Here is a 47,661-nt window from a genome sequence, read left to right on the forward strand (position 1 = left end):
AGGCCGACCGCGTCGCGGTACCAGCGCATCGAGTTCTCGCCGCTGGCTTCGGCGTCGCGCCAGGTGAACCCGGCGCTCGGCGCGATCACCTTCAGCCCCTTGCCGTTCGGGCACAGGAACTGCTCGCGCACCGAGGCGAACAGGTCGACCCACTCCGAGGAGCGGATGAACTTGCGGACCTCGGCCACCGACGGCACGCCGGGCTTGCCGGCGAAGCGCTCGGCGGAGGCGAGCATCCAGCGGTTCTCCGCCAGCTCGTTGTAGCAGTAGGCGCGGAAGGTCAGGCCGTTCTCGCGGGCCGTGCGGCGCACCGAGCAGAACCAGGTCCAGAACTCGGCGAAGGAGCGGCCCTCGTCGTCGGAGGGCAGCGGCTCCCAGCTGACGAACGCCCGGTAGCCCTGCTCCTGGCCGATGTCCGCGCCGGACAGCCAGCAACCCCACAGGTAGGCGCCGGAGTCGCCGTAGCTCTCCATGTCCACGTCGACCTCGACGTCCGCCCGCGGCACCGACAGGTCGCGGACCCGCCGCACCAGCGGCAGGTCCTGCAGCCACGCCTTGGCGAGCAGGATCGCGTCGGTGTTGCGGACGCCGGTCAGCGGCAGCTCGTCGGCCCGCTCCAGCGGCGTCGCCGCGAGCTCGTCCACAGTGGACACACCGATGTCGCGCAGCGCCACGGCGTCCTCGCCGCGCACCACCAGGCTGACGTCGCGCCGGTCGTGCAGCTGCTGCTCGCAGACCGGCCACCACGGGCAGCCCTTGCATTCGTTGATCCGGGAGGGCTGCGCGAGCGGCTCGGCGCCTTCGGCGGCCGCGGTGGCCACCGCCAGGCGGTCGGCGAAGCGGGCCTCGTACTCGGTCAGCGCGGTGCGGCCCTCCGGCCAGTTCGGCGCCGACAGGTCGTGCCAGACGACGACGTCGGCCTCCACGCCGATCACGCCGCCGCGGAGCGCGTCCGCATCCATCCCGCAGGCCTGCAGCATCCGGACCGCGTGCGCCAAACGGAGCAGGTCGCGCGGCTGAGGGCGCACCTTGCGGGTCTCGTCGATCGAGGACGCCTCGGGGACCGGGCGCTCCACCGGCGACACGCGCGCCCCGCGCCCCGGGTCGGTGATCTTGTGCCGGACCACCAGCACCGGCAGGTAGCCGTCGCCGCTGCGCACCAGCAGATCGACCGAACCGCGGCGCCCGTTCTCCCTGTCGGAGGGCAGCTGAGCCGCGGAGATGTACCGGGTCCCGGCGCGCATCGCGGCCAGCGTGAGCTCCGCGCGATCGGCCACCGCGCCGCGCGGGATCTCGGTCCAGTCCTCGCCGTGCAGCCGGCCGAGCAGCTTCGCGACGGCTCGGCGGTGCTCCGCGGCGTCGGCGATGCGCTGCTCGATGCCCAGGTCCAGCGGCGCTTGCGGCTGGTCGCGCATCGACGGATCGTTCTCCAGGTGCACGCGTCGACGACAGCGCGTCACCACGCCAGCCTCGAGCAGCACCTCTTCGTTCACGGGTGAAGCGTATGCCGTCGCCATGACACCTGCGCCCATCACCCCGTCTAGACGGCCGAGCCGCCCGTGCACCCGTCACCCGCCCCGGGGAGGCGCACCGGCGCGTGATCTGACAGATCGTGGCGCTGCTCATAGAGTTGATCGCAGCGCGAACAGGGAGGTTCCGGTGAGGAAACGCACGAAGCGGGTTCCGACCGAAGGCCGCCGGACGGTCAAGGCGGCGAAGAAGGCGGACAAGAAGGCCGCCAAGGCGATCAAGCGCGGCGAGCACGGGCACATCACGCCCAGCAACGCCAAGAAGGCGATCGGCGTGGCCAAGGTGGTCGGTCCGGTGCTGCTCCCCTTCGCGATCCGCGCGGTCTCGGCCGTCCGCGACTACCTGGACCGTGCGCGAGCGCGACGTCTGGGCGTCCCGGTCGACGACCTGGGCACCTACACCGGTCGCGGCGCGGCGCTGCACGCGCGCATCGCGGGCGACACCGACGCGCTGCGCGCCCTGCGCGAGCAGGCGGGCGACGAGGAGGCCCGGCTGGCCGCGGAGCAGTACGCGGAGAAGACGGGTGCGCGGCTGATGCAGCTGACGACCGCGGTCCGGGCCGCGGAGCGGATGCCGACGCAGCGGCGGAAGTCCGCGCACCGCGCGGTGGACGCGGAGCTCGGCCAGATCGAGGACGACCTGCTCACCCACTTCGGAGTCCCCAAGCGGCGCTGAACGCACGAAGAGGGGCACCCGCGCGAGCAGGTGCCCCTCTTCGCACCTCCCAGGGCTGGGAGGGACGCAAATTCAATGGAAATCAGTCGTCCGATTTCCATTGAAATCGCACGACTCCCCCCGCACCCGGGCGTGTCGGGAGGGACTCCGGGGTCCGCAGTTTCCACTGGAACTGCGGACCCACCGGTCAGCGGCCGGGGATCTTGACGAAGCCCTTCTCGGCCATCCAGTCGCGGGCGACGTCGGCCGGGTCGCGCCCGTCCACGTCGACCTGGGCGTTCATCTTGACCAGTTCGTCGTTGGTCAGCGCCTTCGACACCGGCTCGAACACCGAGGTGATCTGCGGGTACCGCTTGAGCAGCTCATCGCGGGTCGTGATGCCGATGTTGTAGCGCGGGAAGAACAGCTTGTCGTCGGTCAGCACCTTCAGGTCCAGCGCCTTGATCCGGCCGTCGGTGGTGAACACCTCGCCGAAGGTGCAGGTCCCGTTCGCCGTCGCCTGGTAGATGCTGCCCTCGGTGAGGATCTTCATCTTCGACTTGTCCGCGGTGAAGCCGTACTCCTTCTCCACCCCGGGCATGCCGTCGTTGCGGTTGGCGAACTCGGTGTCCACGCAGAACGTGGCGTCCTCCGGGTGCTCGGCGACGATCCGCGGGATGTCGGACAGCTTCTCCACGCCGAGGCGCTTGGCCGCGTCCTGGTTGACCGCGAACGCGTAGGTGTTGTCCACCTGGTAGTCGATCGCGGTCCAGGCGATGCCGTTGCGCTCCAGGTCCTGCTTCTTGACCGCCTCGAACTGGGCGCGCGCGTCCGGGATCGGGTCGTTGTTGCCGTTGTAGCTGATCCAGGACGTCCCGGTGTAGTCGTACAGGGTGTCGATCTGGCCGCTCTGCAGCGCGCGACGAGCCGTGGACGACCCGACGATGCTGCTCAGGTCCCGCACGTTGGCCCCGGCCGCGGACAGCGCGAACTGACCGATGTAGCCCAGGACGAGCTGCTCGGTGAAGTTCTTCGAGCCCACCGTGATGGTGACGCCCTCCAGCTCCGGGACCGGCTTGATCGAGCCCGGTTCCACCGCCAGCGGCACCGCGCTGCCGGAGCTCAGGCCGCAGCCGGACAGCAGCACGCCGGCCATCGCCAGCGAGGCCAGTTTCAACGCGCCGCGGCGCGACGTCTTCAGCTTCATCGCAACCCCTTCGGCGACAGGTAGGTCTCGGCGAGCGCGCCCAGCCAGTCGACCAGCAGCGCCAGCGCCATGGCCAGCACCGAGCCGACGATCATGACCGTCCAGTCGTTGAGCTTGTAACCGGTGTCGATCATCTCGCCGAGCCCGCCGGCACCGACGAACAGCGCCAGGGTCGCGGTACCCACGGCCAGCACCAGCGCGGTCCGCAGACCGGCCAGGATGTAGGGCACCGCCAGCGGCAGCTCGATGCGCAGCAGCACCCCGGTACCGGACATGCCGATGCCGCGACCTGCGTCGATCAACGACGGGTCCACCTGCTGCAGGCCGACGATGGTGTTGCGCAGCACCGGCAGCAGCGCGTAGAAGGCGATCGGCAGCACCGCGATCCAGAACCCGGTCGAACCACCGGTGAACAGGAAGAACAGCACCAGCAGACCGACCGCGGGCGCGGCCTGGCCGATGTTGGCGAGGCCGATCACCAGCGGCGCCGCCTTGCGCGCCCACGGGCGGCTGAGCAGCACACCCAGCGGCACCGCCACCGCGATCACGATCAGCGCCACCGCGAAGCTCATCAGGAAGTGCGCCCAGGTCAGGCCGAGGATGTACGGCGCGTTGATGCTGCGCGCGGTCACCTCGTCGTTGTCCTGGCTGAACGCCCAGCCCAGCACCGCGGCGACCAGCACCACCACCGCGATCGGCTGCGCCAGCAGGCGCAACCGCTCCGCGGTGCGGGATCCGGAGTCCGAAGCGAACTGGCTGCTCATCACTCGTCCCCGGCCGGGTCGTCGGCGTGCTCGTCGCGCAGCGCCTTGATGGTGTTCATCACCGTGTCGATGTCGACCACGCCGACGTACTCGCCGCGCGAGCCGACGACGACCGCGACGCCGTCGTCGTCGGTGAGGATCGCTTCCAGCGCGTCCTGCAGCGTGGAGGCCAGCGACACGCTGTCCTCGACCGGCCGGCCCGCGCGCTCCAGCGACGACACCGCACCGGCTTCGCGGGCCGACGCCCAGCGCAGCGGGCGGTTGCGCTTGTCCAGCACCAGGCCGATCGCGCCGCGGCGGGTGCCCAGCTTCTCCTTGAGCACCGACGGCGAGTCGTCGACCTTCGCGGTCGGCACCTCGCCGACCTCGATCTCGCGGACCCGTCGCAGGGTCAGCTGCTTGAGCGCGGCACCGGCGCCGACGAACCCGGCGACCGTGTCGTCGGCCGGGTTGGCCAGGATCGCGTCGGGCGTGTCGTACTGCAGGATCTTGGAGCGCTCGCCGAGCACCGCGATCCGGTCGCCGAGCTTGACGGCCTCGTCGAAGTCGTGCGTGACGAACACGATCGTCTTGCCCAGGTCTGCCTGCAGGCGCATCAACTCGTCCTGCAGCACACCTCGGGTGATCGGGTCCACCGCTCCGAAGGGCTCGTCCATCAGCAGCACCGGCGGGTTGGCCGCCAGCGCCCGCGCCACGCCGACGCGCTGCTGCTGACCGCCGGAGAGCTGCCGCGGGTAGCGGTTGCGGTACTCCGCCGGGTCCAGGTTGACCAGGTCGAGCATCTCGTCGACGCGCTCGCCGATCCGCTTCTTGTCCCAGCCGACCAGGCCGGGCACCATGCCGACGTTCTCGCCGACGGTCATGTGCGGGAACAGGCCGGCCTGCTGGATCGAGTAGCCGATCTCGCGGCGCAGCTTGTCCGGGTCGAGCCCGAGCACGTCCTGCCCACCGATGGTGATCTTGCCGGAGGTCGGCTCGATCAGGCGGTTGATCATCCGCATGGTGGTGGTCTTGCCGCTGCCGGACGGGCCGACCAGCACCACCGTCTCACCGGCGGGGATGGTCATGGTCACCGAGTCGACGGCGGACTGCTTCTGGCCGGGGTAGCGCTTGGAGACCTCTTCCAAGCAGATCTCCACGCCGTGCCCGTTGGTCGGGGTCATGTTGTCGTCAGCCACGAATACCTCTCGAAGTCGTCAACCGCCCGATCAGCACGAAGACGGCGTCCAGCAGCAGCGCCAGGATGACCACGCCGACGGTGCCGGCGATGGCCATGTTCAGCGCGTTCGCGCCGCCCAGCTGGCCGAGGCCGCTGAAGATCAGGTTGCCCAGGCCGGGGCCCTTCGCGTAGGCGGCGATGGCCGCGATGCCCATCAGCATCTGGGTGCTCACCCGCATGCCCGCCAGGATCGGGGGCCAGGCCAACCGCAGTTCGACGCGGGTCAGCACGCCGAACCGGCTCATGCCGATCCCGCGGGCCGCGTCCAAGATCGGCTGATCGACTGTAGACAGCCCGACGATCGTGTTGCGCACGATCGGCAGCAGCGCGTACAGCACCAGCGTCAGCACCGACGGCGCCACGCCCAGCCCCAGCACGGGGATGAGCAGGCCGAACAGCGCGAACGACGGGATGGTCAGGACAGCACTGGAAAGTGCGGTGGCGATCGCCGCCCCAGCAGGGCTGCGGTAGACCGCAACCCCGACCAGGACGCCGACGATCGTCGCCAGCAGGATGCACTGGATCACCATGCTGGCGTGCTGGAACGCGTTGACCAGCAACGATTGCCACCTGGATGCGACGTAGTCCAGGAAGTTCACCGATTACTCTTTTCCGCTTACCGAGGCCCCCGCAGGGTCCTCGTCGGCCCCCACCGGGGTGGTGACCAGCTGGAATTCATCGTCGTGCCCATCGGCGCCGGCGATCACGGCCGGGCCCTCGGCACCCTCGATCGGGGCGGTGCACGTCAGCAGCACCACGACGAACTTGTCCGGCTCGGCGCAGCAGCGCTGCGACACCGGGCCGAGCTCCACCGGACGCCGGATCAGCGCTGGTGGAGGGCTAGTTGTGGATGTGGGTGCGCCTGGCAACCAGGCGCACCCACATCAGGCGATGGGACTACTTGTCCCCAGCCGGGGCCTGCTCGGTCTCTTCTTCGTCGACCGGCGTCGTGACCAGCTGGAACTCGCCGTCGTGCTCCTCGGAGCCGACGATCACGGCCTGCTCCAGCACCTCGGCGCCCTTGGCCTCGCGCAGGGTGATCTCGTCACTGCGCAGGTCCTTCATCAGCGCCACGCACATCAGCACCATGACCACGGCGAACGGCAGCGCGCCGAGGAAGGTCAGGTTCTGGATGCCGTCCAGCGCCTTCTCCGCGTCACCACCGGACGTGCCGATGACCAGCATGATCGCGGCCACCGCACCGGTCGCGGCACCCCAGAAGATGACCACCCAGCGGCTCGGCTCGATGGAGCCGCGCTGCGACAGGGTGCCCATGACGACCGAGGCCGCGTCCGCACCGGAGACGAAGAAGATCGCCACCAGGATCATGACCAACACCGACGTGATCAGCGTCAGCGGCAGGTTCTCCAGGACCGAGAAGGTCTGGGCCTCCGCCGTGCCGTCGCCGTAGACGTTGGCACCGCCCTTCTGCAGGCCGATCGAGGCACCGCCGAAGATCGCGAACCAGACGAGGCTCACCACGCTGGGGACCAGCAGCACGCCACCGACGAACTGGCGGATCGTGCGGCCGCGGCTGATGCGCGCGATGAACATGCCGACGAACGGCGTCCAGGAGATCCACCACGCCCAGTAGAAGATCGTCCAGCTGGCCAGCCAGGACTGCATGTCCGGGCCACCGGTCGCACCGGCCCGCGAGGCCATCTCACCGAACTCGCTCATGTAGGAGCCGAGCATGGTGGGCAGCAGGTCCAGGATGAAGACCGTCGGACCGACCACGAAGATGAACAGCGCCAGCACGCCGGCCAGCACCATGTTGATGTTGGACAGCCACTGGATGCCCTTGGCCACGCCCGACACCGCCGAAGCGATGAAGCAGATCGTCAGCACCACGATGATCAGCACCAGGATGATCGACGAGGTCTCGCCGATCCAGCCCGCGGCCTTCATGCCGGCGCTGATCTGCAGGGTGCCGATGCCCAGCGAGGCCGCCGAGCCGAACAGCGTCGCGAACAGCGCGAGGATGTCGATCAGCTTGCCGATCGGGCCCTCGGCGTTGCGCTTGCCGATCAGCGGGCGGAACACACCGCTGATCAGCTGGCTGCGACCGCGGCGGAAGCTGCTGTAGGCGATGGCCAGACCCGCGACCGCGTAGATCGCCCACGGGTGCAGGGTCCAGTGGAACAGCGAGGTCGCCATCGACGTGGTGATCGCCTCTTCGCTCCCACCCGGGACGGTGCCCGGCGGCGGGGAGACGAAGTGGGTCAGCGGCTCGCTGACGCCGAAGAACATCAGGCCGATGCCCATACCGGCGCTGAACATCATGGCGATCCAGGAGATCGTGCGGAACTCCGGTTTTTCGCCGTCCTGGCCGAGTGGAATCCGGCCGTACTTGCTGAACGCCAAGAACAGCGCGAAAACGACGAAGCCCGTCGCGGCCAGGACGAATCCCCAGCCGGTGTTGACGAGCAACCAGTCGAGCGCTGCGCTGGACGCGACACTCAGCGAATCGGTCCCAAGACCGCCCCAGATGACGATCGCGAACATGATCGCGGCGGTGACGCCGAATACGACCCAGTCCGTTCGCGGCTTTCCGAGGAACTCAGTGTTGTCGGACAGTTCGGTTGTATGGTTTCCCCCGGGGGAGCCACCACTTCGTTCTGCTTCGGTCGACACAGGTTCCGGCGCCGACTTTCGGCGACGCCCCCTCCTCTCAGTCGTCAGTCACGACGTTCCGATCAATGACCGACAATGCGGTCAACTGCGTTCGTAACGCCTGCAACCCGATAAACCGTGACCCAAACGGGTGAACAAGGCAAGCGTGGCCGCGGTCAGCGTGGCCGAACCGACACCTAGACTCGGGTGCTGTGGCAGCCGGTCTCGCACCTACGCAGGGCGCACTACGCGTCCTGCGCGGTGCTGCGCTGGCCACCACATCGGCATCACTGTCCGTAGCCACCCACGTGGCCGCCGGCGGGTCATTACCCGATCTGGGTTCGACTCTCGTGATCACCGTCCTCCTGGCCGGCGCCGGTGTGGCACTCGCTGATCGCAAGCGCGGGTCGTGGGGCATTCTAGGGGCACTTGGCGTCAGCCAGCTGTCACTTCACGTATTTCTCCAGCTCGTGGCGTCCCACCAGGACGCGCCGGGGGCGCTCGGCGTGCCGCTCTCCCCGATGGCGATGACCCTGGGTCACATCGGCGTCGTGCTGCTCACCGGACTGCTGATGGCCCGGGCGGAACGAGCACTCTTCGTAGTCGCCCGTCTGCTCCGATCGGTTCTGCCGCGGCGCCCGCGAGCGCTACGGATCGTGACCGAGCCACCCACGGTGTGCATTCCCGCGGTCACGGTGCGTCCACTGGCGCACCTGGTCCACCAGCGGATCCACGCCCTCCGCGGGCCCCCGGAATCTCCTGTTCGAGATCAGTCGGCATTCGCCGCCTGATCGTTGTCGTTCTGTCATTTTTCGCCGGCCGAGACGACGGCCGAATAACAGGAGATTCCAAGTAAACATGTCGACAAAACGATTCGCGGCGCGTTCCGCGGCACTGACCGCTGCCTGCGCTATGACCGCTCTGCTGGGCGCCGCACCCGCATTCGCCCACGTCAGCGCGCAACCATCGGAAGCCGCCAAGGGCGGTCACGCGAAGATCGCTTTCCGCGTTCCCAACGAGCGGCCGAACGCCTCGACCGTCGAGGTCAAGGTCACGTTCCCCGAGGACACCCCGCTGAGCTCGGTGCGCACCAAGCCGAAGCCGGGCTGGACCGCGAAGGTCGAGAAGGCCCAGATCGCGCCGGTCGAGGTGGCCGGTGCTCAGGTCACCGAGGCGGTGCGCAGCATCACGTGGACCGCCCAGCCGGGCACCCGGATCGGACCGGACGAGTTCGACGAGTTCGAAGCCACCCTCGGCACGCTCCCGGAGAACAAGGACGAACTGGTCATCCCGACCTTCCAGACCTACGACAACGGCGAAGTCGTGGCCTGGGACACCCCGACCCCGCCGAACGGCGAGGAGCCCGAGCACCCGGCGCCGACCGTGAAGCTGGTCGAGGATGCCGAGGAAGGCCACGGGCACGGCGGCGCCGAGCAGAAGCCGGCGGCGGAAGCCGGTGCCGGTGACGACACGGCCCGCTGGCTCGGCGGCGCCGGACTGCTCGTCGGCGCGCTGGGCGTCGGCGTCGGAGCCGGTGCGCTGGCCCGCAGCCGCGGCGCCGCATCGACCAAGAAGGACGAGTCGTGAAGCGATTGATCGCAGTCGCAGCGCTGGCGATGGCCGCGCTGTTCGGCGGCGCGGGCACCGCGCTCGCGCACAACGTGCTGGTGGACAGCGACCCGAAGGAGGGTGCGCAGCTCTCGGTCGGGCCGCAGCAGGTGCGGTTGACCTTCGACCAGCCGGTCCGCGCCGGTGAGGGCTACAACACGGTGAACGTGGTCGGCCCCGACGGCACGTACTGGACCGACGGTCAGGTGAAGGTCGAAGGCAACTCGGTGACCATGCCGGTCCGCGAACTGGGACCGGCGGGCACCTACACCATCGGCTACCGGATCCTGTCCAACGACGGGCACCCGGTCCCGGGCAAGGTCACCTTCACCCTGACCCAACCGGGCAAGGGCACGCCGGCCGCACCCCCGCAGCAGGCGGACCGACCCGACCAGTCGGCCGAGTCCGGCGGAATGCCGGTCTGGCCCTGGATCGTCGGAGCGGTGATCGTGGTGGCCCTGGGCCTCGTCCTGGCCCTCCGCCTCGGCAAGCCCAAGGCCTGATCCCCGGATCAGCAACCAAGTGAAGGGCCCCTCCGACCGACTTTCGGCCGGAGGGGCCCTTCACCGCATTCAACCGTCGAACCGACCCACCTTGATCGCAGCGACGAACGCCGACCACTGCGGCGCGGTCGCGGTGAAGTAGCCAGCGGCGCGGTCCTTGGTGTCACGGACAGCGGCACCGCCAGCGACGCGACCGACCTCGACGCAGCTCGTCTCCTGGTTGCTCCGGCTCGACTTCCGCCAACCGACGGGGACCTGCGATAACGTCATTCCGGCGTCTCCTCCTGGTCGATGATGCGGGCGATCAGGTCGGCTGTGTCCTCCGAACTCATCGCCGACTGCTCGACATCTTCCCGCGCGGAGACGAAGGCCTTCACGTCTGCTTCGTCACGGAGAAACGCCGATGACCTGTGGTGCTCCAAGTGCACCACGGGCTCGGCCTTGGCGAACTCCAAGAGGACGAACGGACCAGCATGCGCTGGCGTCCATCCAGCGGCGCTCGGAACAACACGGATCTCGACGTTGCCCCGCTCGCCCATCTCCAAAAGGAAGTGGAGCTGATCCAGCATCACTTCGGGGCCACCGATCGACTGGTGCAACGCGGATTCCAGCATGACCGCCGTGAACCGAACCGGTGCCCGCCTACGAGTGATCAAGTCGCGGCGGCCAAGCCGCATCATCACCCGTTTATCGGTTTCACCGCTGGGAATTCCGGCACTCATGATCGCGGACGCGTAGTCGGCAGTCTGCAACATGCCAGGCACGATCACCGGCGATACCTCGGTGATCGCGGTGGCCATGCGCTCGAATTCCAGGAGCGCTGCCATCTGATCGGCCTCGCCCGTTGCGCCGACCGACACCGTGTTCGGTGGTTCCGAGACCGCTTCTCGGGTCAGCTTCATCAGGCGTTCCCTGGTCGTGCCATTCATGCCGAGAACCGCGCAGAGGGCCGAAACCGCTTCTGTTGACGGCACTCGCTGGCCGCGTTCCCAACGCACCACGACGGAATGGGACACGTCCAGCTTGGTCGCGAGCTGGCGGAGTCCTAGTCCGGCTTTGTTGCGCGCATCCCGGAGTTCTGCGCCGAGAACGTACGCGCGCGGTGCAGGGGTGGTCTCGCTCATGCACCAAACAGTAGGCCACCCGGACGTGCAGCGTCGTCAATCGATCAGGCGATTGTCCACAAAGAACGAGACCGAAACTATTGGTCTCGGAACCACTGAGACCACAAGACCAACGAGTACGAGGAGGACAGGGATGTTCGAAGCGGCTGGGGTGGATTGGTTTTGGCGGCCCGTGGGAGTTGGGCGGCACGCGTTCGGCGTCGCCGCGAAGCGCGCTGAGCCGCACGACTCCGTCACGTCGTTCTGCGGTGTCGGGGTCGTGGCGTGGAAGGTGCAGCGGCTTCCGCCGGAGTCGGAGTGGATCGACCAGGACACCTGCATGAGTTGCTGGGTGCGGATCAGCGCCCGGTGGTCGGGGGTTCGTGAAAGCGTAACAGTGTTCGAACACTGTTACGCACCCACGACCATATTTGACCTGCGCAAACGCGCGACTGGGCGAAGGAATGGGGATGACGATGTTCTGGCTTCAGGTGAGCACTCTGGTGTTGGTGAACGTGCTGATCGCGAGCATGTTGTTCATTCGGCCTGCGCGGGCCCAGCACGGCGGGGCTGGGGACGGGGCATTGAGCGTGTGGCAGCTGATCGACGAGGTCGAGAGCGAGAGACAACGACAGGACGAAGGCACCGGACGTCACCACATATCCGCTGAAACCCTCGCCCGACTCCAAACCTGACGCTCCCGCCCATCGCGCAGAGCGCAACGAATCCCACGCTCTCCCAGCGCGGCTCCAGACCGCGGGCAGACGTTCCCCTCCCTGCGCCTGCCCGCACGCGCGCCCCGCGGTCCTCCCCCGGCCGCGGGGCGCTGCACCTGCACAGCTCCGTTTCGGCTGGTCAGGCTCCGTGAGTCTTTTGGGTCGCTATGGCAGCCCAAAAGACTCACGGAGCTCGTCTGGCTGGACGTTCGGCCAGGCCTTGTGCGGGGTGCTATTTGGGGCGGAGGCGGATCCTCGTGAGGAGGGGTTCCGTTGGGCGGCCTGTTCTGTCGAGGAGGTGGGGTGGGGCCATCAACCAGGGTTGGCGGAGGCCTTGGCGGGTCGGGGTTCCCGGGGCGTGGAGGGGACGGAAGCCTTGGTCTACCAGGGAAATCGCGTAGTCGACCGCCACTTCGTCGTTGGGGTTGAGGGCTGCTGTGCCGTGCCAGGGCATCACTCCTGAGCCGCCGAGGGGGACGAAGCGCAGCCGGCCCGGGGTTGGGCGGATCGAGAGGCTCATGCGGACGTCGTCCTGCCAGAGGGCTTCGTAGCCGAGGTCGGCGTCCACGTGCTTGTTCGCCAGGTAGGTGATCGTTTCGTTCCAGGCCGAGACCAGGAGATCGCTGCGGGCTCGGCGAACTTCGGCCGGAACGTCGCGAGCGAGGTCGAAGGGGTCCTCGTAGATCTGCTGCGACCAGGCGAGGGGATCTCCGCTGCGGCACGGGATGTCCACCGCGTGCAGGACCGAGCGGAACAGGTCCGCGAAGCGGGGTTGGCCGGGGCGCGCCGGGTCGAGGGTCGCCGCCTCGGCGAGCACCGCTCGCGGGTTGCGGCGGATGTCCAGACCTGCGAAGGCGGATTCGTAGCGCTCGCAGTGCGATTCCAGCAGTTCGGGGCGCTGAGTCCGGTCGCCGCAGTTCGGGTGGGCGTCGGCCGCGTCGTCGAAGTCCTCGACCGCCACCAGGTCCGCCGCGCCGACCGCGGCCACCTGGTGGGCGAATTCCGCGTGGTAGTCCTCGCAGCGCTGGGGTTCGCGGAACCTGAAGTGGCTGGCGTCGGTCAGTGCCCGGACGCGGACACCCGGCGGATGCACCTGCCGGACCGCCTCGTCCAGCTGCCGCAGCCGGACCAGCATCGCGAGTTCTGCCAGGTCGGGCAGGCCGCCGAGGGCTTTGAGCCGGGAGCCGTCCTGCTTCAGCGACGGCCCCACCACGACGAACCGGATCGGCTCGCCCTCCTCGATCGAACCGCGCAGATCGCGCTCCGCCGCCGCCAGCGGGTACGCTGAGCGGGACGCGCCGAACGGCTTCGCAGTGATCACCTGCCACACCGCCCGCACCGGATCGGCCTCGGACGCGATCTCCTCGCCGAGTCGTCGACCGCTGGTCACCGCGTCCGCCACCAGCGATTCGACGATCCGCGCCTGCTCCTCGGCGGTCAGCTCCACGCCTTGCGCCCAGACCGTGGGGCGGGTGCTCAGCTCCCCCACCCGCAACTTGCCCAGCGAGGTCACGTGCGACAGCCGCGCCTCGCCGGAATGGCCGCGGCCGAGCGGCACCGGGGTCGGCAAGGACTCGAAAGTCGCGATGCCGCCGGCAGCTCCGTCCGATGTGAACAGCTGCGACCGGACCGGGACCACCAGCGCGTCGGGGAACGCGGAGCTGAGCGCGGCGCGGTTCGCAGCGGAGTCGTCGAACGCGGCGATCAGCTCGCAACCGCGGAATTCGCGCAGCGAAGCCACCTTCTGCTCCGCGACGCCGCGGTCCGGATCGGACGTGCGCAGGTCGAGGTGCCCGAGACCGCGATCGGCGAGGAACTCCTCGGTCGCGGCGCGCACCCGGTGCCGGCGTCCGGTCAACCAGACGACCCGCGCACCCGCGTGCTCCAAATCCCGCACGTACTGCCGGATCCCCGGAGCGAGGTCGTCGGTCTGCAACGACTCCCCGTCCCACGCGATGCTCCGGCGGTACTCGTCGTACAGGCCATCCCGATCGCGCAAGCCGGTGCGCTCCACGAAGGACGGCCAGCACGCCCGGTACAGCCCCGGCAGCACGTCGGGATCCGCGAACTCCGCGATCCCGTGCGCTTCACCAACCCGGCGCAAAGCCGCCCGGACCCGCTGTTCCGGTTGCAGCGCGCAGAAATCGAGGTCGATGGCGACCAGCGGGCGCGGCACCCCGCTCTCCCGGCGGCACCGCGCGCTGCGCTCCCGGACCAGCTGGACGACCCGGCGCAGCACTTCGTCCTGGCCCGCGTCCACGACGTGCACGAACCGCTGCCACGGGTGGTCGCCGGCCAAGGCCGCCGCGGTTTCCGCCGACAGGTTCCGCAATTCCTGCGCGACGACCTCGTCGAACGCGCACCGGATCCGGTCCCGCTCATCACCGGTGACCAGCGCCCCGGCCGACGCCAGCTCGTCCAACCACCCGTCCAGCGCGGCGATCGCCGGCGGCACCGATGCAGCGGTCGCCGGTCCGACCTCCTCGACCACGATCCGGCCGGTGGCCGACGACTCCGCGCCGAGCTCCACCGCGATCTCGCCCACCGGCAGGAAACCCCTGGCCAGCAGCCCGCGAAAGGTGATCAGCAGCGGGCGGACCACGAACTCGGCGAGGTGGTCCCGCGCCGTCCAGCCCTCCGGCGGGTCGGCGATGAGCCGCTTCAGGTCCAGCACGTCACCGGCGAAGTCACCGCCCGCCAGCTCCGCCAAGCTGATGCGGTTCCGCGGAGCAGTCGCGCAGTAGGACCGCAGCAGCACGTCGTCGGTCAACCCGGGAACTTCGTCCGGACGGCACAAACCATCTCCCATCGAGGTGTTTTCCGGTCTCCGCCGAGCTGATTCGCCGGATTCCGAAGAGAAATCGACTGCGGTGAAACGGGGTCGAGAAAGGACGCGGTCACGTCATCGCGCCCGAGCACGTGGCGCAGTTGGCCGGTCGGACCGGCCCAGCCGCACGGCGAAATCAGCTCGGCAGCGCGAAAACCTGGCCTGACCGGGGAAGATGTGCATTTCGGCCGGACCGAACATGCCGGTACCGGTCGTCGAACCTGCAGCGAAAGCGGTTGTTCGGCAGCTGGATTCAGCCGCGCGTCATCGATGACGCGCCTGTCGCCGAGCGGTCATTCACCGTCGGTGAGTTGCACCGACCCCGAGACCACCGGGTTCCTCCAGCCGGAGCAGCGCGGCGCGACCGCGCCGTTCGAGCTCGCGCCGGGTGATCCAGCCCTTCGCGTAGTGCCGGTAGTCCTGGGCGAGCAGCGCCAGTTCGGCGAGGTGGTCGGCTTGGCGCCGGCGGAGGTCGGGCGGCAGCAGCGACAGCGACGCGGCCTGGGAGTCCACGACGTCATCGAGCACTTGCGCGGAGCGCAACGCACGCGTCCGGCGCCAACGCGGGACGACCTTCCCCAGCACGAACTCCGCGACCCTCATCGACAACCCATCCAGTAGCAACGCCCTGACGGATCAGTTCCCTCGTATGGTTTACCCCTTCGGGTCAGCGTCGTCACCAAGAATGACCAAACGAGCGCGGCGATCGGACTCAATATCGCCCATTCAGGCGTATGTCCGGCGGTCAGCTGTACGGAGCCCATTGCGCAGCCAGATCCCCGTCGCGCATCGTGCGCAACCGCCGGTGCAGCTGCTCGCGCAGTCCCGGATTGCTGCGCACGATCGGCAGCACCCCGGTCGTGATCTTCAGCTCGCGCAGCTCCCGCAGCACCGGGAAGCCTTCCCACCCGGTGATGTCGAAGCCGTACGCGGCGGCCAAGTCCTCGTACCACGACGGCGGGTGCCCCATCCGCAGGCGACCGACCGCCAGCGGCGTCAGATCCCACTCCGGCGGTCCGATGCACAACGAGTCCAGGTCGCACAGCAGCGGCCCGTCCGGCCCGCCGATCACGTTGCCCAGGTGCGCGTCCGCGTGGATCACGCACTGCGGCAGCGGGAACCGCAGCTCCGCCAAGCGCTCTTCGACGTGGTCGCAGCGCTGCTCGAGGAAGTACCGGTCGCCCGGGTCGATGTCCACGGCATCGGTCAGCCGGCGCCGGATGTCGGCCATCGGCTGCCAGTCGCGGAAGGTCGGGGACAGCGGTTTGGAGTGCATCAGCCGCAGCAGTTCGCCGAGGTCGGCCCCGTCCGGCACCGGTCCCAGCTCCGGCACGTACCGCCAGAGCGTCGCCAGATGCTCCCCCACCTGGACCGGCTGCTCGAAACCGGGCAGCAACCGCACCGCGGGAATCCCGTGCACGGCCAGCCAGCGCGCGGCCTCCACTGCGTTGAAAGCTCGGTAACCGAACGACGGGGACAGCACCACGCGGACGATGACGGGATCGTCGCGGAGCAGGAAAACCCCGTTGTTGATGAATCGGATCAGCCGCGCACCCCGCGGATCCAGTCCGACGGAAGCGCAGATCTCGGCCAGCGCCAAGCCCAGCTCAAGCGGGACTTCCTGGCCCTCTACCTGGTATGTCTGCATGCTCATCGTTCTCAACGACGCACCGGTCCGATCGACCCAGCAGCCGGCTCACGCCTGCCGGAACTTCCGGACCTCGTCGAACAGATCGCGGGCATCGGAGTTCGCGCGGTGCTTGGCGGCTTCCAGCTCCAGCGGCTTGAGCCGGTCGGAGACGCGAGCGGACTTGACCCGCTCACCGTGCTGGAGCGCGCGGCGCCCGATCTTGATGCCCTCTTGGACGTCACCGGCCCGGAAGTGGTTGGTGGCCTGCAGGCTGAGCCCGAACACGTGCGTGCGCTGCATGTCGGCGCCGTAGGCCTCGTTGCACTTGATGGTCTCGCCGACCGCGATCGGCGCGTGCTTCTTCGGGTCGAACACGGCCAGCGCGTCGTGCGCGGAACCGATCATGCCGTGCAGGTCGTTCTCGCCGAAGAACCGCACCCAGTCCGGTGCTTCGCTGGACTGCGCCCGAGCGAACTCGTCCTTCGTGCGGCCGACCATCTTCTGCACCTGGTCGGGCTTGTTGAGCATGCCGTAGGCCCAGGCCTCGTTCGCGCACAGCACCGCGACGGTCAGCGCCGAACCGGACTCCTGCGCGGCGATCTGGCCGAGCTGGAACAGCTTCAACGCCTCGTTGGGCTCCTGGTGGTGCAGGTAGACCCGGCCCATCCGGTACAGCACGCTGGCCAGCAACCCGTGGTCATCTGCCTGCTTGGCGAACTCCAGCGCCTTGCCGAAGTGCCCGCGCGCCGGGTCGAGCAGCCCCACGTCGAACGACGTCCACCCGGCCAGGCTGTGCATGTCGGCCAGCGCCACGAACAACTGCTTGCGCACGATGTCGGTGGAGGTCGAGTCGAGCAGCTGCTGCGCCCAGGACAGCTGGGCCACCACGGCGTCGCGGCAGGTGCCGCCGCCGTAGCGGTAGTCGAGATCGCGCAGGGCCTTGGTCGCGGCCTGGATCTGCTGCACGTCGGTCATGCCGATCCTGGACGGCGCCGGCGTCTGGGCGTTCGCCGGAAGCCAACCGCTGGCCTCCCCGAACACCGCCGCACCCATGGTCACCTGGGCGGCGTGGGACAAGAACTTCCGCCGCTTCACCGATTCGTCCTCCTCAGCTTCGAGGGCGTTGGTCGCACTAGCGACCCGCATCGCGGTCGCCCCGTCGTAGGCGAGGCCCATGAAGCCCCGCGGGATACCCAGCCCGTCGGCGATCCTGGCCAGCACGTCGTAAGCCATGACCTGCCGACCCTTGAGGATCTCTGACACCTCGGATTGCGACTGGCCCGTCGAGGCCGCGATCTGGCGCTGCGAGACACCGCGTCGGCGCAGTAGCTTGTAGATCTCGCTGATGTCCCGCCGGGCCAGGGCATCCCGCATCTCCCGATCGTTCCAAACGTCGGGTGTAACGGGAGAGCCGCTAGAACCGATGATGTTCATTTAGACCCCCTGACGCTCTGCACGGGCGTTGGTCGCAGAGTAAGGGCACTGCGGCAACCCGGTGAAGTCCGCTTCGGTAGAGGTGATCGGTTGCGCTGAAGTCCGCCGACCGCTCGTCGTCGCCATTGGGCCGGTCACCGCCCAACGACTAGGCGAACCCGGCCGACTGGGCCCAATCTAGTCACCAGCAAGCAACCGAGCACGGACGGGACGGCAACCACGGTGGACGGACAGGCGCAGGAATCCCGGATCGGCCGGACGGCCGAATCCGCTCCGGCACCCGCCGAACGCCGTCGTTGGTGGCAGGTGGACTGTCGCGATGTGACGAACGCGCACCGCAACCTGGCCGTGCTGGTCAACCGGGATGAGGTTGAGCTCGTCGGACCGCCCGGCCACGCAGCGGTGCTCAGCACCGTGGGCGTGCGCCAGTTGTCAACAGCGTTGCGGGATGCCGCGATGCAGGCGAGAAAGTGACGGTGACGTTTCAGTGGACGAGATCCTGGGGCAGGTGCTGCGCAACGCAGTCCGCGAACGGCTCGACATGTTGAGCGAGCTCGCGGACCGCGCCGACGCCACCTCCCTGCTGTCCGTGGCGCGTTCCGAACTCCCCCGACTCACCGAGGGATGGCGGACGCTCCTCACCGCGCACGAAGCCGATGAGAAGGGCAACTGCCCGGAGTGCTCGAGCCGTTGGCGCCCGCAGAAAGCACCGTGCTCGGTGTGGCGCTCGGCTTACGAGCACCTGGTGGCAGGCGCGCTGTCTCCCCGTCCCGCACGGCACCAGCGACCGGCGCACGCTCTGCGCCCGGTGGCGCCGGTGCCGTAAAGCCGGCGGACTCGGTCCCGGAGCAGTACCTCCTCCCCGACCCGGGACCACCGAGAAACCGCCAGGTGGCGGCCGATGCGCGACTGGTCGCGTATCCCCGACCTCGACCATCGAGCATCGGCCGCCACCGATAAAACTCCACAAGCTTCCGCGGGCTGGTGCTGACGCACTCCCCTCCCCCCGACCGGTACTGGTCCGCGGAGTCCAACTGCCGCGGTACCCGTTTCCCCGGACGGCTCCGCGGCAAGGATGGAAAGGCCCTGGCGCTCGATTCCCCGACCGAGCCCAGGGCTCTTTCCTTATGTCCGTGAGTCTTTTGGGCTGCTATGGCGACCCGAAAGACTCACGGGGGGTGAGCAGGCCGAACGCGTTACTTGCGGCGGAGTCTGGCTTTTGCCTTGAAGTGGTCGTCCAGGTGGAGGCCTGGTTGGGGGGATGTTCCTCGGGGTGTTGGGACGCCGGGGCGTTCTGCCGGAGTCGTGCGGTCGGCCGGGACCATCGCCCAGGGCTGGCGCGGGCCGAGCAGCGGCGAGTAGACCGGGACGAATCCCTGGTCCAGCAAGGAGATCGCGAAGTCCACCGCCACGTGGCCGCGCGGGTCCAGGACGCCGGTGCCCTGCCACGGCAGCAGTCCGGAGCCGCCGAGGTAGGTGAAGCCCAGGCAGCCCCTGCGCACCGCGCTGAGCGTCAGGCGGACCCGGTTCGGGAACATCCGCTCGTAGCCGAACTCCTCGTCCACCTGCATCGTCGCCATGTAGCGGATGACGGTGTGCCACGCCCGGCGCAGCACCGCGCACCGCGCTTGGCGCACTTCGGCGGACACGGTCTGGTCGCCGAGGTTGTAGACGTCGGCGTAGATCGCGGTCGACCACTCCAGCCGGTCGACGCCGGTCGGCACCGAGACCGGGACCGAGTACACCATCGACATCAGGATTTCCCGGAACAGCCCGATGACGTGCGGCGCGAAGTCGTCGGCACCGGCGGTCCACCGGTGCACCCGCTCCAAGGTGCGCAGCGGGTTGTCGGTGATGTCGAACTCGCGCAGCGATTCGCCGAGCAGCCGCCGGTACTTCGCGATCCGCTCCGCGCGCTGCGCCGGCAGGCCGGGGCCGAGGCGCTGCTCGGCGACCACGTCGATGTCCTCGACGACGGTGCGGTCGCCGATGCCGACCAGGTCCACGTACTCGCGCAGTTTGCGCTGGTAGGCATCGGTGATCGCGGCCGGGCGGCTCCGGAAGTGCCTGCCGTCGGTGAGGATGTTGAAGTGCAGGCCGGGCGGGTGCACCGCGCTGATCGCCCGCTGCATCTCGCGCAGCCGGGCCATCGCGCCGAGCTCGGCCAGGTCGGGCAGCGGGCCGCCGGCTTTGAGCCGGTTCAGGCACTGCTTGACCGGGAATCCGAGCAGCACCACTTCGATCGGTTCGCCGCGCCGCACCAGCGGTTCGACGTCCGCGCGCAGGTCGGCGAGCTGGTAGTTCGACCGGGATCCCTTGAAGAACTGCTTGCGGGTCAGCACGTGGTGCACCGCGCCGAGCGCCTGCTCGCAGTCCGCCGGACCCGGCTGGTCCAGCCCGAACTTCGCCGCTGCGCTGCGCCCGGTGCGCGTCGCCGCGCGGTCGACGTCGGCGAGCACCGAGTCCACGACCTCCTGGGTTTCCTGCGCGGTGAGGTGCACGGCCCAGCGCTGCGCCAAGCGGTTCTTGCGCAGCGCGCCGATCTGCAGCTCTTCCAGGGAGTGCGTGTTGGACAGGCGCGGACCGATGCGCTCGTCCGGTCGCGGGCGGGTTTCGAAGGTGGCGATCACCTCGTCCTGGTGCGCCCGGCGTTCGGCGGCGAACCCGGGGATCTCCACCGCGATCGACCGCGCACCGCCGAACCTCGCGCTGATCTCGGCCCGGTGGGCCTGCGCGTCGTCGAAGACCGCGACCACGTCGACGTCGCCGAGCTCGCCCAGCTCCGGGTCGCAGCTCGCGTCGTCGCCGAGGCAGAGCAGGGCGACCTCCGCGATCCCGGCCGCGGCCAGGACTTCTTCGGTCTGCTCGCGGAACCGCTCCTTGCGCCGGGTGTAGAACACCACGCGGCCACCGGCGTCCTGCACGTCCCACACGAACCGGGCCAGGCCCGCGTTGGCGCTGTCGGTCCGCAGCCGCTCGCGCGGGCGCGCCATGAACGCGCGGACGAAGTCGGCGCGCACCGCGGCCCAGTCCACCGCCGGGTAGCGCTCGCCCAGTCCGCTCTGCTCGACGAAGTCGTCCCAGGTCTGCGGGGAATGCGTCGGCAGGACCGGCAGGGTCCCCGCGCTGGCGAGTTCGAGGATGCCCTCCGGTGCGCCGGGCCTCGGGCCGGAAGTCGCGCGGGCGGCGTCGAGGATCCGTTGCAGCGGGACGAATCCGCACAGGTCGACGTCGATGGCGACCGCGGGTTCGGCGACGTCCGGATCCCACCGGCGGCGACGGGTGCGCTGCTGGACCTCGTCGAGCACCGACCGCAGCACCGCATCCTGCTCATCCGGCACGGTGTGGGCGTAGCACTGCAGTGGTTGCTCGCCGGAGAGCAGCTCGGCGGTGCTCGGGTCGAGGTAGCGGAGTTCCTCGGCGATCACCCGGTCCACCGCGTGCCGGATCTGTCCGGCCCGGCGACCGCCGTCGAGCTCGGCGAACCCGGTGCTGAGCCGGTCGAGCGTGCCGACCAGCGCGCGGACCCCGGCGGCGACCTCGGTGCGGCTCGGCTCCCAGCTCACCCGCTCCTGGTCGGTGATCACCATCCGGCCGGTGGCCTGCAGCTCCGGGGAGAGCTCGACGGCGAGCCCGGTCTCGTCCAGCGCGAACAGCCCGATCCCGTGGACGTCGAGCGTCACCCGGAAGGTGCGCAGCAGCGGGCGGACGAAGTGCTCCAGGAAGTACTCGAGCTCGTCCTCGCGCCATTCGAACCGGTTGTCCAGCACCACGCGCAGCAGTTCCGGCGTTCCGTCGGCGCCCCGCCGCAGCAGCGCGGAGAGCGGCACGGCGATGGTGCCGCCGGGGTGCGACGGGTGCGCGGGCGCGGGCTCGGCCAGGCGGAGCAGCGCCGCGGTGTCCGTGCCGGTGTCGACCACGGCGCCGTGGACCGGTTGGGTCGCGCAGTGCATGCGCAGGTTCGGGTCTTCCTCCACGACCGCCGAAAACCGTTCCGAGCAGCGGATTTGCCGTTGCGCGCGCTCGCGGGAGGCGACCGATCGCAGCTGCACGGTGCGGGCCCGGTCGGCGATGCTGATCTGCTCGCCGGGCAGCGGCACGGTGAGGTCGGGTTCGGTCACCGCGGTCAGCAGGTTAGCGGCGAGGTCGGCGTCGGTGCCCGGCAGCAGTTCGACCCGGTCCACCGGGATCTTGGTGCGGTGCCCGGGATCCGGTGCGTTGACCAGGGAACGGGTCAGCCGCTGGAGCCAGCTCGCGTCGAAGACCTCCCGGGTGCGGCGCAACCGGACCAGCGCGCGGTAGAGATCGGCCCAGTCCGGTTCACCGCCGAGCGGGACTCCGCTGCCGATGCCGGTGAGCCGCAGCTGCCCGGACTGGGAGCGCTCGACGCGCAGCCCGTAGCCGCCTTCGGCCAGCAGCGCGTTCGCCGCGTTGGTGGTCAGCGGGCGCCGGAGCGCCGGAGCGTCGTCGTCCTCGGCCTCGCTCCCCCGGTCCGGCCGAGCGGCCGGCTCTGCGGTCAACCGCGCGGTCACGGTGCTGCGGTGCGCGTCGCGCGCGGGGCAGCGGAGCAGGCACGGGTACCCGCGGCAGGGACGTCGCAGGACCCCGCGCTCCCCCAGATCGGTGTCCACCGGGAAAGCACAGCACGTCGAACGACGGGAGGACGAGAGACAGCCGCGCAGTGACCCACGATGACCTTTCTGTCACGGAGAATGACGACCCGATCACCCTAGATAGTGACCGCGCGCGCTGACAACATGACTCAATGCATATCCGAATGGTGTAACGCGGAGGATCCGCAGGTCAGCGGCAGGGCTACTACCGGGGCAACGACCAAACAGCCCAATTGGTCAAGTCGTCGCACTGGGAATCACCCATTCGATTGATACCGTCTTCGGCATGTCCGGAGCGCACGACCGCCCAGCGGCCGGGAAACTTGGGACAACACCGACATCGGGGGGTCACCCCCGGAAAGCGCCGGTGAACCAGGCCGCCGGGTCGAACTCGGCACCTCTCCCAGGGCTCCCCTGAAAGAGACTCATGGTCGTGGTCGGCAAGATGGTCAGTGCACATGATCAAGGAGTAGCCTTGCCAGCCGAAGTCGCCCCACTGCGCCGCAAGCCGGTACAGCAGCGCAGTGCCCAACGCGTGGAGAAGATGCTCGCCGCCTGCGCTGAGCTGATCGACGAGGTGGGCTACGACGGGTTAACGACCACGCTCATCGCCGAACGGGCCGGGGTCGCGGTCGGTTCGCTCTACCAGTTCTTCCCGGACAAGCGCGCGGTCGTGCAGGAGCTGACGCTGCGCAACCTGGACCGCTTCGTGCACACCGTGTCGGCGCGGTTCGACCAGCTGGAGCTGGTGCACTGGTGGGACGCGGTGGACGCCGTCTTCGACGTCTACCTGACCATGCACCGCGAGGTCCCGGCGTTCAGCCGGCTGCACTTCGGCGACGTGGTCGACATGCGCCTGCTGGACCCGGGCAAGGACAACAACGCCGTCATCGCCGAGAAGCTGATCGGGTTGCTCGCCGAGGAGTTCGACCTCGATCCGCAGGAGCTGCTGCTCCCGCTGGCGGTCGCGGTGGAGGCCGCCGACGCCGTGCTGCACATGGCGTTCCGGCGGGACCCGGCGGGCGACCCGACGCTGGTCGCCGAGGCCAAGGAGATGGTCCGCGGCTACCTGTCCAACCGGATCCCGGAGGGTCAGCCGAAGGACTTGCCCTCGCCTCGGTAGGTCGGTGCCGCGGTCAGGTCCTGGCCGTCGACCAGGTGGTAGTGGGTGAACCGCTCGGCGAGCTCACCCGCCTTGGCGTGCCGGAACCACACCCGGTCGCCGAGCCGGAGCCGGTCCGCGGCTGACCCGACGACGGGCGTCTGCACCTCTCCAGCGCCCTCCGCCGAGGTCAGCTTCAGGCCGCGCGGCCGGCTCGGCACCGGGATCCGGTCCGCACCGGGCGGGCCGGACGCCGGGTAGCCGCCGCCGAACAGGGTCGCGATGCGCGGTGCGGGCCGGTGCACGACCGGCAGCGCGTACTGCACCGCGGGGCGCGGTTGGAAGGAGCGGTAGGCGTCGAAGAGCGTGGGGCCGATCAGCCCGGACCCGGCAGCGACCTCGGTGACCGCCGGTTCCGCGGAAGTCCGCTCGAGGCTCCCGGTCCCACCGCCGTTGACGAACTCCAGCGGTGCCGACGCGCGCACCGCCCGCACCACCGCGCTGCGGCGTTCGGCGAGTTCGGCGGCGGACCGCCGCTGGAACCAGCGCACTGCCGCGCCGCGCAACGGCTGTCCGGCCGGTGCATCGCCGACCCCGGCGATCTGGCCTTCGTAGACCATCACGCCGACCAGCTGAAAACCCTTGCGGCGCACGATGTGCCGGGCAGCCTGCGCAGCTTGGTCGGCGGTGTGCACCGGGGAGCGGCGGGTTCCGATGTGCAGTCCGGGCAGCGGGCGCCAGGAGGCGTCGACCTCCAGGCAGAGCCGGATGTCCGGGCGGGTGGAACCGACTGCGGCGTCGATGAAGTCCAGGTGTTCGGGCGAATCCACCACGAGCGTGATCGCTCCGGCAGCGGCCGGATCGGCGGCGAGCTCCCGCAACGCGCCGCGGTCCACGGTCGGGTAGGCGACGAGGACGTCGTCGCTGAGCCCTTCCCGGTGCAGCCAAAGGGCTTCGGCGAGGCTGTAGCTCATCAGCCCGGCGAACCCGGGGGTTCGCAGCGCGCGGCCGAGCAACTCGCGGCAGCGCACCGACTTCGTGGCCACGCGGATCGGCCGTCCGGCCGCTCGCCGCACCAGATCTGCGGCGTTGTGGTCGAACGCGTCGAGGTCGACCACCGCGAACGGCGGGTCGAGCTCGCTGGTGATCTCGTCTAACCGGGACACGCCGACAACCGTATGCCGAAAGGGCTTGTTATGTGAATCTCATTCACATAATTTCTCGGGGCATGCACCCGAAGGAGGGCTGAGCATGCAGCGTTGGACCAACTGGGCCCGCACCGCGACCGGCACGCCGAGCAACGTCCTCGCGCCGCGCGACACCGCGGAAGCAGCGGCCGCGATCCGCGACGCGGCGAAGGACGGCCGAACCGTCCGCCCGCTGGGCACCGGGCACTCGTTCTCCAGCATCGGATCGCCGGGCACCGGCTGGGCGCTGGACCTCTCGCACTGGACCGGAATCGTCCGGGCGGAACCGGACACCGGGCTGGTCACCGTCCGCGCCGGCACCCCGCTGCACCAGCTGAACGCCGAGCTCGACGGCCTCGGCCTGGCGATGGCCAACCTCGGCGACATCGACCAGCAGACGATCTCCGGTGCCATCTCCACCGGCACCCACGGCACCGGCGCCGGGCTCGGCGGACTCGCCACCCAAGTCGAAGCGCTGGAACTGCTGCTCGCCGACGGCACCGAACGGCGTTGCTCGGCGGCGGAGAACCCGGAGCTGTTCGCCGCCGCACGGGTCGGACTCGGCGCCCTCGGCGTGATCACCTCGGTGACGCTGCGGTGCGTACCGGCGTTCACCCTCGCCGCGGAGGAACGCCCGGCGCCGCTGGACGACGTGCTGGAGCGCTTCGACCAGCTGGCCGCCGACAACGACCACGTCGAGTTCTACTGGTTCCCGCACAGCACGAACACGCTGGTCAAGCGGAACAACCGGCAGGACGGACCGGCGAAACCGCTGCCCCCGCTCCGGCACTTCCTGGAGTACGAGCTGCTGGAGAACCGGCTGTTCGGCGCGGTCTGCAAGCTCGGCCGCGCGGTGCCCTCGCTGGTGCGGCCGCTGAACCGGATCTGCGCCTCGACCTGGTCCAGCCGCTCCTACAGCGACCGGTCCCACCGGGTCTTCACCACGACGCGCAGCGTCCGGTTCGCGGAGTCCGAGTACGCCATCCCGCAGGAGTCCCTGCCGGACGTGCTGCGCGAGATGCAGTCCGCCGCGCGCGGTCTGGACGATCCGGTGATGTTCCCGGTCGAGGTGCGCGTCGCGGCGCCGGACGACATCTGGCTGTCCACCGCCTACCAGCGGCCGACCGCCTACATCGCGATCCACCAGTTCCAGGGCATGCCGCGCGACCAGTGGTTCAACGCCTTCGAATCGATCGTCGGCGCAGCGGGCGGTCGACCGCACTGGGGCAAGATGCACCGGCTCGACGCCGCCGCACTGCGCGAGCGCTACCCGCGCTTCGACGACTTCCGCAGGCTGCGCGCCGAGCTGGACCCCGACGGGGTCTTCCGCAACGACTACCTGGACCGGGTCCTCGACCCCTGTGGATAACTCGGCCACTTGTCCACAGGCGGTCCGCAAATTCCATTGAAATCAGACGTCCGATTTCAATGGAATTCGCGTCAGCCCAGGGCCTGGCTCAGGGCCTGGGGGATCGGAGTCGGACCGTTGACCACCGCCAGCTCCCGCTCGACGGAGGCGGGTTCGTCCAGCAGTGCGATGAGCACCGCCGCGACGTCGGCCCGCGTCACCTCGGCGCGGGCGACCTCGGCGCCCAGCGTCACCCGGCCGGTCGGCGGATCATCGGTCAGCAGACCCGGGCGCAGGATCGTCCAGTCCAGCGGACGAGCCCGCAGGTCCTCCTCGGCAGCCCGCTTGGCGTCCAAGTACGCGCCGAAGACCGGGTCCACGTCGGACGGTGTCGGCTTCGCCGCACCCATGGCGCTGACCTGCAAGAACCTTCGAACTCCGGCTTCCTGGCAGGCGTCGGCCAGCAGCGCCGACGCCGCTCGGTCGACGGTGTCCTTGCGCGCCGCGCCGCTGCCCGGACCTGCGCCGGCGGCGAACACCGCGGCGTCCACACCGGACAGCGAACCGGCCAGGTCGACCGGGTCGACGTGCTCGAGATCGGCCACCACCGGCTCCACCCCGTCGGCCCGCAGGTCGGCGGCGTGGTCCGGGTTGCGGATCAACCCGAGCACCGAATCACCGCGCTCGACCAGGCCGCGGCCCAGGTGTCGAGCGATCTTCCCGTGGGCTCCGGCAATCACGATTCGCATGCCGTCCAACGTAGGCCACCCACCGCGTCTGTACCGATTCAACACGGCCTGTGGACAACTGACCACACCCTGTGGACAACTCGTCCGAGCTGTGGAGCGAACGGCCCGTCCGCCTCGTCTGCTGACACGAACGGGTCGTCCACCTCACCCGAACAGCGGCGGGTGCGAAGAATGCGCAGTTCCAGCCGGAGTGGTTCGGCGCGGGCGGCTGGAACTGCGTCCCCAGGGGTTAGCTGCGGGAGGGGGCGGGGGCTTCGGTCGCGAGGAGCTGTTCGTAGACGACCTCGTTCACCCAGCGGGACACGGCGGTGTGCTCGACGGGCGGGGCGTCGGCGAAGCAGCGGCCTTCCAGTTCGACCTGGACGTCGTCGCCGTCCGCGCTGAGCACCGCGATGCCGAACTGGCGGGCGCGGATCAGGCAGGTCTCGGCGAAATCCGGAGCGACCGCGACGTTGCGCGGCACCACGATCGCCGCGCTGGCGAAGCGGGAGAACGGCACCGCGGCGGTCAACGCGCTGCGCCAGTGCCGGGCCGGGGCGAGCACCCCGGAGATCTCCGCGGCCGGCGGGGGCACCCGGCCGTCCATCTCGGGCCACACCCAGGTCGCGATCTCGGCGCGGTCCAGCACCGGGCCGCTGCCGAAGCAGAGCCGTTCGGCGTGCGCGTCGGGGACCAGCTCGGCCGTCGCGATGATCTGCCGCCCGTAGAGCTTCGTCGGCGGCAGCACGCTGCCGGTCCACCCGAGGACGTCCACCGCTCGCTGGGCGAGCCGGCCCATGGAAGCGACCGGTCCGAGCGGGGACCGAAGTTGCGTAGTCGAGCAGGCTCGGACCTCGTCTTCGGTCCAGGCACGTCCCGGCATTCCGGTCACGGCGTTCCGCCTCCCTCATCAGCTGCGCTTGCGGCTCCCGGCCACGGACGGCGTGGCCACTGCACGACTAAAACAGCTCCGGGCGGGTTCTGCGCTGATCAACCGGGGTCGCTGCGACCGGCGGCGGACATCGGTCGGTGACTGGTCGATGAATGACATCTGGACTTCAGCCCAGCGATGCGGCCATTCAGGTGATGGCGGTACGACACCCGCCACGACCTACCACCGCAGCACCCTGCGGCGCACCGGATCACCGCAGGTCACGAGCTATCTGGACAGCAGATCGAGCTCGGTCCGCTCCAGCTCCACCAGTCGCTGCCGGATCCCCTCCGCCGCGGGCAGGAGGGATTTGACGAGCTTGCCGACGTCGGCCCGAACGCTGTGCGCCACCACGCCGAGTGCGGCGACGACCGCTCCGCTCGCGTCCTGCACCGGCACGGCGACCGAGCAGTTCCCGAGCGTCATCTCCTCGTTGGCCTGCGCGAATCCCCGGTTTCGCACGCTCTGCAGTTCGCGCCCCAACCGGCCGGGTTCGGTGATGGTGTAGGCGGTGTAGCGGGACAGCCCGCGCTCGCAGCACTCGTGCACCACGGTGCTCGGCGCGTGCGCGAGCAGCACCTTGCCGACTCCCGTCGAGTGCAGCGGCAACCGCCCACCGCTGCGCGAGATGATCGGCACCGCGCGCGGCGTCGTGAGCTTCTCGACGTAGACGACTTCCAGCCCGGCGCGCACCGCGAGGTGCACGTTGTCGTGGGTGTGCTGGCACAGCTCCTGCATGTGCGGCAGGGCGACCTCGCGCAGCCGGCTGTTCACCGGCGCCAGCAGCCCGATCTCCCACAACCGCAGGCCGATCGAGTACCGGCCGTCGCCGTCGCGCTGCAACGCGCCCCAGAGCTCGAGCTCGCGGACCAGCCGGTGGGCGGTGGCCAGCGGGATCTCCGCCCGCCGCGCGATGTCGGTCAGGGTCAGCCGGACGTTGTCGATGTCGAAGGCGGTGAGCACGCTGAGCGCCCGCGCCGTGACCGATCTGCCGGGATCCCGACTGTTGCCCGCCATCTCGCCTCCCGTGGAGCGGACACCGGACGCCGGGCCGCTCCGATGTCACCCGCTCGCCCCAAGCCCAGCACAACCGATCGTTTTCGCCAAGCCCGCGACGATCATCCGATGCCCAGGAGCTCCCGCATCCGCGCGTACTTCAGCTCGAGCCGCTCCCTGGTCCCCGCATCCAGCACGGCCAACCGGCCCGGATCGGAGTTGTGCGCCAGATCGGCTTCCTTGACCAGCAGCGCCCCGGGAGTCGCCAAGATCCGGGCGGCGTACTCGGCCGGATCTTCACCGGCCCGCTTGGTCACGGCGAGCACGATCTCCTTGGTCTCGGCCGGAAGCTCGGCCTTCCGGAGCCATTCCTCGGTCACCGCCCCGTCTTCGACGGAGTCGTGCAACCAAGCGGCAGCGACCTGGGCATCGCTGCCGCCCCGCGCCCGAACCCCGGCAGCCACCGCGGAGAGGTGCTCGACGTAGGGCCGCCCGGCCTTGTCGACCTGCCCCCGGTGAACCCGCGCGGCGAACTCACCGACCTCGTCCAACTCCACGGCCAACCCTCCTACTGCACTCCGGAAACCAGCACGAGCACCCAGCACGGGAAAGAAGCAGTACCGGCGAACGCCCGCACCAGGTTCCACCGAACCCCCTCCGCCTAGACCCAAGTACCCCAAAAACCGAACCAGAGTGGCGATCCCCACACCCAACCCCCAACCCACCCCACCGTTCGCTGTCCGCTGAACCAACCCAACCCAGAACATGACGAACCCCACCCCCACACCGAAAAGACGAACCTCACACCCAAACCCCGAGAAAAAACCCCAAACCAGACACCCCACGGCCAAAAACCTGGAGAAGCAGAACCCCAAAACCAGAAAACACCAGGTCAACACCCAAAAAGAAGCAGAACCCCAACCCCCACAACGAACCCGATGACCCCAACCCGCCAGGACAAGCCCAGATGCAGAAGAGGAGATACGGAAGCGGAGATGCGCGAAGCGCGAGAACGCGGAAGTGCGTTGAGACGAGGACGGCGGAAGAAACCGCTGGTTCAGACCCAGGCCGGGAACGCCACCCCAGGCGAGGAGCCGGATAAAAGGTGGCCACCGCACCGTGGGGGCCTACGGGGGCTCGGCCCCCGTACAGACATATAGGAAGAGGCCCCCCGGCGAAGCATGAGCCGGGGGGCCTCTTCCGAGTGGGCGAGGAGGGAGTTGAACCCTCACGTCCTTTCGGACACACGGACCTGAACCGTGCGCGTCTGCCATTCCGCCACTCGCCCGTGGCTTGGCTGGAAGCTTACACTGACTGCTTCCGGCCTTTGGCACCGGGGTCGCTTTCGCTTCCCTGCTGCCCTGTTGGCGAAAGTAGATTAGCACGGCATGACGAGGGGCTTCACCGGGGGGTCTGAGTTGTTGGGAACAGGGCGGTGTCTCGGCCCGTCGACCCAGATACGATGGGTGTCGGAAGTCGTACGCGTGGAAGGGATTTGCCGTGGGCCTCGTGCAGCGCTTTGAGCGCCGACTCGAAGGCATCGTCGGCAATGGCTTCGCGCGCGTTTTCGGCGGAAAGGTCGTGCCCCAGGAGGTCGCCCAGGCGCTGCAGCGGGAAGCCGAGCTGCAGGTCCGGGAGCTCGCCGGGGGTCGACTGCTCGCGTGCAACCACTACGTTGTGCAACTGAGCCCGTCCGATCACGATCGGCTCACCGACGACGAGGACCGGGTCACCGACCTCCTCGCCGACTGCGTTCAGGAGCATCTCACCGAGCAGGGGTGGGACACATATGGTGACGTCGTAGTCTCCCTGGAGCGCTCTGAGACGCTGCACACGGGACAGTTTCGAATCAGTTCGACCGTCGACCCCGACGTGACTCGACGGCCGGCACAACCGCGTACCGCAGGAGACCGACCCATGAGCCAGCCACCAGGCCACTACCCCCAGGGAGATCCGTACAACCAGCAGGGGCAGTACGGCTACGACCAGGGTTACGGCCAAGGCCAGGACCCCAACTACGGCCAGCAGCCCCCCGCTGCCGGCGGCTACGGCCAGCAGCCGGGCTACGACCAGGGCGGCTACGGCCAGCAGCAGCCGGGTTATGACCAGGGCGGCTACGGCCAGCCCGCCGGTTACGACCAGGGTTACGGGCAGCAGCCGGGCTACGACCAGGGCGGCTACGGCCAGCAGCCCGGTTATGACCAGGGCTACGGGCAGCAGCCCGCCGCTGGTTACGACCAGGGCGGCTACGGCCAGCAGCCGGGCTACGACCAGGGCTACGGGCAGCAGCCCGCCGCTGGTTACGACCAGGGTTACGGGCAGCAGCCGGGTTACGACCAGGGCGGCTACGGCCAGCCCGCCGGTTACGACCAGGGCTACGGGCAGCCTGCCGCCGGTTACGACCAGGGCTACGGGCAGCCCGCCGGCTACGACCAGGGCTACGGCCAGCAGCCCGGTGGCGCTTACCCGCAGTCGGGCGGCTTCCCGGACCAGGGCGGCTACGGCCAGCCGGGCGGTGCCTACCCGCAGAGCGCTCCCGGCGGCTACCCGCAGGGCGGCCCGCGCGGTGCGATGACCGCCACGCTGCACCTCGACGACGGTTCGAACCGCTCGTACACGCTGCAGCAGGGCTCGAACGTCATCGGCCGCGGCCAGGAGGGCCAGTTCCGGCTGCCCGACACCGGGGTGTCCCGCAAGCACATCGAGATCACCTGGGACGGCCAGAGCGCGATGTTGGCCGACCTCGGTTCCACGAATGGCACCACGGTGAACGGCACTCCGGTGCAGACTTGGCAGTTGGCGGACGGAGACGTGATCAGGGTCGGCCACTCCTCCCTGATCTTCCGCGCTCAGCAGGCCTGAGACCGCGGTCCGCGTCCCCCGACACGAGTAGGAGCGTTCACAACAAGTGCCAGAGCTGGTTATGCAGCTGACCAGAGCAGGGTTCCTCGCCCTGCTCTGGTTGTTCGTGCTGGCTGCGCTTCGAGTGGTTCGTTCAGACCTCTACTCGGCGTCCGGGATGCGGGTCCCGATGCCAGGTGCGGGTCGGGCCCCGGCCAAGGCCAGGGGCAGGAGCAAGGCGCCACGCCAGATGGTGGTGACGCACGGCGCGCTCGCCGGCACGCGCATTTCACTGGACGGTCGGCCGATCATGATCGGCCGGGCGGACGACTCCACGTTGGTCCTCGATGACGACTACGCGTCGACACGACACGCGAGGTTGTCGCTTCGGGGCTCCGATTGGTACGTGGAGGATCTAGGCTCCACAAACGGCACATACCTCGATCGGGCGAAGGTCACGGGGCCGACCAAGGTCCCGCTCGGCGTTCCGATCAGAATCGGCAAGACGGTGATCGAGCTGCGCTCATGACCCTCGTCCTTCACTACGCAGCCCGCAGCGACCGCGGCCTGGTTCGTTCCAACAACCAGGACTCGGTCTATGCCGGCCCACGACTACTCGCCCTCGCGGACGGCATGGGAGGCCATGCCGCCGGTGAGGTCGCCAGCAAGGTCGTCATCGCGGCCCTCGCGCCCCTCGACGACGACGAACCGAGCGACGACCTGCTCGGTCAGCTCCGCAACGCGGTGCTGACCGGCAACGACGCGATCTCCGAGCTGGTGGCCAACGACCCGGATCTGGAAGGGATGGGCACCACGCTGACCGCTGTCCTGTTCGCAGGCAGCAAGCTCGGCCTGGTGCACGTCGGCGACTCCAGGGCGTACCTGGTCCGCGACGGCGAGCTGACCCAGATAACCCACGACGACACCTTCGTGCAGTCGCTGATCGACGAAGGCCGGATCACCGAGGAGGAGGCCGCCAACCACCCGCAGCGCTCGCTGCTGCTGTACGCGTTGACCGGCCACGAGGTGGAACCGAGCCTGGCGATCCGGGAGGCTCGCGCCGGGGACCGCTACCTGCTCTGCTCCGACGGCCTGACCGGCCCGGTGAGCACCGAGACGATGGCGGAAGCCCTGCGCATCCCGGACCCCCAGCAGTGCGCGGACCGGATGATCGAGCTCGCCCTCAAGGGCGGCGGGCCCGACAACGTGACCGTCATCATCGCCGACGTCGTCGACGTCGAATTCGGCGATGACGCCCCGATCGTCGGGGGCGCGGCGGGAAATGGAGATGAGCATCCGCAACCCGATTCGTCGGCGGCGCGCGCGTCCGCGGTAACCATGCCGCGGCCGCAGCCGCAGCGTTTCGAGCCCACCTCACCGCCGCCGGAGCAGCCCCGCAAGCGGAGCTGGCTGCGCTGGCTGCTGGTGACGTGCGGCGTGCTCATCCTGCTTGGAGGCGGTGCACTGGTCGGGCGTTGGTGGGTGCTCAACCAGTACTACATCGGTGCGAACAGCGCCGATCAGGTGGTGATCTACCAGGGCGTGCAGGGCACCGTGCTCGGTGTCTCGCTGAACTGGGAGGTGGAGAACTCCTGCCCGCCGGACTCGGCAGCGGACTGCACTCCGATCAAGCTGACGGACCTGCAGGAAGCTCAGCGGCCGGACGTGCGCAACGGCATCACCGAGGTCAACGGTCTGCAGGACGCTCGCGACGCGATGCGCCGCCTGCGGATGACCGCGCTGCTGCCCGAGTGCCAGAAGCCCGAGCCCCCGGCCACGCAGCTCCCGCCGCCTCCGGCGAACCAGCCCCCGGGCCAGAACCTGCCGCCCGAGGCGCCGAAGCCGCCAGAGGCACCCACCCCGGATGACGCGACACCGCTGCAGACGGAGGAGCAGAAGCCGGGTGTGACCTGCCGGATGGTGAGTTGATGCCCGGACCGGCCGCTCAGACCGGAGCGACCAGCGGCGCCCCGCGAGTTCTCACTCGGCGGGGCACCGAACTGTTCATGCTGGTTTTCGCTGCGGTGATCGTCACCTTCGCGCTGCTGCTCGTGGAGGTCGCGCAGGAGCAGACAGTCACCAGGGACCTCTTCCTCTACGGGGCGGCGTTCCTGGTGCTGTTCGGCGCGGCGCACTTCGCGGTGCGCAGGTGGGCGCCCTACGCCGACCCGCTGATCTTGCCCCTGGTGGCGCTGATCAACGGGATAGGCCTGGTCATCCTGCACAGGCTCGACCTGGCCGAGGCGTCGGGCGGACCGTTCACCGGCAAGCAGATCCTGTTCACCACGGTCGGCGTGGTGCTGTTCGTGCTGGTGCTGAAGTTCGTCCAGGACCACCGGACGCTGGCCCAGTACGGCTACACGTGCGGCTTCGTCGGGTTGGCGCTGCTGGCGCTGCCCGGCCTGCTGCCGAGCAGCATCTCGGAGGCCAACGGCGCGAAGCTGTGGATCTCGATCGGCGGGATGTCGATCCAGCCGGGCGAGTTCGCGAAGATCCTGCTGCTGATCTTCTTCGCGTCGTTCCTGGTGTCCAAGCGCGAGCTGTTCACCACCGCCGGCAAGCGGTTCCTCGGCATCGACTGGCCGCGGGCCCGCGACATGATGCCGGTGCTGGTGGCGTGGATGCTGTCCATCGGCATCGTGGTGCTGGAGAAGGACCTCGGCACCTCGCTGCTGTTCTTCGGCATCGTGCTGGTGATGCTCTACATCGCGACCGAGCGCGCGGTGTGGGTGTTCCTCGGCCTGTCCATGTTCGCGCTCGGCTGCATCGTCGCGTTCAACCTGTTCGACCACGTGCAGGTCCGGGTCAACACCTGGCTGGACCCGCTGGGTCCGGAGGTGGACGGCAAGGACCCCGGTTTCCAGCTGCGCACCGGTCTGATGGGCATGGCCAAGGGCGGCATCGAGGGTTCCGGCCTGGGCAAGGGCCTGCCGCAGAAGACGCCGTGGGCGTCCAGCGACTTCATCATCTCCGCGGTCGGCGAGGAGCTCGGGCTGATCGGCCTGATGGCCCTGTTCCTGGTCTACCTGCTGCTGATGATGCGCGGCCTGCGCAGCGCGCTGGCGGTGCGCGACTCGTTCGGCAAGCTGTTCGCCGGCGGTCTGTCGTTCACCCTCGCGCTGCAGCTGTTCGTGGTCGCCGGTGGTGTCACCGGGCTGATCCCGATGACCGGTCTGACCGCCCCGTTCATGGCCGCTGGTGGTTCGTCGATGCTGGCGAACTACGTGCTGATCGCGCTGCTGCTGCGGGTTTCCGACGCGGCGCGCCGGCCGCAGGCGCCGGCGAAGCCGAAGCCGAAGCAGGCTCCGATCGCCGAAGCGCATACCGAACTGGTGGAGCGTCCCCGATGAACAAGCCGTTGCGCCGCGTGGCGCTGGCCATGATGGCGATGATCGTGCTGCTGATGGGCAACGCGACCTACGTCCAGGTGATCAAGGCCGACGAGCTGAACGAGGACGGCCGCAACGTCCGCACCCGCTACGAGCGCTACGGCCGCGAGCGCGGGCAGATCATCGCCCAGGGCCAGTCGCTGGCCGGTTCGCAGCGGACCGAGGACCCGATCTACAAGTTCCAGCGCCAGTACTCCAACGGCCCGGCGTTCTCGCCGGTGACCGGGTTCTACTCGTTCTACTACGGTTCCAACGGGATCGAGCGCGCCGAGGACTCGATCCTCGACGGCACCGACGACAGCCTCGCGTTCCGCCGGCTGTCCGACATGATCACCGGGAACTCGCCGCGCGGTGGCAGCGTCGAGCTGACCATCAACCCGGCCATGCAGCAGGTGGCCTACGAGCAGCTGACCAAGCAGGGCTTCCACGGTTCGGTGGTGGCGCTGGACCCGCGGACCGGCGAGGTCCTGTCCATGGTCAACGCGCCGTCCTACGACCCGAACCTGCTGACCTCGAGCGACAACAACGAGGTCGCCCAGCAGTGGAACAAGCTCAACGACGACCCGGACCGGCCGATGGCCAACCGCTCGGTCTCCGAGATCTACCCACCGGGTTCGACGTTCAAGCTGATCACCACGGCTGCCGCGCTGCAGAACGGCTACACGCCGGACAGCAAGATCGAGACCGCCGCGCGGATCCCGCTGCCGAACACCGCCAGCGCGACACTGCCCAACTACAACAGCAACACGTGCAAGGGCGACACCCTCACGCTGGCCGTGGCCTACTCGTGCAACACGGCGTTCGCCAAGATCGCCGGTGAGCTCGGCGCGGACAAGATGCGGGAGACCGCGGCCGCGTTCGGCTTCGGCGAGGACCTGCAGATCCCGATGGCCGTGGCCAAGTCCGACCTCGGCCCGATGGCCGACGGCGCGTCGCTCTACCAGAGCGGCATCGGCCAGCGCGACGTCCGCGTCACCCCGATGCAGAACGCGATGATCGCCGCGGCCATCGCCAACGACGGCAAGCTGATGAAGCCGCAGGTCGTGAAGGCAAACCGCGCCCCGGACATGGCGGAGCTGGACACCTTCAAGCCGGAAGAGCTGCACCAGGCCGTCTCCCCGGAGATCGCGCACATGATCCGGGACATGATGATCAAGTCGGAGCAGAACACCAAGGGCTCCGGCAAGATCTCCAACATCCAGATCGCCTCGAAGACCGGTACCGCCCAGCACGGCGACGTCGGCGACAAGCCGCACGGGTGGTACGTGGCGTTCGCCCCCGCGGAGAACCCGACCATCGCGGTCGCGGTGATCGTGGAGAACGGCGGCGACGAGGGCGCGGAGGCCACCGGCGGCTCGATCGCCGCCCCGATCGGCCGGGAGGTCATCCGGGCCGGTCTGCAGGGAGGTGGCTGATCCGTGCTGACCTCCGGCCAGTTACTCGCCGACCGGTACCGACTCGGCAAGCGCATCGCGGTCGGCGGCATGGGCGAGGTGTGGGAGGCGGTGGACGTCCGGCTCGACCGGACGGTGGCGATCAAGGTGCTCAAGGCCGAGCTGTGCGGGGACGCCGAGTTCCTGCACCGCTTCCGCACCGAAGCGCGCACCACCGCGTCCTTGAACCACCCCGGCATCGCCGCGGTGCACGACTACGGCGAGACCGCTGCCATCCCGGACGGGCCGGAGGACACCGCCTACCTGGTGATGGAGCTGGTCGAGGGCGAGCCGTTGGCGGCGATCCTCGCCCGCGAGGGTCGCATCAACACCGACCACACGCTGGACATGCTGGAGCAGGCCGGCCAGGCGCTGCAGGCCGCGCACGAGCGCGGTCTGGTGCACCGGGACGTCAAGCCCGGCAACATCCTGATCACCCCCGACGGCAAGGTGAAGCTGACCGACTTCGGCATCGCCAAGGCCGCCGACTCGGCGCCGGTGACCCGCTCCGGGATGGTGATGGGCACCGCGCACTACATCGCGCCGGAGCAGGCCCTGGGCGAGGACGCGACCCCGTCCAGCGACGTGTACTCGCTGGCCGTGGTCGGGTACGAGTGCCTGATGGGGCACCGCCCGTTCCTGTCCGACAACGCGGTGACGGTCGCGATGATGCACATCCGCGACATCCCGCCGCCGCTGCCGCCGGACGTGCCGCCGGGCGTGCGCGCGCTGATCGAGGCGACCATGGTCAAGGACCCGCGACGCCGCTACGTCGACGGTGGCGAGTTCGCCAACGCCGTCGCAGCGGTGCGCGCGGGCCGACCGCTGCCGACACCGTCGTCGCTGGTCGTGCCGCAGCAGCGCCAGCAGCTGAACGTGCCAGTGCTGAACACCGGCGTCCACCCGATGCCGGGTCAGCAACTACCGCCGATGGGCAACACCTATCCGCCGGGAGTGATCCCACCGCAGGCACCGGCCCCGCAGCTGCCACCACCGCAGCAACAGCAGGCACCACCCGGCTCCTCGACCAGCAAGGTCGTGATCTGGGTTCTGGTGGCGGTGCTGGCGGTGGCGGTGCTGGTGGCGGTGGGATTCGCCACCTACTGGGTCGTCAACCGCGATCAAGGCATGGGTGCGGCACCTCACGGCCTGGATTCCGCTGCACCGCTGGGCCACACTGCGCTACGGCATCCGGACCCGGCGGCTGTGCCGGGCCCCGGAGTCGGGGGAGCACCACTCGTCCCGTCGGCCACTACCGGCGAGGGCGGATCGGCATGATGGGACGATCGTTGACAAGGATCGGAACGACGCTTCGATGAGTTCACCCCGACTTCTGTCCAACCGATACGAGCTCGGTGAGACGCTCGGCTACGGCGGCATGTCCGAGGTGTTCCGCGGTCGCGACACCCGGTTGAGCCGGGACGTGGCGGTGAAGATCCTGCGCGCCGACCTCGCCCGCGACCCCACGTTCCAGCTGCGGTTCCGGCGCGAGGCGCAGAACGCCGCCGCGCTGAACCACCCGGCGATCGTGGCCGTCTACGACACCGGCGAAACGGACTCCGAGAGCGGGCCGCTGCCCTACATCGTGATGGAGTACGTCGACGGCCGGACGCTGCGCGACATCGTCAAGACCGAGGGGCCGCTGACCCCGCGCCGGGCGATGGAGGTCATGGCGGACGCTTCGGCGGCGCTGGACTTCAGCCACCGGCACGGCATCATCCACCGCGACGTCAAGCCGGCCAACATCATGATCACCGGCTCCGGCGCGGTGAAGGTGATGGACTTCGGCATCGCCCGCGCGCTGGCCGACGGCCAGGCGGCGGTCACCCAGACCGCCGCGGTGATCGGCACCGCGCAGTACCTGTCGCCGGAGCAGGCGCGCGGCGAGGCGGTGGACGCGCGCAGCGACGTCTACGCCACGGGCTGCGTGGTGTTCGAGCTGGTCACCGGGGAACCGCCGTTCACCGGTGACTCGCCGGTCGCGGTGGCCTACCAGCACGTCCGGGAGGAGCCGCGCAAGCCCTCCGACCTGAACCCGGCGGTGCCCGCGTCGCTGGACGCGGTGGTGCTCAAGGCGTTGAGCAAGAACCCGGCGAACCGCTACCAGTCGGCCGCGGAGATGCGCGCCGACCTGGTGCGGGTGCTGTCCGGGCAGCGCCCGAAGGCTCCGATGATCATGTCGGACGAGGAGCGCACCGCGATGCTGACCCAGACCTCGGCGCCGACCGAGGTCGTGCCGGGTCGCCACCGGTCGGTGGAGCGCGACGCGGAAGAACCGGTCGACGACGAGCGGGACCGCAAGCGCCGCAAGCACCGGATGGTCGCGCTCATCACGCTGGCCTGCGTCGCGGTCTTCGCGCTCGCCGCGTGGGGGATCACCGCGTTGGTCGGCAACAGCGCGCCCAAGACCGAGCCCGTGCCGAACTTCAAGAACATGCTCAAGACCCAGGCGATGGACTACGCGCAGAAGGAGGGCTGGCGGGTCGATCCCAAGGCCTGCCCGTCCACGCCGGACCAGATCGAGAAGATCGTCAAGCAGACGCCCGAGTACCCGGCGCAGCTGAACAAGGAAACGGACGCGATCGAGATCTGCTACGGCACCGGTCCGGAGAGCGTGGACGTCCCGGACCTGGAAGGCCTGTCCATGTCCGAGGCGCAGCTGAAGCTGCGGGACGCCGGCCTCACGCTGGGCATCACGCCGGAGTACCGGGAGACCTCGGACTCCAAGATGGTCCAGAAGATCATGGACTGGGACAACCGGGGCTCCTCCGTCGCCAAGGGCACCACGATCAACGTCGTGGTGGGCAAGGCGGTCGAGACCGTCCAGGTCCGCGACGTCCGCGGCCAGCCCTTCGACACGGCGAAGGCCTACCTGGAGGGCGCCGGGTTCAGCGTCAAGAAGCAGGTGCGCGACTCCGACCAGCCCGCTGACACGGTGCTCGACCAGACGCCGGCGGGCGGAACCCAGGCCCGCGCGGGTTCCGAGGTGACCCTGGTGGTCTCCAACGGCCAGCAGATCTCCGTCCCGGACCTGACCGGCATGTCGCCGAGCCAGGCCGAGCAGGCGCTGCAGAGCCGCGGGTGGACCGGCAGCATCAACGAGGTCAGCCAGGACACCCCGGACAAGGACAAGGACGGCAAGGTGCTCAGCTCCTCGCCGGGCTCCGGCCAGAAGATCGGCCGCAACGAGACGGTGACGATCTACGTGGGCAACTACAGCAAGGGCTCGTCGCCGACCACCAGCCCGGACAACGGCGGAGGCCTCTTCCCGCCGTTCGGCTGACCAGGGCATGACGAAGGGCGCCTCCCCGCGCGGGAGGCGCCCTTCGTCCTTCCGGAGTTCTTGCTGGTCAGCGCTGGGCTGCGGCGGCGACTTCGCGCATGCCGCGTTCGAGGCCGGCGACGAGGTGCTCGTCCACCGGGTAGCCCGCGCTGGCCATCCAGTTGGCGAGCATGCGGTGGCCGCCATCGGTGAGCACCGACTCGGGGTGGAACTGGACGCCCTCGACCGGCAGCTCGCGGTGGCGCATGCCCATCACGATGCCCGAGGCGGTCTTGGCGGTGATCTCGAAGTCGTCCGGGATGGAGTCCGCGCGGACGATCAGCGAGTGGTAGCGGGTCGCGATGAACGGCTCAGCCAGCCCGGCGAACACCCCGGCGCGGGAGTGGTGGATCTCGCTGACCTTGCCGTGCAGCAGCTCCGGCGCCCGCTCGACGACCCCGCCCCACACCGCGCCGATGGCCTGGTGCCCGAGGCACACGCCCAGCACCGGCTTGCGCTCCGCGGCGCAGCGCTGGATCAGCTCCATCGTGCGACCGGCGCGGTCCGGCGTGCCCGGACCGGGGCTGAGCAGGACGCCGTCGGCGGCCGCCACGTCGTCGTCGGTGACGACGTCGTTGCGGCGCACGACGCAGTCCGCGCCCAGCTGGGCGAGGTACTGCACGAGGTTGTAGACGAAGCTGTCGTAGTTGTCGACGACGAGTACGCGCACGTCGCCAGCGTACGCGCGCCCGTGACGTCACGTCCTACTGGTTTTGAACCGAACCCGTCCTTGTTTTTGAAACGCCGGAGGCGTTTAGCCCGCCCTCGGCGCTGGCACCGCCGCGGGTTCTCAGCGTTCGCCTGGCGAGGACGGCCCGACTGCCGTGTATTGGCATACATAAAGTCGGGCACCCGCAGACCAGGCGGGCGCTGAGGTTCCGCTACTTGCACCGCCACGCAAAACGAGTGCTTCAGACAGGCACCTACTGCGTGGTCACGTCGTTGAACGGCAGCAGCGGGTCGATCCACGGGAACACCACGAACAGCAGCAGCGCGACGGCCGCGACCACCAGCAGCAGGGCCTGCACCGCCTTCGCGGCAGTGCCGCCGGGCAGGTGCCGCCAGATCCACCCGTACATCAGCGTTCCTCCAGCTCAGCGGGCCGCAGTTCCGGGTGCGCCGGGTCCTTCGGGTACTCCGTGGTGAGCACGCCGTGCACGATCAGCCGCTGCTCGGCGGAGAACTCCGGGTGGCAGGTGGTCAGCGTGATCAGCCTGGTGCGCTGGTCCGGGGGCAGCAGGTCGACCGGCTGGCCGGGAACCGGGTGGATCACCTCGCCCTGCGTCGGTAGCACGATGCGCTGGCCGTGCACCTGCTCGTACGGCCCGCCGATCGGCGCCACGCCCTGGCAGCGCTGGTCACCGCCGTGCCCGTTCCACCCGGCGACCTCGTCGGCCATCGGCAGCACCCGGTAGACGTACCAGCGGGTCGCGGTCTCCACCACGATCGGATCGCACGAGTCGAGCTTGTCCAGGTCGTTGAACGGGGCGCCCTTGCCGATCCGGTGCCCGGCCACCGCGAAGTTGCCCTGCTCGCCGGGCCAGGCGGTGCCGACGTAGTGGCCCGGACCGGCGGAGAGCGTCTCGCCGTCGGTGCCTTCCAGCACCGCGAACCGGAAGTCCGGCCCGAACTCCGGCAGGTACAGCTGGGCGAAGCCCTCACCGGTGCTGGGCGGCGGTGGCGGCGCGGCCGGTGCCGGCTGCTCCCACCGGGTCTGCAGCTGGTCGGTGGCCTCGGCCTGCTTGCGGGCGGTGGACCAGTCGGTCACGTAGACCGCGTAGAACACGAAGAGCAGCAGCACCAGGCCCGCGGTGATCAGCAGCTCGCCGACCACGCGCAGCGCGGAGCGGACGCGTCGACGATCCGGCGGCGGGGCCTCCGGGTGCTCGGGGGATGCCACGGTTGCGCTCTCCGTCACGGCTCGTTCGCGGGGTCCTGGTGGTCTCCGGGCAAAATGATCACGGCCGGGCTCTAGATCGGCTCTGTGATTACGTTAACGTGGTACCTGGAACAACGAGCCGATCCGCAGCTGGTTTCGCGGGTCTGCCACGCCCGAGCACGCGGCTCCCGCGGCCGCACCACCTGGCGAGGACACCATGCCCAAGTCCAAGGTCCGCAAGAAGGACTCACCCACCCCGGTGACCGATCGCCGCACGCCGGTGAAGGCGAAGGCGCTCGGCCCGTCACACCCCATCTACGTCGCAGTGATGCTGGGGATGATGATCATCGGGCTGCTGTGGCTGGTGGTCAACTACATCGCGGGCGAGAAGATCCCGTTCATGACCGACCTCGGCGGCTGGAACTTCGCCGTCGGGTTCGCCTTCATGATCGTCGGCCTGCTGATGACGATGCGTTGGCGCTGACCCACCGCAGCGATTCGCGTGGAGGCCCGGAGGGCGCAATCCCTTCGGGCCTCACTCATCCCGATGGCGGATTGACTCCGGGTCGTCGAACGACATGGGTGTAACTCATCCCCAGTGGGGATAACTCCTGTGGATAACTCATCGGTAGCGGGTGGATAACGGTGGACGAGGCGAACGAATCGCAGCAGTGGGCCACCCCGGCGGGACTGGTGGTGATCGGCTGGGTGCTCACCGCAGCGGCCATCACCTGGTGGTTCGCCACCGAGTCCCCGGTGGACGGCCTGTTCGTCGGCGTCCTGGTGCTCGCCCTCGCCGCTGCCTCCGCGCACGCCACCATCTGCCGCCCGCGCCTGAGCGCGAACCGCGACGGCGTCACCATCCGGGGCCTGCGCGGCCGACGGCACTGGCCTTGGCCGGCCGTGGCGATCAGGGTCCGCGAGCACCGCCGCTTCGGCCGCGAGGTGCAGTCCCTTGAGCTCGACGCGGACGTCCTGGTCATCCTGACGCGCCTGGACCTGGGCGCGGACCCGCAGGACGTCGCCGACGCCCTGCGCACCTGGCGGAGCTGAGCAGGAATCAGCCCCGGCACAGTCGTAGCCGGGGCTGATCGAAGTCCTTGCTACTACTCGCTATTACGATCCGAGCACTCCGCAGCGCGCCTGCGAACCGGAGCCGAAGCACACCAGGTTGCCGAACTGCGCGTCCCGCGTGACCAGCACGGCGACCAGCACCACCAGCAGCGCGGCCAGCGCACCGGCCTGGATCAGCGCCTGCCGGTTCCGGGGCGCGTAGACCAGCGCACCGGTCGCGAGCACGCCGAGCACCAGCCCACCGAGGTGGCCGAGCAGCGAGATCCCGGGGATCACCACGCTGGCGGCGATGTTCAGCCCGATGACCAGCAGCACCGGCCGCAGGCTCACCTTCAGCCGCAGCGCGGCGATGGCGATCCCGCCCATCAGCCCGTACACGGCGCCGGACGCGCCAGCCACCGGGGCGATCTCCTCGCCGAACAGGAACACTGCGGCGCCGCCGCCGAGCAGCGACAGCACGTACACCGCGGCGAACCGCCAGCGCCCGAGCAGCAGCTCCAGGTCACGGCCGATCACCCACAGGGCGATCATGTTCATCGCCAGGTGCAGCAGCCCGATGTGCAGGAACCCGGAGGTCACCAGCCGGTACCACTGCCCGCCTGCGACCAGGATCGGCCACAGCGCGAACTCGTCGAAGAGCGGCGCCGTGAAGTTCGCGCCGATGCTGCCGGCCTGGATCGCGGTGATCGCGAAGACCACCACGTTGACCGCGATCAGCAGCGGCACCAGGATCGGCTTGTCGGACAGCTTGGCACCGGCGACCGTCACGGCCTGCCGCTGCCCGCGCTGCCCCTCCGCGACGCAGTCCACGCAGTGCTGGCCGACGGAGGCGTCGCGCAGGCATTCCGGGCACGCCGGACGCTCGCACCGGGTGCAGCGCAGCCCGGTGGGGCGGTCCGGGTGCCGGACGCAAGTCGGCAGCTGCGGCGGCGCTCCGTCCGCCCCTGGCTGGGATCCGGGCGGAACAGTCACGTGTGGGACCTGCTCCCTGCTCGGTTGGCGGGTCTCAACCGCGCTCGATCGAGACCTTCTCGATGATGATGTCGTTGACCGGGCGGTCGCCCTGTCCGGTCGCGGTCGTCGCGATCGTGTCGACCACGTCGCGGGACGCCTGGTCGGCGACCTCGCCGAAGATGGTGTGCTTGTAGTTCAACCAGCTGGTCGCAGCCACCGTGATGAAGAACTGCGAACCGTTGGTGCCGGGCCCGGCGTTGGCCATGGCCAGCAGGTACGGGCGGTCGAACTGCAGGGTCGGGTGGAACTCGTCGCCGAACTTGTAGCCCGGGCCACCGCGGCCGGTGCCGGTCGGGTCACCGGTCTGGGCCATGAAGCCCTCGATGACGCGGTGGAAGATCACGCCGTCGTAGAACGGGCCGGACTTCTCGCCCTTCGCGTTCGGCTCGGTGTATTCCTGGGTGCCTTCGGCAAGACCGACGAAGTTCTTCACGGTCTTGGGCGCCTGGTCGGGGAACAGGTTGATCCGGATGTCTCCCTGCGAGGTGTGCAGGGTCGCGGTCACCGTCGTCCCAACGAGCGATCCATTGTCTTCAGCCACCCGACCATCCTGCCATCGAACAGGCCGATACCGGTTTCTGGGTGCAATATGGGCCACGACGCGGCCCAGAAGTCGACCGGTGAAAGCCCGGCCCAGGAGGCAGATGATGGACGAGGTGAAGGCGATGGCCCGAGCTGGCGAGAGCGTGGGCAAGGCGGTGGGGACCGGTATCAAGTCCGCCCGTCGCGGCGCGAAACGTGCGAGCGAGGTGGGCGTGGCGTTCTCCAAGCACGCCGCCACGCTGGCCGAGCAGGAACTCGCCAACCGGGGCATTTCGACCGACGAGCTGCAGGAGAAGATCGCGCAGCGCACCACCGGGATGTCCCGCAAGGAGCTCTCCAAGCGCAGTCGCAAGGCGCGCAAGCAGTGGGAGAAGAAGGCCGCCGAGTCCCGCAAGCAGCTCGCCAAGAACACGGTGGCGGCCCGCAAGGAGCTGGCCGAGCGGATCAGCCCGAAGCCGAAGCGCCGCAAGTGGCCTTGGGTCCTGCTGATCCTGGGCGGTCTGGCCGCGGCAGCCGCGGTCGCGTTCTCCCGCCGCCCGGAAGAGCTCCCCGTGGCTTCCGCGGAGAGCGACTTCTCCCGGCGCGACACCCCGGCCCGCCACCGCGCGGACCACTACGAGGTGCCGTCCCAGTCCGACCACCAGCACCCCGCGGCTGAACGCTCCCACTGAGGTAGATCACCCGAACGCGTGAAGGGCATCTTCGACCGGCCAGGTCGAAGATGCCCTTCACTTTGGGGTGGTCCGCATCACAGAGTGGGAGACCGGTTCGCGGGGCGAGGATGCTGACATGACTGAACCGACGAGTTTCGATTTGCACGCCACCACCGAGGTGGCCGCGACCGCGGACGTGGTGTACCGGGTCGCCAGCGACATCACGCGCATGGGCGAGTGGAGCCCGGAGTGCACCGGCGGCGAGTGGACGTCCGAGGAGCCGGGTGCGGTCGGCGCCCGCTTCAAGGGGCACAACCGGTTCCGCGACGACACCTGGACCACCGAGTGCGAGGTGGTCGAGGCCGAACCGGGGCGCCGGTTCGCCTGGGCGGTGCTCGCCCAGCCCGATCCCTCGGAGAACCCGGTGTGGTCCTTCGAGGTCGAGCCGACCGCCGACGGCTGCCGGCTGACCCAGCGCTTCGTGATGACGTCCCCGCCGAGTCGGCTGCTGGCGATCCGGGACAGCCTGCCGCCGGAGAAGGCCGCGACGTTCCTGGAGTTCCGCCGCGGCCGCCTCCAGGAGGCCATGCAGCAGACGGTGGACCGGATCAAGGCAGCCGTCGAGGGCTGAGCCGCCGCTAGGCGTGCTGGGAGTTGTCGGCGTTGAGCTCCTGCTCCTGCACGACCCCGGGTTTCCCGACCATCGCGGCCCCGACAGCTCCCAGCGCGCCGACCGCGGCGAAGGCGTAGAAGCCCCACGGGTAGGCGATGCCCGCCGTGAGCATCGCGCCGCCGAGCAATGGACCGCAGATCGCACCGATGCGCCCGATCCCGGCGGACCAGCCGAGCCCGGTGGCCCGGTTCGCCGCCGGGTACACGCGGCCGATGTAGGCGTACACGAGCACCTGCGAGCTGAACACGAAGCAGCCGGCGATCAGCACCGCGACGTACACGCCGATGCCGGGCAGCTTGATGCTCAGCGCGGCCAGGAACACCGCGGAGGCGGCGAACCAGGCGATCGTCGACGGCCGCGGCCCGATCCGGTCGGCCACCGCACCGGCGACCAGCAGGCCGATCACCGCACCGATGTTGAGCGTCAGCAACAACCCCAGCGCGGCTCCGAGCGGGTACCCGGCGGACTTCATGATCTGCGGCAACCAGGTGTTGAGCCCGTAGACGAGCAGCAACCCCATGAAGGACGTGACCCAGAAGGCGATGGTGGCCCGGCCGAGCCCACCGCGGAACAGCGAAGCAACGGCCTCGGCCCCACGGCGCGAACCGCGTTCGGCCTTGACCTGCTCGAAGGACTCCGATTCGGGCAGGTACCGGAGCATCAGCGGCACGAGCACCAGCGCGGGCGCGGCCCCGATGACGAACATCGCCCGCCACCCCAAGCCGGGCAGAACCGCGATCCCGAGCAGTGCGGTCAACACGGCCCCGACGTGGTACCCGGTCATGATCGACGTGGTGGCGCTACCGCTCTTCCCGGCCCGAGCGTGCTCGGTGACCAGCGCGATCGCGGTCGGCAAACACCCACCAAGACCCAACCCGGCGAGGAACCGCAGCACCCCGAAGACGAACACCGAAGGCGCCACAGCGCACAGCGCGGTCAGCAGGGAAAAGCTGGTCACGGCGAAGATCAAGGCCTTGCGCCGCCCGATGACATCGGTAACGGTCCCGATCGCCAACGCCCCGATGGTCATCCCGACCAACCCGACGGTCGAAACGACGGAAGCACTAGCAGGAGTCAACCCCCACTGCTGCGTCTCGAGCAGCACGGGCAGCACGGACCCGAGCACGACGAGGTCGAACCCGTCCAGCAGAACGGCGGTCCAGCACAACCCGAGCGCCCAACCCCCACGCCCGCCAAACCCAACCCCACCCATAAAACCTCCCTGCAACGCTGCAAAAACCAACCCCAACAGCAGAAGCAAGGATGCTCACCCGACAACCCCCAAACCCCACCAAACCCCCTTCCACTCCCCGAAAACCCCCACCAAGAACCCAATACCCAAGAAGAAGAGAAGCGCCAGAGCCAATAACCGAGGAGTGATCCAGCCAAGGGCGAGCGGCCGCTGGGAGTGGAAACCAAGAGACGCGGGCGGAGCACCGAGCCGCAAGCCCCCGGAGGGCTGGTGGGTGAGCAGGCCCGGAAGGCTCCCCACCGCAAGGAGCAGATACAAAAAAGACCCCCGCACCGTAGGGGGGCTTGGGGGGAGTCGCTCCCCCCAAAATAATGACGAGAAGTTCAGGCCAACGCCTTCCGTTGGCACACCTCGCCCAAACTTCGAGTGGAGACGAGGGGAATCGAACCCCTAACCCCCGCCTTGCAAAGGCGGTGCTCTGCCAATTGAGCTACGTCCCCTGGTCGTCGCCGCTCCGGGTCAGCTGACCGGTGGAGCTGGCGACGAGAACAGCCCGGCGCGGCGAACCGGACCGGGCTGGTTCAAGAACTTCGCCGGAGGATCAGGCCTCGGCGGTGGCCTCGCGCCACAGGTCGGCCTCGGCCTTGGCGGCACGGTTGCGCCGGACGACGAACAGGACGACTCCAGCAACTGCGGCGAGTGCGAGCAGCTTCTTCACTTCCGGTCGCCTCCTTGCACGCGGCGCTCGGGCCCGTGACGTCTCGGGTATTGAAAGGGTTACCAGTGGGCCTAGAAGGACTTGAACCTTCGACCTCTTCGTTATCAGCGAAGCGCTCTAACCGCCTGAGCTATAGGCCCTTGTTGTGATTCAAAGACTACAGGACGCCTTCCGGCGTCTGAACGGGGGGGTGGGTTCTGGGCCGGAGGACGTGGGG

The 47,661-nt window shown here is 69.2% G+C and carries 45 protein-coding genes, 3 tRNA genes and 1 pseudogene; 20 read left to right on the plus strand and 29 right to left on the minus strand.

Going from position 1 to position 47,661, the window contains the following annotated elements; all coding sequences use genetic code 11:
• On the minus strand, positions 1-1,493 hold a 1,493-nt coding region (locus OU415_RS26550; protein ID WP_270951976.1), incomplete at its 3' end, for a TM0106 family RecB-like putative nuclease.
• A 22-nt stretch (positions 1,494-1,515) separates the two neighbouring features.
• Between OU415_RS26550 and OU415_RS26555 the strand changes: the two genes are divergently transcribed.
• The gene (locus tag OU415_RS26555) at positions 1,516-2,205 is read left to right on the plus strand and encodes a DUF6474 family protein (RefSeq protein ID WP_270951977.1); all 690 of its coding nucleotides are present in this window, start codon (positions 1,516-1,518) and stop codon (positions 2,203-2,205) included.
• A 187-nt stretch (positions 2,206-2,392) separates the two neighbouring features.
• On the opposite strand, the gene OU415_RS26560 is transcribed toward OU415_RS26555, so the two are convergent.
• The 6 genes from OU415_RS26560 to OU415_RS26585 all read right to left on the minus strand — a co-directional run bounded on the left by OU415_RS26560 (position 2,393) and on the right by OU415_RS26585 (position 7,951).
• Complete coding sequence (locus OU415_RS26560; RefSeq protein ID WP_270951978.1) at positions 2,393-3,391, minus strand: glycine betaine ABC transporter substrate-binding protein; 999 nt, start codon at positions 3,389-3,391, stop codon at positions 2,393-2,395.
• A complete protein-coding gene (locus tag OU415_RS26565; RefSeq protein WP_270951979.1) occupies positions 3,388-4,155 on the minus strand; it encodes an ABC transporter permease in 768 nt (255 codons plus the stop codon). Before OU415_RS26565 ends, OU415_RS26560 begins: the two co-directional genes overlap by 4 nt.
• Positions 4,155-5,318, minus strand: coding sequence for an ABC transporter ATP-binding protein (locus OU415_RS26570; RefSeq protein WP_270952027.1), 1,164 nt, complete (start codon positions 5,316-5,318; stop codon positions 4,155-4,157). Before OU415_RS26570 ends, OU415_RS26565 begins: the two co-directional genes overlap by 1 nt.
• A gap of 7 nt (positions 5,319-5,325) precedes the next feature.
• Positions 5,326-5,973, minus strand: coding sequence for an ABC transporter permease (locus OU415_RS26575; RefSeq protein ID WP_270951980.1), 648 nt, complete (start codon positions 5,971-5,973; stop codon positions 5,326-5,328).
• 3 nt (positions 5,974-5,976) lie between these two features.
• On the minus strand, positions 5,977-6,171 hold the full coding sequence (locus OU415_RS26580) for a hypothetical protein (RefSeq protein ID WP_270951981.1): 195 nt from the start codon (positions 6,169-6,171) through the stop codon (positions 5,977-5,979).
• 100 nt (positions 6,172-6,271) lie between these two features.
• Complete coding sequence (locus OU415_RS26585) at positions 6,272-7,951, minus strand: BCCT family transporter (protein ID WP_270952028.1); 1,680 nt, start codon at positions 7,949-7,951, stop codon at positions 6,272-6,274.
• Positions 7,952-8,337: 386 nt separating this feature from the next.
• Between OU415_RS26585 and OU415_RS26590 the strand changes: the two genes are divergently transcribed.
• From OU415_RS26590 to OU415_RS26600, 3 genes are all read left to right on the plus strand, one after another.
• The gene (locus OU415_RS26590; RefSeq protein ID WP_270951982.1) at positions 8,338-8,778 is read left to right on the plus strand and encodes a hypothetical protein; all 441 of its coding nucleotides are present in this window, start codon (positions 8,338-8,340) and stop codon (positions 8,776-8,778) included.
• Between the two features lie 121 nt (positions 8,779-8,899).
• Complete coding sequence (locus tag OU415_RS26595; protein ID WP_270951983.1) at positions 8,900-9,574, plus strand: YcnI family copper-binding membrane protein; 675 nt, start codon at positions 8,900-8,902, stop codon at positions 9,572-9,574.
• Positions 9,571-10,098: a copper resistance CopC family protein gene (locus tag OU415_RS26600; RefSeq protein ID WP_270951984.1), complete on the plus strand. Its 528-nt coding sequence runs from the start codon at positions 9,571-9,573 to the stop codon at positions 10,096-10,098. The genes OU415_RS26595 and OU415_RS26600 overlap by 4 nt, the downstream gene beginning before the upstream one ends.
• Before the next feature lie 69 nt (positions 10,099-10,167).
• Here OU415_RS26600 and OU415_RS26605 read toward each other — a convergent pair whose 3' ends face one another.
• Together OU415_RS26605 and OU415_RS26610 are read right to left on the minus strand one after the other, a co-directional pair.
• Positions 10,168-10,368, minus strand: a complete 201-nt coding sequence (locus tag OU415_RS26605; RefSeq protein WP_270951985.1) for a DUF397 domain-containing protein — start codon at positions 10,366-10,368, stop codon at positions 10,168-10,170.
• Positions 10,365-11,222 carry a helix-turn-helix domain-containing protein gene (locus tag OU415_RS26610; RefSeq protein WP_270951986.1) on the minus strand — a complete coding sequence of 286 codons (858 nt, stop codon included), beginning with the start codon at positions 11,220-11,222 and terminating at the stop codon, positions 10,365-10,367. The genes OU415_RS26605 and OU415_RS26610 overlap by 4 nt, the downstream gene beginning before the upstream one ends.
• Before the next feature lie 449 nt (positions 11,223-11,671).
• Here OU415_RS26610 and OU415_RS26615 point away from each other — a divergent pair, with 449 nt between their 5' ends.
• On the plus strand, positions 11,672-11,896 hold the full coding sequence (locus tag OU415_RS26615; protein ID WP_270951987.1) for a hypothetical protein: 225 nt from the start codon (positions 11,672-11,674) through the stop codon (positions 11,894-11,896).
• A 253-nt stretch (positions 11,897-12,149) separates the two neighbouring features.
• Here the strand turns inward: OU415_RS26615 and OU415_RS26620 are convergent, their stop codons facing one another.
• The 4 genes from OU415_RS26620 to OU415_RS26635 form a co-directional block, all read right to left on the minus strand.
• Positions 12,150-14,726, minus strand: coding sequence for an L-tyrosine/L-tryptophan isonitrile synthase family protein (locus OU415_RS26620; RefSeq protein WP_270951988.1), 2,577 nt, complete (start codon positions 14,724-14,726; stop codon positions 12,150-12,152).
• Positions 14,727-15,041: 315 nt separating this feature from the next.
• Positions 15,042-15,347 (minus strand): hypothetical protein, encoded by a 306-nt coding sequence (locus OU415_RS26625; protein WP_270951989.1) that lies wholly within the window; start codon positions 15,345-15,347, stop codon positions 15,042-15,044.
• 142 nt (positions 15,348-15,489) lie between these two features.
• Entirely contained in the window at positions 15,490-16,398 is a 909-nt protein-coding gene (locus tag OU415_RS26630; protein ID WP_270951990.1) for a phosphotransferase enzyme family protein, read from the minus strand.
• 42 nt (positions 16,399-16,440) lie between these two features.
• Positions 16,441-17,748 (minus strand): helix-turn-helix domain-containing protein, encoded by a 1,308-nt coding sequence (locus OU415_RS26635; RefSeq protein WP_270951991.1) that lies wholly within the window; start codon positions 17,746-17,748, stop codon positions 16,441-16,443.
• 381 nt (positions 17,749-18,129) lie between these two features.
• On the opposite strand from OU415_RS26635, the gene OU415_RS26640 reads away from it, so the two are divergent.
• Positions 18,130-18,282 carry a hypothetical protein gene (locus OU415_RS26640; RefSeq protein WP_270951992.1) on the plus strand — a complete coding sequence of 51 codons (153 nt, stop codon included), beginning with the start codon at positions 18,130-18,132 and terminating at the stop codon, positions 18,280-18,282.
• A gap of 13 nt (positions 18,283-18,295) precedes the next feature.
• The gene (locus OU415_RS26645) at positions 18,296-18,634 is read left to right on the plus strand and encodes a hypothetical protein (RefSeq protein ID WP_270951993.1); all 339 of its coding nucleotides are present in this window, start codon (positions 18,296-18,298) and stop codon (positions 18,632-18,634) included.
• A 370-nt stretch (positions 18,635-19,004) separates the two neighbouring features.
• Here the strand turns inward: OU415_RS26645 and OU415_RS26650 are convergent, their stop codons facing one another.
• Positions 19,005-22,439, minus strand: a complete 3,435-nt coding sequence (locus tag OU415_RS26650) for an L-tyrosine/L-tryptophan isonitrile synthase family protein (RefSeq protein ID WP_270951994.1) — start codon at positions 22,437-22,439, stop codon at positions 19,005-19,007.
• A 427-nt stretch (positions 22,440-22,866) separates the two neighbouring features.
• Here OU415_RS26650 and OU415_RS26655 point away from each other — a divergent pair, with 427 nt between their 5' ends.
• Positions 22,867-23,544, plus strand: a complete 678-nt coding sequence (locus tag OU415_RS26655; RefSeq protein ID WP_408641920.1) for a TetR family transcriptional regulator — start codon at positions 22,867-22,869, stop codon at positions 23,542-23,544.
• Here OU415_RS26655 and OU415_RS26660 read toward each other — a convergent pair.
• Entirely contained in the window at positions 23,514-24,689 is a 1,176-nt protein-coding gene (locus OU415_RS26660) for an amino acid deaminase/aldolase (RefSeq protein WP_270951996.1), read from the minus strand. The genes OU415_RS26655 and OU415_RS26660 overlap by 31 nt on opposite strands.
• Before the next feature lie 85 nt (positions 24,690-24,774).
• Here OU415_RS26660 and OU415_RS26665 point away from each other — a divergent pair, with 85 nt between their 5' ends.
• A complete protein-coding gene (locus OU415_RS26665; protein ID WP_270951998.1) occupies positions 24,775-26,079 on the plus strand; it encodes a D-arabinono-1,4-lactone oxidase in 1,305 nt (434 codons plus the stop codon).
• 71 nt (positions 26,080-26,150) lie between these two features.
• Here the strand turns inward: OU415_RS26665 and OU415_RS26670 are convergent, their stop codons facing one another.
• The 5 genes from OU415_RS26670 to OU415_RS26690 form a co-directional block, all read right to left on the minus strand.
• Complete coding sequence (locus OU415_RS26670; RefSeq protein WP_270951999.1) at positions 26,151-26,807, minus strand: SDR family oxidoreductase; 657 nt, start codon at positions 26,805-26,807, stop codon at positions 26,151-26,153.
• A gap of 229 nt (positions 26,808-27,036) precedes the next feature.
• On the minus strand, positions 27,037-27,585 hold the full coding sequence (locus OU415_RS26675) for a hypothetical protein (RefSeq protein WP_270952000.1): 549 nt from the start codon (positions 27,583-27,585) through the stop codon (positions 27,037-27,039).
• 360 nt (positions 27,586-27,945) lie between these two features.
• Positions 27,946-28,734: an IclR family transcriptional regulator gene (locus OU415_RS26680; RefSeq protein ID WP_270952002.1), complete on the minus strand. Its 789-nt coding sequence runs from the start codon at positions 28,732-28,734 to the stop codon at positions 27,946-27,948.
• A gap of 101 nt (positions 28,735-28,835) precedes the next feature.
• On the minus strand, positions 28,836-29,270 hold the full coding sequence (locus OU415_RS26685; protein ID WP_270952004.1) for an HD domain-containing protein: 435 nt from the start codon (positions 29,268-29,270) through the stop codon (positions 28,836-28,838).
• A 648-nt stretch (positions 29,271-29,918) separates the two neighbouring features.
• Positions 29,919-30,001, minus strand: a tRNA-Leu gene (locus OU415_RS26690).
• Between the two features lie 212 nt (positions 30,002-30,213).
• On the opposite strand from OU415_RS26690, the gene OU415_RS26695 reads away from it, so the two are divergent.
• From OU415_RS26695 to pknB, 7 genes are read left to right on the plus strand one after another with little or no spacing between them, the layout of a single operon-like run.
• A complete protein-coding gene (locus OU415_RS26695; RefSeq protein WP_270952006.1) occupies positions 30,214-31,575 on the plus strand; it encodes an FhaA domain-containing protein in 1,362 nt (453 codons plus the stop codon).
• 46 nt (positions 31,576-31,621) lie between these two features.
• Entirely contained in the window at positions 31,622-32,083 is a 462-nt protein-coding gene (locus OU415_RS26700; protein WP_270952007.1) for an FHA domain-containing protein FhaB/FipA, read from the plus strand.
• Complete coding sequence (locus OU415_RS26705; protein WP_270952008.1) at positions 32,080-33,483, plus strand: PP2C family protein-serine/threonine phosphatase; 1,404 nt, start codon at positions 32,080-32,082, stop codon at positions 33,481-33,483. The genes OU415_RS26700 and OU415_RS26705 overlap by 4 nt, the downstream gene beginning before the upstream one ends.
• Positions 33,483-34,904 carry an FtsW/RodA/SpoVE family cell cycle protein gene (locus OU415_RS26710; protein ID WP_270952010.1) on the plus strand — a complete coding sequence of 474 codons (1,422 nt, stop codon included), beginning with the start codon at positions 33,483-33,485 and terminating at the stop codon, positions 34,902-34,904. The genes OU415_RS26705 and OU415_RS26710 overlap by 1 nt, the downstream gene beginning before the upstream one ends.
• Positions 34,901-36,358, plus strand: a complete 1,458-nt coding sequence (locus OU415_RS26715; protein ID WP_270952011.1) for a peptidoglycan D,D-transpeptidase FtsI family protein — start codon at positions 34,901-34,903, stop codon at positions 36,356-36,358. Before OU415_RS26710 ends, OU415_RS26715 begins: the two co-directional genes overlap by 4 nt.
• Before the next feature lie 3 nt (positions 36,359-36,361).
• Positions 36,362-37,654, plus strand: coding sequence for a serine/threonine-protein kinase (locus OU415_RS26720; RefSeq protein ID WP_270952013.1), 1,293 nt, complete (start codon positions 36,362-36,364; stop codon positions 37,652-37,654).
• A gap of 37 nt (positions 37,655-37,691) precedes the next feature.
• On the plus strand, positions 37,692-39,659 hold the full coding sequence (gene pknB / locus OU415_RS26725) for a Stk1 family PASTA domain-containing Ser/Thr kinase (protein ID WP_270952015.1): 1,968 nt from the start codon (positions 37,692-37,694) through the stop codon (positions 39,657-39,659).
• Positions 39,660-39,726: 67 nt separating this feature from the next.
• Here pknB and OU415_RS26730 read toward each other — a convergent pair whose 3' ends face one another.
• From OU415_RS26730 to OU415_RS26740, 3 genes are all read right to left on the minus strand, one after another.
• Positions 39,727-40,368, minus strand: a complete 642-nt coding sequence (locus tag OU415_RS26730) for an aminodeoxychorismate/anthranilate synthase component II (protein WP_270952016.1) — start codon at positions 40,366-40,368, stop codon at positions 39,727-39,729.
• A 253-nt stretch (positions 40,369-40,621) separates the two neighbouring features.
• The gene (locus OU415_RS26735; RefSeq protein ID WP_270952017.1) at positions 40,622-40,777 is read right to left on the minus strand and encodes a hypothetical protein; all 156 of its coding nucleotides are present in this window, start codon (positions 40,775-40,777) and stop codon (positions 40,622-40,624) included.
• The gene (locus tag OU415_RS26740; RefSeq protein ID WP_270952018.1) at positions 40,777-41,616 is read right to left on the minus strand and encodes a class E sortase; all 840 of its coding nucleotides are present in this window, start codon (positions 41,614-41,616) and stop codon (positions 40,777-40,779) included. Before OU415_RS26740 ends, OU415_RS26735 begins: the two co-directional genes overlap by 1 nt.
• 178 nt (positions 41,617-41,794) lie before the next feature.
• On the opposite strand from OU415_RS26740, the gene crgA reads away from it, so the two are divergent.
• Together crgA and OU415_RS26750 are read left to right on the plus strand one after the other, a co-directional pair.
• A complete protein-coding gene (gene crgA, locus OU415_RS26745) occupies positions 41,795-42,061 on the plus strand; it encodes a cell division protein CrgA (RefSeq protein WP_270952019.1) in 267 nt (88 codons plus the stop codon).
• 161 nt (positions 42,062-42,222) lie between these two features.
• A complete protein-coding gene (locus tag OU415_RS26750) occupies positions 42,223-42,630 on the plus strand; it encodes a PH domain-containing protein (protein ID WP_270952020.1) in 408 nt (135 codons plus the stop codon).
• Between the two features lie 63 nt (positions 42,631-42,693).
• Here the strand turns inward: OU415_RS26750 and OU415_RS26755 are convergent, their stop codons facing one another.
• Positions 42,694-43,623, minus strand: a complete 930-nt coding sequence (locus OU415_RS26755) for a rhomboid family intramembrane serine protease (protein ID WP_270952022.1) — start codon at positions 43,621-43,623, stop codon at positions 42,694-42,696.
• 34 nt (positions 43,624-43,657) lie between these two features.
• On the minus strand, positions 43,658-44,206 hold the full coding sequence (locus OU415_RS26760) for a peptidylprolyl isomerase (RefSeq protein WP_270952023.1): 549 nt from the start codon (positions 44,204-44,206) through the stop codon (positions 43,658-43,660).
• 103 nt (positions 44,207-44,309) lie between these two features.
• On the opposite strand from OU415_RS26760, the gene OU415_RS26765 reads away from it, so the two are divergent.
• A complete protein-coding gene (locus tag OU415_RS26765) occupies positions 44,310-44,879 on the plus strand; it encodes a BAR domain-containing protein (RefSeq protein ID WP_270952024.1) in 570 nt (189 codons plus the stop codon).
• Positions 44,880-44,997: 118 nt separating this feature from the next.
• Complete coding sequence (locus tag OU415_RS26770; RefSeq protein WP_270952025.1) at positions 44,998-45,492, plus strand: SRPBCC family protein; 495 nt, start codon at positions 44,998-45,000, stop codon at positions 45,490-45,492.
• A gap of 7 nt (positions 45,493-45,499) precedes the next feature.
• On the opposite strand, the gene OU415_RS26775 is transcribed toward OU415_RS26770, so the two are convergent.
• The 4 genes and pseudogenes from OU415_RS26775 to OU415_RS26790 form a co-directional block, all read right to left on the minus strand.
• Complete coding sequence (locus tag OU415_RS26775; RefSeq protein WP_270952026.1) at positions 45,500-46,747, minus strand: MFS transporter; 1,248 nt, start codon at positions 46,745-46,747, stop codon at positions 45,500-45,502.
• A gap of 406 nt (positions 46,748-47,153) precedes the next feature.
• A tRNA-Ala gene (locus OU415_RS26780) sits at positions 47,154-47,226 on the minus strand.
• 110 nt (positions 47,227-47,336) lie between these two features.
• Positions 47,337-47,444, minus strand: a pseudogene (locus OU415_RS26785) (DLW-39 family protein); the annotation flags it as partial.
• Positions 47,445-47,510: 66 nt separating this feature from the next.
• Positions 47,511-47,584: transfer RNA gene (locus OU415_RS26790), tRNA-Ile, on the minus strand.
• Positions 47,585-47,661: the final 77 nt, after the last annotated feature.

The sequence above is a fragment of the Saccharopolyspora oryzae genome (assembly GCF_027853915.1).
Taxonomy (GTDB): domain Bacteria; phylum Actinomycetota; class Actinomycetes; order Mycobacteriales; family Pseudonocardiaceae; genus Saccharopolyspora; species Saccharopolyspora oryzae.

What these genes read in the sequence shown, in the direction of transcription:
- OU415_RS26705 (WP_270952008.1), top strand. Translation starts at nt 32,080, where the DNA reads ATGACCCTCGTCCTTCACTACGCAGCCCGCAGCGACCGCGGCCTGGTT.
- OU415_RS26735 (WP_270952017.1), bottom strand. Translation starts at nt 40,777, where the DNA reads ATGTACGGGTGGATCTGGCGGCACCTGCCCGGCGGCACTGCCGCGAAG.
- OU415_RS26655 (WP_408641920.1), top strand. Translation starts at nt 22,867, where the DNA reads ATGGTCAGTGCACATGATCAAGGAGTAGCCTTGCCAGCCGAAGTCGCC.
- OU415_RS26670 (WP_270951999.1), bottom strand. Translation starts at nt 26,807, where the DNA reads ATGCGAATCGTGATTGCCGGAGCCCACGGGAAGATCGCTCGACACCTG.
- OU415_RS26765 (WP_270952024.1), top strand. Translation starts at nt 44,310, where the DNA reads ATGATGGACGAGGTGAAGGCGATGGCCCGAGCTGGCGAGAGCGTGGGC.
- OU415_RS26675 (WP_270952000.1), bottom strand. Translation starts at nt 27,585, where the DNA reads ATGGGCCGGCTCGCCCAGCGAGCGGTGGACGTCCTCGGGTGGACCGGC.
- OU415_RS26555 (WP_270951977.1), top strand. Translation starts at nt 1,516, where the DNA reads ATGACACCTGCGCCCATCACCCCGTCTAGACGGCCGAGCCGCCCGTGC.
- OU415_RS26560 (WP_270951978.1), bottom strand. Translation starts at nt 3,391, where the DNA reads ATGAAGCTGAAGACGTCGCGCCGCGGCGCGTTGAAACTGGCCTCGCTG.
- OU415_RS26665 (WP_270951998.1), top strand. Translation starts at nt 24,775, where the DNA reads ATGCAGCGTTGGACCAACTGGGCCCGCACCGCGACCGGCACGCCGAGC.
- OU415_RS26625 (WP_270951989.1), bottom strand. Translation starts at nt 15,347, where the DNA reads ATGAGGGTCGCGGAGTTCGTGCTGGGGAAGGTCGTCCCGCGTTGGCGC.
- OU415_RS26680 (WP_270952002.1), bottom strand. Translation starts at nt 28,734, where the DNA reads ATGGCGGGCAACAGTCGGGATCCCGGCAGATCGGTCACGGCGCGGGCG.
- OU415_RS26775 (WP_270952026.1), bottom strand. Translation starts at nt 46,747, where the DNA reads ATGGGTGGGGTTGGGTTTGGCGGGCGTGGGGGTTGGGCGCTCGGGTTG.
- OU415_RS26595 (WP_270951983.1), top strand. Translation starts at nt 8,900, where the DNA reads ATGACCGCTCTGCTGGGCGCCGCACCCGCATTCGCCCACGTCAGCGCG.
- OU415_RS26635 (WP_270951991.1), bottom strand. Translation starts at nt 17,748, where the DNA reads ATGCGGGATGCCCTGGCCCGGCGGGACATCAGCGAGATCTACAAGCTA.
- crgA (WP_270952019.1), top strand. Translation starts at nt 41,795, where the DNA reads ATGCCCAAGTCCAAGGTCCGCAAGAAGGACTCACCCACCCCGGTGACC.
- OU415_RS26715 (WP_270952011.1), top strand. Translation starts at nt 34,901, where the DNA reads ATGAACAAGCCGTTGCGCCGCGTGGCGCTGGCCATGATGGCGATGATC.
- OU415_RS26570 (WP_270952027.1), bottom strand. Translation starts at nt 5,318, where the DNA reads ATGACCCCGACCAACGGGCACGGCGTGGAGATCTGCTTGGAAGAGGTC.
- OU415_RS26565 (WP_270951979.1), bottom strand. Translation starts at nt 4,155, where the DNA reads ATGAGCAGCCAGTTCGCTTCGGACTCCGGATCCCGCACCGCGGAGCGG.
- OU415_RS26605 (WP_270951985.1), bottom strand. Translation starts at nt 10,368, where the DNA reads ATGACGTTATCGCAGGTCCCCGTCGGTTGGCGGAAGTCGAGCCGGAGC.
- OU415_RS26770 (WP_270952025.1), top strand. Translation starts at nt 44,998, where the DNA reads ATGACTGAACCGACGAGTTTCGATTTGCACGCCACCACCGAGGTGGCC.
- OU415_RS26630 (WP_270951990.1), bottom strand. Translation starts at nt 16,398, where the DNA reads ATGAGCATGCAGACATACCAGGTAGAGGGCCAGGAAGTCCCGCTTGAG.
- pknB (WP_270952015.1), top strand. Translation starts at nt 37,692, where the DNA reads ATGAGTTCACCCCGACTTCTGTCCAACCGATACGAGCTCGGTGAGACG.
- OU415_RS26610 (WP_270951986.1), bottom strand. Translation starts at nt 11,222, where the DNA reads ATGAGCGAGACCACCCCTGCACCGCGCGCGTACGTTCTCGGCGCAGAA.
- OU415_RS26710 (WP_270952010.1), top strand. Translation starts at nt 33,483, where the DNA reads ATGCCCGGACCGGCCGCTCAGACCGGAGCGACCAGCGGCGCCCCGCGA.
- OU415_RS26615 (WP_270951987.1), top strand. Translation starts at nt 11,672, where the DNA reads ATGACGATGTTCTGGCTTCAGGTGAGCACTCTGGTGTTGGTGAACGTG.
- OU415_RS26620 (WP_270951988.1), bottom strand. Translation starts at nt 14,726, where the DNA reads ATGGGAGATGGTTTGTGCCGTCCGGACGAAGTTCCCGGGTTGACCGAC.